Below are 53,779 nucleotides of genomic sequence, written 5' to 3'. Positions count from 1 at the left end.
TGGTCTGGTAAGCCGCAGCATATCGCGCTATATCTAGCGCAGGAGATCGAAAATGGCTCAAGACCCTAAAAAACGACCAGTGAAAGTCCGCAGCGCAAACCGAATTATCGGACGAGATGTTCGGACCGGTGGCTTTGTCTCGAATTCAAAGTCTCTCGCGGCGTCTGTGCTAACCCAAAGTCCAAAGCCGATGCCTACTAAGCAGCAACCTGTCCAGGCTCAGCCAATTGGCGAGGATATAGACCCACATCAGTTTGCCAAAGACCTTCTCGTCACCGACAAGGTGATAATGGACTACCTTGCACGCTAATGCCGTCACCTCGCTGGGTCGAAGCCGACAGTATTATCACGCTTAACTTTAGCATCTTAGAGGGCACAACTGAGCGTCACGTTCTGCGTGACCAGGGGGCGCTGGAGTCGGCGGTCGCTCGCCCTCAGAACTATTTTTCCTACACCGGAGATACTTCCGTTTCGATGTTGACCGCCGAGTTAATCTTCGGAATTGGCAAGGCTCATGCTTTCGAGCAGGGTAACAAGCGAACAGCGTGGGCTGCGGGCCGAATGCTTGCTTACCTGAACGGCTTCAAGATTGACGCCCCACACACAACGGATCAAATTTTTCTCGGCCTAGCAGTTGAGCAAGCCGTTACACTCGACCCCCACCCCGGAACGCTAGCTTTCTTGCTAGAGTCGTGGCTCAAGCCCCTCTAGAACACACCAGCAGATCGGGCACGTCACCTGGGTAACTGACCCAGAATCCACTTACTCGTGCCCTTCGATCCGCACCCCATGCACCGGAGGCGCTGCGTCAGCTGCCCTAAATAGGCACCTTTTCCCCATCTGCGCGCCAGCTCCCACCGCGAGAGCCAGGCTTCCCGCTCGCATTTCGAGCAATGTGCGCCGAGCGCGTGCCACTCCGGAATATCCTCAAAGGTCGTGTGCGCCGGATCCATGAGCGGACCCAGGTAAACCACCTCGTTGCTGCCAAGCTCTATTCCACGGCGATGTTTCATGTTCCTATTTTGTTCACAACAGGTGAATGAGTCAACCGCGCTCATCACCTGCCGCTCTCCAAGTTGGCACTTGCTATAAATAATCATAAGCAACGCAGAGAGACAAAAATGTCCATTCAGCACAACGAATTCCGCCTGTCCGTTCACACCAACGCGATGATCGCTGACGACTGCTACCACGTCCGTCTGGTGACGCCTGCGGACAAGATCCAGCTGCTCCTCGACGCCGTGTTGAGCGTAAAGGGTGAGAACGGATATATCGTCGCGGGGCATGCGCAGGTCGGTGGACTAGGCGTTGAAATCCTCGAAGGCGACACCTGGGACGAGAAAGTTCAATGGGCATTCGGAAATGTGGATGAGTTTGACAGCTTCTGGTGGAACATCGAGCGACGGGGTGATGAATATTACCTCGACTTCAATATCGCCAAGGCCCGCAACCAGGTAGATCGTCTCGATCCAGTGATCGGCATGACCGACCGTCTCCCCAGCGACTTCTGGGTCGAGCCAGCAGCGGTGATCCGGGCCATCATGGGCAAGAGGGGTCTCAACTGATGAACCACGCCCTTGAAATGATGTCGAACCTGGAGCGCCATGTGAACCGTCCTCTGGAGGGCCACAGCGTCACATGGTTCGCCGGCATCTGCACCAGCACCGATTACTCGTTTCACTGGAACCTCGGCGCTCACCGGCTTGCTGATGCCGTTTACGATCACGTCCTGACGCTTCAGCACCTGCGACTGAATGACGAGATACAGCGCCAGGGCGTGCTGACAGAATTCATCGAGCGGATCCTCACTCGCGACCCTGCGCCGCGGATCCCACTCACCCATCTTCACTTCAAGGGCTGCAACGAGGTGATCATACCGCTTCTGCAGCGCCTCCACTTCCACTCATACCGGATCGGCGACCGCCAGGATTACTGGATGAAGGTCACAGGCCAAAAGGAGCTCCTATGACTACGATGGCAGAACATGAAGCCAAGATCAAAGCACAGACCGCACCCGAGATCCTCTCGCACTCCGAGTGGCTCAGGGATATGGCGCAGAATGATGGCGTCTTCTCGGATGAGGACGCTGGCCGGATGGTAGACCTGGCGAACGCCCTCAGATTCCGTCCGGAGCTGGATCTCCTCGGTAACTTCAACTTCAAAATCGGTGGCACCTATCCGACGCGCGGCGGCCGCCTGGTCACGATCGTCAGGAAGACCGACACTAAGGGCTACGAATGCGTCCAGGGTGACGACATGGTCATCACCTCCGGCTATCGCTACGCCCGCTCGACCGGCACCCATGACCACGGGCGCTGCACTGGCGGCGAAGGCGACGATCTGTGCAACCTGATCCCTATCGAGATCACCGATGAGCGGATCACCGGACCTCGTCAGTGGGAAGAGCGCCGGCTACTGGTGCTGTCTACCGCCCATCTGCGCGCGGACACGGCAAAGATGCTCACGGACACTGATCCGAAGGATTGGTGCTTCGCAGGTGATCACTACGGCGAATACGGATTCTTCGTCTATGCCTTGCACAAGGAAGACCACATCAAGGATAGCTGGAAGCTGCCCAAGGAGCTCCAGGACGTGATGGCGTTTGCACGCCGAAATGGCTTCACCAATATCCTCTTTGACCGTGATGCGGACGCCATCGAGGAACTACCGAGCTGGGAGTGGTGATATGGCGATCAATCAACCTCTTCTTCGCACAGGTCGTGACGTCAAAGCCTTCCTCAAGTCAAAGCCCGGCTCTGTCCTCTATTTCAACCGGGTGATGAGTGGCAGCCGTGGCGAAATCTGGAGCGGCCCGGTTCGTCCAGAGAGGATTGCCACAGCCTTCCACAGCTACGCAGCCTTCCGGCAGATCAAACCCCTCTACCGAGTGAAGGTCACTCGCAAGGCATAACCTGTTCACAGGGAATGCAACCATGTTGTCAATCTCGGAAAATGCCAGTAAGTCAGTGAATACTTATCTCCCTCTTTTTAACCAAAGTGATCCCATGATAGAGCCTCAAGTAGACCCCAACCATCCGCGTTTTTCGCTCGGGCAGCTCAGGGCTATAGGTCTTCTTGATCGGGGCGACCTGGTCCTCACCAATGATGGACAATATGCCCTTCGTGAGAACGGCGACATCGATCCGGAGCAGTCCGTCCGTAAACCTATTCTCAGGGCGCTCGCAGACAAGGGCATGGTCGAATACCACGACGAGGATGGGAGCCTCTTCTGGCGCATCACACCTGTTGGTAAAGCGGCAGCAGACCCAAGTTCTCCGTGGCAGCGCCCTATGGCACCTCCTGGTCGTCAGCCAAAGCCAAAGCCAGTCTATCCGGAGGCTGAACGTGTAGCGCGCTCGGAGAACTCGGACGTCCGATCCGGTGCCCTGCTCTACTTCGTTCATCACCCATTCGTGGAAGGCAAAGCATACACCACCGTCACGGAAGCCAACCTGGTCGCCAGACAGATCCAAGCAGGTTGCGCACTATCGGATCAGGAGATCCCCGTCATTAATGTGGAGCACCGTCGCTACGCCGCCTTCAGCCAGAAAATGCTGGCTCGCCTCATCAATGGCACCCTCCAGGAAGATGACGTGGTAGAACACCGGATGGAGCCGTGCAGACCTCACCTCAACAAACGGACCTACGCTAAATACGAGGCAATCACCCAATGACCAAATTCACCGTCATCACCACCATGACCGTCGAGGCAGACGATCACAAGCAGGCGGCAAAGAAGGTGTTCGCTCTACACGACACCATGACGCCGGAGGATTACCGAGTAACTCACGCCGAGCTTTATCAGCCGGGCGATGGTGCAATGGTATTCCTCGAACAGGACGACAAGGACGAAGCGCGCCGTGCCTATGCAGCAGGTGAGTATTTCGAAGAGGTCAACATCTCGGACATCAAGCTTTGAAACTATGGGAGCTCACCATCGACCGTGGTGGCATAGCGATCATAGACCGTAGGCTGGTTACGGAGAAAGAAATGCGTGACCTCTGCTATGCCCTAGCCGACGGAATGACCTTCGAAGTGGCGTTCCACCTGGACCCTGACGAATCTGAGCATGAAGGCGTAATGGGCGAGCGGGTGGAATATAAACTGGTGTCTGACGGCTAAGGTCAGCCACCAGGGACCGGCCGCCTACCGGGAACGGTCTTCTCAACACTCCTCGGTGAAACAATCCCAGACACGACCCGGCCACACTGCTCACACCTGAAGCGCCTGCCTATGGCCTTGCCGTCGGGCGGGAGGACACTTATGTCCAATTCCTTATGCCGTCCACAAGGGTCACAATAGACGTCATAGCGGAAACCCATGGCGATCATACCGTCCCATGTGGAATTATCCATCACACTCGGGGCACGCCCAACTTTGAACCGCAACCGGAGAACTTGAACGCCATCAGGTGCAATTCACGTAAATGGGGCTCAATCCTATCGTTATAAATGGCAAAACTCTGGTCACTGGCGTTGTAGACGAACGGCGTGAACCCGTTATATCCACCGAACCCGTTTTTGGCGTTCACCATTCCACAGACAACACCCTTCCGGGCATCTCCAGAGGGAAGAGTCGGGTGACTCAGCTTCATAAACTGAACGCTCGTAGGATCCTTAAAGGAGCCAACTGTCGCCTCCATCATCTTGTCGGTTATCGCATCGCCTAGAACCGCACGACTATCATCAACAATCTCGGCTGATTTCGCCCCACTCGCTAATACGACCAAAGCGCACGCTATCCAAACCCTCATAAGTCCCTCTACCACTTCAACCCTAGATATGTTGCACAAAGTTTACATTCAACCAACCAGAGGCTCAACAATGTAAACATAGTCCAGGCAAGCCCACCGAATAGCACCCAAATTAACCCCAAAACGTAAACATCACCTAAGCCCGAAAGTCACCTTCTCTGGCGCAAACGTAACACGATGTTTACATTAGGTTGACACTTTCAGCCCCAAAACACTCTTTTCGGCAAAACGACAACATTACAGCGCTCATCACCTCTATAAGCGAAACAGACATAGAAGCTCACACAGAGCGTCCTGCGTATAGAGAGCGAACGATAGAGCTGAACACATGCCGAAAGCGCTACAGAGCAAACCTCGAGTCAACCTGAACGTCATACACCCCAGAGCGAGAAACATATTCCGGTGTAGAGACGCACAGCACTCATTCCCTCATAGAACACCATAGAGAGACAGACCCATAGACAGGTGCATATGCGTAGGTGCGTGTGTGCGTATAGAGCAAGGGTGAATAGTTTGTCGAAAAGCTGGGAAATGAGGAAGGAGGATGCCGGCCGCGCCGCGCCTACCCATGGGCTTCCATACCGACCCATGACCTCCCGCACCGAATAGCATTCTCCATGGACTGCCACGACATGCCAGACGCACCCATGGGACACGATCCGACGCACACCCCTGTTGCTCTCCATGTGACCCTGACATAGACAGCAGTATGAGCTTGAGCAGTGTCACCCGGACTGCTCGACAAGAGGCACTGTTTCGGTGCCCTCTTTCTCTAAGTTGCTGAAGCCAGTAATCGGGTGTGGACTGGACAATTATGAGGGCGCGTGTGGACTTCTGTTCGCCGCGCCTTTTCTTTTGGCCGGGGAACGGGGCGCTCTATGTATGCCGGAGAGTATCTGATCTCCCTGCGCACAGTTGTCCTCATCCTGTCTATTACATAAACCTTATAGATATATCAGTATATGACGACAGACGGACTTTTATGACCACGGGAAACGGTCTCTCCGGCGTCAATCCATGGCGACCCATGGGTTTAAAGGTTCGCGGTGTATAGACAGGGCGGCGGCTCCCGGTTTGAAGATCACCCTTGAAGTCCTGCGTATCATCCTGCCGCGCTCCATGAAATGCTTTGCTATAGTCTAAACATCGAAAGCGACAAGACTTTCGAAAGCAAGCAACGCTCTCATAGGAGAAAGACAATGACTAAGGCACGCAAGAACAAAGCCGTTAAGACCGTCGCAGCACCTGTTGAACAACTTCCAGACATGGGTTCGTTCTTTGCCGACGTGAATGCCGCGGCTGAAATCATCACTGAAGAGGCGAAGGCATCTGATGCGATCCTGAAACTTCTCGAAGAACAGGCCGCGCTCGAGGCCCAGGCCAAGGCTGAAGCTGAGGCCGCTGCACCTCAAGAGGCGCCGGTCGAAGAAGAAACCACTGACGAAGCCATCGTCCTTCCGCACACGCCCGGCGACATCAAGGAAATGATCGCGAACGTCACCCTTGAGCAGCGCACCGCAAAAGCTGCCGAGATCGCGTCCGAGCTTGCGACCCGTATAGACAACGACACACGGGGCGAGCGCGTCATGGGACCGTCAAAGCTCAACAGCTTGCAGAAGGCGCAGAAAGAACTCGCGACAGTCGGCGCAGCAGGCTTCTTCGTTGCAGCAGACATCGACCCGTCGTTCATCAACCGCTCGATCTCGGGTGACGGTCGCTTCAACGTCTACGCCCTCGACAAGATCCGCGACCTCATCACTGGTGTAGACGGCGGCTTCTTGAAGAACCCGATCAATCGCGCTGTGCTTCTGAGCCTCTTCAACTTCCGGGACGCCGGTGTGCCCTTCACGATGGGTGCGATGCAGGCAGCGATCAGCCATGACGTGAAGGTCGAGGGCAAGAACATTCTCAAGCACCTGGTTCGTCACACGGTCGCAGCGTCTACTGCACCGACACAGTCATCGCAGATGAGCCATGCTCTACAGGCAATGGGTATTGTTACGGCACAGACGATCGGGCGCATGACGACCTTCACGCTCACCGACACACCTACTGTGCGCCGCCTCGAGCAGGTGCTGCGCGCAGCGTAAGCCATAACCACAGAGGGAGAGGAGGTAGGCGCTTCGGCGCCTATTTCTTTGCCTGATGATGCGGGGTCGGGGAACGGCTTGGATACAGGGATCAGCCGGAGGATTGATCCGGCCCGTCGCCTGGTGGCTGGCCTTCACCTGGTCTAGGCCAGGCCCTGTTCCGCCCCTCCCCGGCCAGGCCGCGGGCACCCATGGTTTCATCACCCTCCAGACACCTGCCGCGCCCCGTTTCAGCACTTGCTAATATCAATTATCAGCAATTGGAGAGACGCACATGACGAAGATCATCGCAGCCTATCACGCATTTCCCTCTGACATCGCCGACGACATCAAGCGCTTCGTGCGGGACGTAGCAGCCTTCGTCTCCATGGTCGTCTTCATCGGTGCGGTCCTGGTCTGGGCGGGACATGTCGCGGGCGTTGTATAACCCTGCCGACGAATACTGAAATACTGATTACAGTAAATACATAAGCAACACAGACAGAGAAAGAACACACAATGTCTTACACAAACGAAGTTTTCATGCAGCGCTCTATCGCACAGGCAGCTCAAGCGCTCGATCTCGTCAATGCGTGCAGAAATCACAAGCTCGCGGCTGACAGCGGCAAGCATCGCACGCTTGCACTCATCATGAAGGAAGCGTCTGAGCGCTTTCAGAAGCTCGCAGCAGGTCAGACTGTCGTGTCTGCGGAAGACTTCTTCAGGCTGTCGATCGAGCGCTCGCGTCAGGTGCAGCGTGAGACAGCAGCACTCATGAAGATCAGGCGCGAAAAGCGTGAGCGTGATGCAGCAGAGCGTGAAGCGGTTCTCGCTGACATGCAGCGCGCAGGTATCGCAGCATAAGCATCTGCTAAAACGAGAGTGCGCTCACAGGGCGCATTCTTGCTTTGTCAGGTGAACGGGGTCGGTTCAGGCTGGTCTCCATGGGTCGGGGAACGGCTTATGCACAGGGACCGACGGAAGGCGTTGCCTTCCTTGGGCCGGCCTGCCGCGGACCAGCGCCAGGCACAGGGTCAGGGGAAGGGGCCCGCCGAACCCGAAACCTTCCGGTTAGGTTCGGCTCTTGGGTGTCAGGCCCCTGTTCCGTCCCCTGCCCGGCTGCCAACGAAAAGGCCCGGCTCGAGGCCAGGCTATCAGTATCTCCTTATTTCCGTATTTCAGGCTATCCTTATTCAGGCCGACACAGCGCTGTGTGGCTGACAGTGAGCCCAGAGCCCAACTCATGCTTGGTGGGCTTGTAGGCTTCCAGAAGCACCTGGCAGTCTTCATAGGACAGGTCGTGGTCAACAACTGCCTGGTTGGCGGTGCCTGGTTGTCCGGACACGGCTGTCCAGGTGGCGACTATAAAGGCGAAGGTGTGCATGGCTGACCTTGGAGGAATGGAGGAGAAATGGGCCTCTAACCCATGGGCGCGGGATGCCCGGTAGGCGCTTGAGCTATGTGAGTGAGCGCTCATCACGCTCACTCTATTAGCTAGTGCTTATGCTGCTTCTAGCTCTGCATCAGCATTGACGCGCTCATCAGTGACTTCAAGCAAATCATCGATTTCGATATCAAGCTTCTTTGCGAGTGCGATCGCAATCGAATTGATATTGATCTCATATGCGTTTGCGAACGTGTCGCTTTTCTTGAGAATGTTGAGCGTGACAAGCGCGTCAATCGATGTTTGATGCTGCGCGTTGATTGTCTTTTCATCGAGAATTGCGCTGCGAACGAAAAGCACATTCTTCTTTGCTTCATCAGTGATCACTTGATCGCGTGAGATAGAGCAAATTGCATCGCGCTTTGTGAATGTGAGATTAGCGCGTTTGCAGTTCAAGACAGAGCGAAACACTGCATATGTGTTCTTCTCGTTGTTTGCGTCTTTGTGATCGATGATGATTGCAGCGAACTCAATCGCTTTGAAACTTGCATACATCGCACGCAGCATTCGGGATGCGTCGATTTGCGAGGAAGTGAAGAGCTCTGCAATCGTCTGATTAGAGACAATAGCTTGATTGCGCTGCAAACGTTCGATGTTGCTTTTTGTGCTATTCTTTTCGATTGCAGTCTTGATGCGAGAAGCGAAAGCAGTTGTGTAAGTGTTTGTCATTGTCATGTCTTTCTCTTTTATGAGCGTTGCTTGCTCTTTTGTTTCAACGAAGCGTTTTTGCTCTCTGTTGATGTCTATATTTATAGTCGAAGTCTTAGATATTGTCGAATAGTCTGAGGGGGATGCCTTCTGTGTCCACCGAGCTCCCGGCGTCCTATCCTCCTCTCCCGATATCCCGGACTCCCCTCTCCCGGATCTCGTTCACCAGGATTGAGGACTGACCTCTCCCCTACCCCGCCGAGACATATGCCCTGACCCTATCCTCCCATGTCGTCACAACCACTTGGCGTTGCAGCGGCCCGGTGATATGGAAATCAGTAAATCCCTATTTCAGTAGAGCGTTTCATGCCGTCTATACCTATCGGTGAGTTCGAGATTGACACCGGAACTTTCAGCTATTTTGACGCGCTGATGCGCAAGAGCCTGATGCTTCAATGGTTCAACGAGAACTACGAGGATCCGTGGAACAGCCTGTCCTATGACCGAGAAGACGGTTTCATCTGGGGTGACAATGGCCCGTTCGAAGCGCGTGAGGTCTTGGAAGATACCTTCGGGGATATCATTCGGGAGCTCGACATCCACGAAGTGGTGCTGAGGATTGAGCGAAAGGGTGTCGAGTGGGCTAGGGTTGATAGACCTGCAAACTCCCGCCAGCTGCGTCCATGGACAATGAAGGATGTCCTTGCTCCGCCAGCTGATAAGGATGCTTACTGGAACGCCCTAAAGAGTCACGTCTACGACTTTCCCCAGGCGAGCGGGATGCCGAACTTTAGCGAAAATTTCTATCAAGTGCCTACACCACTAGTGGCCGGGATGGATGGCGACTTCTTTGTGGACCATTCTTTTGTAGGGCACGCCTTCGCACGGTCAGCCAAAGAACGGGACGCTCAGCGTCTGGTGGCTGCCGAGAGGCGGGCGCGGCAGATATTGGCCCGAGATCTTGCTGATGCGCGCCAGCAGTTGGCGGCGTTGACGCAGACGCATCCTCGAAATCATAACCGTCCGCCCGAAGAGTTGGAAACAGATTCACGAGTTGCTACCCACGTAAACAATATCAATATCACTATTGACCGCTTAGAGCTCAGCGTTAACTCAGAACGGCCACCCATCGCAGATGTCGTTGAGGATATATCGCGACTCCGCACCATTGCGCGGTGGTGCGGTCAACGCGCAAACGGCTTTTTGGATGGCCTGGCACCAGGCGTGGCCATGCTCTATGTCGGGTCGCCGGAGGTCATCGACCGTATCGTGGGCAAACTGCTGAAGTCCGCGACCCACTGGTTAGACCTTATGCTCAAGCTGCTCTAAACATGCTTTCCTGAAATCAGTATTTTCTGATTTCAGGAAATCTCCTCACTTGCTAGCGCGAAAATTTCGTGCCAGAGCCAACCATAGAGGGAGAAACGACAGCATGGACCTGGATAACCTATACGGAAAGGCGCGCGGCCCGGCCAAGCCGATCAAGGCTTCGGAGCTCGTATATCCGCCGAAGAGTGTGCAGAAGCTGGACGCCAACAGTGCTGTTTGGCTAAAACAATACCTCTGCTGCGAGCATGATCTTCGGGCAATCGGCCTCTTCCCCAAAGTCGCGCACATGCTTTGGATTATGGATACTCACGGCGATATCTACTTTGCCGTTGAAGAGATGATCGATGACGTGGGAAATCTTATTGGTGTGCTGCCGAAAAGCATAAGCGCCCGTCCGGAGAAGATGACAAAGCTGGGCCACCCCTCGTTAATTCCGCACGCACAGAAATTCGCGAGAATTGGGGGAGAGCTGGTCTACGATCCGATTAACGAAACGGACCCCATCACGACCTATGACTACTGCCTAACGAATGAATCTGGACGTTATGGGATGCGGAGTGAAGTCGAAGAAGAGCATCTGGTCGCGGTAGCTGGTAAATTCCTCGAAGAAGGACTATCTTTCCAAATAACCTACTATGGAAGTTAAAGGCTCCAGATTATGAATATAGCCGATTTACGTCCATCCGAGCTTGCGAAGTTACCAGCCCTCCTCGTTGACCCAACAGCGGTCGATGGTTTTTTGAAGGGCTTGCATCACTTTCTACTGCACACTGTGCCCGATGGCGGAGCTGAATCCGACCGTATCTTCACGACGACGCTAAAACTGTCTCACGTCAAAGTATGGGACCACATTCCCGTCCATACCCTTGCCCTAACAGTCGCCGACGTTCCAGGTGACAGAATGGGTCTTTTTGTGGAAGGTCTCAGACCCGATCGGTATGGCACGGCACTTCTTTCGGCGCTTATCAAAACGAATGGACTGCCGACCTCCGACCCCTCCGAGTTTATTCGAAATGACCTCCGGTCAAGCATGACTGCACCAGTTCCTTTGACTCTCCACCTTTCTCACGGGGCCGAGCCGTTACTGCATGAAGGGATGCGGCTAGCGCAACCGATGCTCTCAGACGAGGCACTCACCCGGCTGGCTGCAACGACACGTCATATGTGGATGAGTGATGTGATGCGGGACGTGGCGCTGACAGAAGAGGATATCCTGAGAAATATCAGAGAACTCTCGGTTTCAGCTGGAAAAACACGTTGAGATTTCCGATTTCGGCATCCAGGGCTCAGTTGTATGCTTGACTGTAAGTAAACATTTACTTACATATGGAATACCAAAACGCGGTGTAGCTCAGCCAGGTAGAGCGGTGGCCTCATAAGCCACATGTCGGGAGTTCGAATCTCTCCACTGCAACCAATCGGGTGTGTAGCTCAGTGGTCGAGCAACGGTCTCCAAAACCGCAGACGAGGGTTCGATTCCCTACTCACTCGCCAACATACTCCTGGAGCCCTCATGAACCACCCCTATTCAAGTCTCGTGTGCAAGGGCAGCGTGATGCTCGGGAACGGCTGTAAGCGCTGCGAACGTTGCACCAACGAAACCGATGCCATTCGAGCAATCAGCTGCGATCCTACCCGAGATCCTGCCAAGATCATTCGTGCTGGCGAATTGACTCAGAAGATGAAGGAGCTCCAGGCAGCCAAGGCTGAAAAGGCTGACACGCATCAGGTGCCGATCAACACCACCGTCGATTCCCTCTCCGTCGTGGACGCCAACATTGGTGAGCAGGTCACAGCTGCCATGAGCGAGGCAGTCACGACGCGCCGCATCACCGCAGGCAGTCCTTCTGGGAAGTATCATACTGGCGGTTATGTCAACGCACCAAGCTTTGCGGCTGGTGGCGTCGCGGGCCTGCCCGTGAAGGGCTACAAGGCAACCCAGGAGCCTTGGAAGATTGCCATGGTCAATGAGAACAAGATCCTCGAGGAGCTGGTCCTTCGCCAGATCGAGATCCATACCGCGACCGGTGGTATTGACCAGCGTTTCGTGGCGCTCGCGCGCACCAAGATCCAGGAAGCATTTATGGAGCTCAACCGCGCTGTCTTCCAGCCGGAGCGTCTCGCTTCGCTTGATGGCGCAGAGGCTCTGATGAGCAAGCTTGGAGCCAGCCGATGAGCACCGTCGTTTATTCGAACGGCGTTATGGCCGCTGACACACGCGCCTATTCTGGAAATGGTCATCCGATCGGCAACAAGATGAAGATCCGTCGCCTCACGGATGGCTCGCTGGTTGGCGTCACGACCAACGTCGTCGGCTTCTCCGAGGCATTCATGGCCTACATGGAGACGAAGGACGACAACGACCTGCCTGGTTGCGAATTCGCCTTCGATGCGCTGCACGTCAAGCCGGACGGCCGGGTGTTCCTCTATTGCGATAGCCTCTCGCCTGCTGGCCCTCTGATTGGCGAACACTTCACGATCGGTTCCGGCCGCAAGTATGCGCTCGGCGCCCTCACCTCTGGCTTGGATTCAGTGCGTGCTGTCGAGGTTGCCGCACAGCTCGATCAGTTCTCTGGGCTGCCTGTTGCTGCGCTTCCACTGCACGAACGCGCTCCTGAGCTCTCTGTGCCCGCTTCTGAGCCCGTTGCACTCGATCAGTGGCGTGACGGGACGAACTGCACCGTTATTCAGGGCGGCACGATCGCAACGACTGAAGACGCCCTCGCCTATCTGGCGGCCGAAGATGCGTAATCCGTTCTCCGATGATGAGGATCTCGATGTCCAGGCTGTCAATCTGACGGCCGGCATCGCTCGCATGACTGACGGCACGACGCGCGAGATCACCAATATGTTCGACTGCGACAGCGATGACACCACTGACCCGGTCGCCGCTCTCTCCGCCGTCGTCAAGGACCATGACGATCGCTGGCTCGCTATCGATCTGCTGGCCTACGATCAGTAAAACCTTATTCCCTTAAAGCAGGATATCCTGAAATGAAGTTCTCCAGTCTCACCGCTGAAAACAAGCTCTACGTGATCTTCTCCTATCTGATTGCCCTTGTGCTGATGGCTGCTGTCATCGCCTGGGCGTCTGTCCTCATTCCCGTGACCTTCGCAGTCTTTGCCGGGGTTTACCTGCTGTGCTTCCTGATCGGCTGGACCGCTCGCGGCGCGGTGCTCGTGATCCGGAAGGTCAAGGCGCTCTTCGGATACTGAATACTGAACTACTGAAATCCATAAAACAGTTAAGCCGTAGATAGCTATTCGCTGCCTACGGCTTTTCGTATTTCAGGATATCCTGAAACCCTTATTTCTTGGATGGCGGCACTTTGATGTTCAGCTGCTTGTTGGAGATCTCGAAGAGCAGCTCACGCATGGAAATGCCGCGCATGGACGCCGTCGTCTTGAAGGCCGAGTGCCATTCTGCTGGCACGTTGAAAGACATCATGATCTCTTTCCGTCCGCGCATATTGTTCGCCGCCTTGACGGGCTCACTGGTGGCGGCTTCCGGAAGAAAGCTCTTGCTGGGTGGCGGTGGCGTGGCGGCTCGGGTCTGCTTTAGATCGGTCATGCTGCTTCCTCTCCAAGTTTCGTAACGTGAGCGACGATTTCAGCCGCCAGTAGATCGGCGGTTTCCTCGAGACGCTGCGTATTTAATCCTTGCACCTCGGATAGGCTGTATCCGTGATTCTGGGCGCGCTGATAGGACGTTTTAGACGTGATGTGATTTTCGCACACTGCAAAATTCGTAGCCGTGCGCAGATAGTTCCTGGCCGCAATGACAGCAACCTTTGACTCTGTGGTCTTGTTGAGCACAAAGAGAATGCGGGCCTTGTCGATGCCTTTCTCCACGAGTTCGTTGGCAAACATGAGCTGTGGTTGAAGATCATCAAGAGGCAGTCCGGTCGGAACGACAATGAGATCGGAGACGCGGGCGATTTCCATCGAGGACTGGTCAGAATCCGGGCGGCCGTCAGCTACCACGAGATCAGCCTCATCAGTTCTGAGCCTGGTTGGTCGGTCAAATGCCTCAGCCATGATCTTGGGCTCGATCAGATTTGCCTTACGAAGCTCACCCCAAACGACCGATGTCAGTTGCTTGGTGTTGAAGTCGGCGATCTTCACTGTCCAGCCGGACACGGCGTAGGTGCGGGCAATCAGCCGGGCGAGGGTGCTTTTACCCACGCCGCCCTTCTGAGAAAGGCAAGATATGACAAGCGAGGCCATGATAAGGTTTCCCGTAAATACTGATTTCAGTGAATATGGAAACCTGTAGACCGATTTGGTTAAGAGAGTCTATACACCATCCCAAAGTCCAGCACGTCGGCGCTCGTAGATCTCCGGATCAGGGCCGTTGTCGTCGCACGCTGTGAACTGATCCAGGTCAAAGACCGCTTCAAATGTATCGGCATCCAAGTTCAACACGTCCCAGATTAGCCGAGCACCGCCGGAAGATAGCTCTTCGACCTTGCGGACGCTTTCGGGAACCTTGTAGGTCTTGACCATCATTCGGAGGTAGTCCGCGTCGGTATCCATACGGAACGGGTCGAGCGACACACTGACCGTGTCACGCTTGAGCCGGATCGTGTTGAAAGCGGCCGTGTCTGGTATTAGACCGTCACCGTCAAATCCGCCTGGGAGAAAGTGGCGTTCGCCCTCATCCGGAGGGACCGCAATGACGAGGTCGCGCGCGGCAGCCTCGCTCGGTCGGAGAGCAATCTCCCCGACCATACGTCCGTTGCAATAGACCTGCATCAGATATCGCACTGATGCTCAACAGCGCCAATCACTGCGATCAGCTTGGTCTTGAGATCGGCGCGCGCCTCGTCAGGGCTCAGCCCGCGTGCCAAACCGTCGTTCAGAATCTGATGGTCGGCATAGGATGCGTTGTAGCGGTCGAATGCGTAAGGGGAGGGGCCTGCGAGCGGGTTGACGATCTCCAGCACCAGCGCGCCGTGGTTCTTCCAATAGAGACCCTGTTCGCGCCGCACTGAGCCGAACGTGGTCTTGGCACCCTTGGGGCGAGCGTTGTGGCTCATGATAGGGATGATGTCGCCGCCGAACTTCTCTTCAAAGGCATTGCCGATCTCACCGAGGATCTCGCGCACGGTGTATTCGCGCCCGTTGAGCATGATCTTCTCGAGCTTGCCTTCCTGTGTGAAGACCTGGTCGTGAGTAAGCCCGAAATAGTCGATGGCGATCAAGCGCAGCGGGCGGCCGTCGTCAGCCTGCTCGTGACCGTAGACCTCTTCGATGATGCGGGCGGCTTCGGTCTTGCCGCTGGTCGGGTTGCCACAAAGGCCGATGATGTCAGGAATCTTATTCACTTATCTGTCTCCGTTGTAAGTAAGTGCTTACTTACTTTATAGCGGAAATGAATGTGCCCCGCAGACGAATGCGGGGCACAAATACTGAATTACATATTTACTGGTTTCCTGAACTACTGCCTGTTTTGCTCTTGAGCCCAAGCCAATTGCTTCTTGGCAAGCTCCTGCCGCTCGAAGTCTTTGTTGACAGCTATCCAGCTAAAATTCACGGCGGTCATGAGAAGGGCGAAAACAATAGTAACCGCCCCCTTATACCAGATTCTGTGCTTCTCAGGTTTGACCTTGTCCAAACTCCGAAATGCGATGTAAAGAATCTGGAGCCCAAGAATTGCCGGAATGATCCAACCAAAGATCGCGATGCAGGTCCACAAAGCCACTTTATACCCAAACCCAAGGTCCGGCCCGAGACCAAAATATGCTCGGTTCAGAAGAAGAGCGAAGGCGAGCAGCCAAAACGCTCGATTTACCATCGCAATAATGTCCGACAATGCCTTCCCGGCACCAAACGCGGCTTTTGCTTTATCTACTTCGAACCCCGGTTTTGCCGGAGTGGTGAGAGCCTCAAAATATTCTTTCAAAAACAACGGTCGTCTCCTGATTGTGATGGCCGCTCATACTGCAATTGGATTAATGATTTATGGAAATACTGCTTTCAGTATCTCCAGCCATGGTGCGAAGGCGAAGAGCCAACGTCTTCACCTTCCTGGCCAGCTCCTCATTCTCGGCGCGAAGCTTGTCGTTTTCTGATCTGAGGAAATCCTCGGTCATCACAGCCATGCCGCGACTGTTGAAGAAATGGATTGGGTCTACGGGCTTCATGCGGCCACCTTGTCGAATTCGTGCCAGGGGAAATTGTCGTTGGCACCCAAAATGCCTTCGACAAAACCGGGTGTCTTACGAATGATGTTATAGCGCTGGTTTGCGTGGTCTCGCAGCGTATTGTTGAAATTGATCGAGTAGTCGGCGATGAACGCGATATTGGGGCCGCGCTTCTTGGCGCGTAATGCGCGGCCGATCTGCTGGCGCAACTGCACCTCGGCCTTCATACCACCGGCGCGCTGAAGCAGGCCGATCGCAGGCACGTCTACGCCCACGTCAAGAATGTTGGTTCCGACGATCGCATCCAGTTCACCGGAGACGAGGCGAGCGATCTGGGCAAAGCGCTCCTTCATCTTGTTCTCGCCGCGCAGGAACTCGATCTTGATCCCGTTCTTGCGATAGAACTCCATGATGTTGTCGCCATGCGCTGTCCGGGCGACCAGCACCAGGATAGGGAGCTTACGCTTCTGGGCCTCGAGGGCGTCGATCAGCATGGCGTCGAGCATGGTCTGACCCTGAACATACCCCAGCGTATAGGCGCGCTCAAAAGGTGACGACTTGTGGAGGCCCTTCGGTGGCTCGCAGTCCACGAGCTTGAAGTAGGGCTTTGCAAGGATGCCGCGGTCGATCAGCAACTTCTCGGAAATGTCGATCAGCACGGGGCCGAAGGCTGCCATCAGACGCATGTTGTCGGCGGCGCTGTCACGCATGAACGGGGTTGCGGTGAGGGCGACACGGATCGATGCGTTCTTGCAGTGCTTCAGGATCTGGAAGTAGCTCGAGCCGCCGGCCTCATGAGCCTCTTCACCGATGACCACCTCGATCAGTGCCAGAAACTTGAGGATTGCATTGCGGCGCTTTGTCTTCTTCTCGAACTTCTCTGTCGCCAGCCGGACGATCTCTTCACGGCTGATGTTCTCGTTGCCCTTCTTCGTGCCGTAGTTCGTCTTCACGACCGCGCGGATCTCCGCATCGAGCGAAGGCTCCTCTACGGACTGCACGAGCGTCTGAACCATCCCCAAGTTCACACCCCGGACGAACTTCATTTCACCGTCGCCGATCTGTCCTGTGTCCAGGCCCATCGCCTTGAGCTGCTCATCCATTTGGTAGAGCAAAATGCCGCGTGTGGTCACGAAGAGGCTCATGCGATTGAACCGTGCGACGATCAGCTTGGCGATCTTGGACTTACCGCCACCCGTTGCCACGCGAATGATGCCGGCGCCATGCTTCTCGACCTGGCGCAGTGCGTGCATCTGATAGTCATAGCGGGGATCGTCATTGCCGAACTCGTCTACAATCGGGTTCTCGGGACCAAGAGGTGTCGCGATCGGGCGCGTGATGTCGGAGACGTAGTGGCCGATCTTGGACAGCTCCTCCTTCACCAGGTGAGCAAAGCCAGCCGGGAAGGTCTGTGTGCCGGGCGAGTAGAAGGTGCTCTTTCCGGACCAATTGCCAATGCCATTGGTTTCGACCTCGTAGGATAGGAGCGAGGAGACGAACGAGGATACCTCGCGGGGAGGGTTCACAAGCTTCGCCACTACAGAATTTCGGGCCAATTGGACGTGCGTCATAAAGAATTCCTGGGGCTGGCTATTGCGTTCAAATCCAAATATAGTAAGTAAACACTTACTTACATAGGATGCAGTTCATGCGCAACATCGAATTTCTGACCGTCAGCGTCGAGGCTCTCCGGAAGAATCCCTGGAATACCAACAAGGTTACGCCCGCTAATGAGTCGAAGATCCGAGCGTCGCTTGAGCGCAACGGAATGTTCAAGCCGATTATCGTTCGCCAGGTCGATGGTGTAGCCGGCTTCGAAATCCTCGGCGGCGAGCACCGCTGGGAGCAGGCCATCGAACTCGGTGCTACCGATGTCCCCGTCGCCAATCTCGGGTTTATTTCCGACAAGCAGGCCAAGGAAATTGGGGTGATCGACAACGCTCGCTACGGCGCTGACGACACCCTGTCGTTTGCTGAGCTCCTGAAGGAGCTGGGTGATGTCAATGAATTGCAGGACTTTCTTCCTTACGGTTCAGCAGATCTCGATGCGATCTTCTCTGCTTCTAGTATAGCGCTGGATGACTTGGAAATTGACGAAAACTTAGAACGGGAATTGGAAGAACACGAGGAAGTAGAAAAGCCTGCAAAGCTTGCCAAGACCCACACGGTCATGCGGTTTAAGCTTTCGCTCGGTGATGCCGAGAAGCTTACTGCTTTGATCTCCAAGACCCAGAAGGTCCAGGGCCTTACCGCCGAAGACGACCTGACGAATGCCGGCGATGCGCTGGTCCACCTCCTTTCCGATGACTTGAATTCCACCGTGCCCTCCAGCTCCGTCTTTGACGAAGAACTGGATGAGCTGCTGAAGGACGCACAGTAATGAAGCACTTCCCCATTGAACTGATCGACATCGACACGCTGAAGCCATACGCGGCCAATGCAAAGAAGCACCCGCCTGAGCAGGTAGAAGCGCTCGCCAACCTCATTAAGAAGTCTGGCTGGACCCAGCCGATCGTCGTCTGGAAGGACGGAACGATCATCGCAGGTCACGGCCGTCGCCTGGCGGCTATCAGCCTGGGCCTCAAGAAGGTGCCAGCGATTGTTCGCTCCGACATTACTGAAGCTGAAGCTGACGCCCTGCGCCTGGCTGACAACCGCGTCACGTCCACTGATTACGACCAGGCTGCGATCCAGATCGAGCTTCAGCGCCTCTCTGGTGAACTCGACGGCGACCTGCTGCTGACAGACCTCGGCTTCTCCGACAAGGAACTCGACTTCTCGCTTGGCGATCTGGGTGAGTTGAACCACGATTTCTTCGTGGAAGATATCTCGGCTGCCGTTGAGGTCCAGAAGGCAGAGAACGCCAAGAAGGCTGAAGCAACCGATGACACTGCCGCGCCCGTCGGCGATGCGCTGGGCTTTAAGCGCGTCACAATCGCCGAGAGCCGCAAGCTGCGCGAGCTGATGGCGCGCATCGAGGACCGCTCCGGGAAGAAGGGCGTCGAGGCGCTCATCTATGTCCTCGAAGCCACGTCCTGAAATACTGATTTCCTGAGATAAGGTAATACTGAATGACTGATACGACCGACAACGTGATCTCTTTCGGCTCCCGACGCCCGTTCGCTCAGGTGCAGGCCGAGATCAAGGCCGAGACTGAAGCGGCAATCCAGGTGGCAGAGGAAGCCAAGTCGGCGGCCGTCGTTCACCACAAGGAAACCCTCCTCAAGATGCTGAGTGAGGTCACGGCGCTGGTCGAAAAGGATCAGCTCGAAGGGCTCATCATCCTGGGCCGCCATGTCGAGACCAAGCTGTTCTACACGGACATCGCGCTGGATGCTCGGCTCATCCCTGCCCACGACTATTTCGCCTATGTCGGCCTGTTGGAGACGGTGAAGCTGGAACTGGCTGACACCACCGCTATGGCACCGTCGCTGATGCCCGACGGCACGGTCCTGTCCCCTCATGTTGTCGTGGTCGATGAAGAAGGGGAGATCCTCGAGTGACCGAATACACCATCACCCGCAAGTTCAATACGTCTGTAGAGCGCACCAGCCGCGTGCTTGAGATCGCTGAGTCCTTTGGTCTGGGCCTCTCCGATAAGGAATTCGTCGTCTATGACGGCCTGACCATCGACATCAAGCAGGGCGATATCGTCTACATCACCGGTCAGTCCGGATCGGGCAAGTCGCTGCTGCTGCGCGATCTCTCGGCACAGATGACGGCCGGCGGTCTCAAGGTCGCCGACCTGAACAAGATCGAGCTGGAGGAGCGCCCTGTGGTGGAGCTGCTCGGCGCAACGACCAATGAGGCTCTGGACCTGTTGGCAAAGGCCGGGATCTCTGACGCCTGGATCTATATCCGCAAGCCCTCGGAGCTGTCCGACGGTCAGCGCTACCGCCTGAAGCTCGCAATTCTGATGGCGTCTGACGCCGATGTCTGGATCGCAGACGAATTCGGAGCCGTGCTCGACCGTGTGACCGCCCGCGTGGTCGCCTTCTCGATGCAGAAGGTAGCCCGGCGCGCCGGCAAGACCTTCATGCCCGCTACCACCCACGACGATATGGTCGCCGAGCTGGCGCCTGACCTCACTATCACAAAGCGCTTCCGTGAAAAGGTGGAAGTCGAAGGAGCGTCGGTATGAAGGCAAAGCTCATCATCAACACCGGTTCCGGCAACATGATCGTCCGGATCCCTGACGTGACCGACCACGCGATCAACGAGCATTTCGTGTCGCTGAAGACGAAGAGGAGCATTCACTCATATGCCACCCGGACCGTCGTTGAGCTCAATCTGGAAGAGGTTGTTCACTGATGGAAATCGTCATCGTCACAGGTCTCGCACTTCTGTTCTTGATCTATCTCGAAGTGAAGATCAGGCAGCGCGAGCTTGACACACAGGAGCTCGAGGGCAGCGACCATGAGCATGACTGACATCGAGACACACATCGAGCGTCACGCGAGCCCTCGAGCTTCTTTCGCGCTTGCGGATGAAATGTTCGTTGAGCGCGGATCCAAGGCCGATTGGGAGCTTCTCCACGATCTGCACTACAAGGCAGAAGGACTTCCGATCGGACCGCAGTTCTGGAAGCTGACACTCAAGGGTCAAACCATTGGCGTGCTGGTCATCGGTCAGCCGAAGGGAATGCTGCGAGAGCGGCACATCGTATTCCCGCGCCTGGCGCCAGGCTCCGGCGAGACCAGGCTGACCAACACCAACCGCTATCACTACATCAACGCCAACTTCCGCGTCGTCTCGCGGTTCGTGATCGACACCATGTATCGTGGCATCGGCGCTGGCTACCGGATGATGAACCTGGTCGGCCGGATGGATGGTCACCAGTTCATTGAGATCCAGTCCTCGATGTCGAAGTTCAATGCGTTCGGTCAGAAGGCAGGCTTCAAGTTCGTGCGACCGATGAACGCCAACAAGTTCGACGCCGGCATGAAGTTCTTCCGGGCCCACTTCAAGGCCAGCCCGCAGGATTTTGAAGCGATCGTCGCCGAGATCATGGGCTCGCCCAATCCGGAAGCGCTCACTCAGGCAGCCCGCGAATTCTACCAGAAGAACTCCGCGCTGGAGAACACAGGCTCGAGCCGCGATCGTGCAGATGCCCGTGTCGCTGCGATGGATGCGCGTGACGTGATCAAGGGTATTCAGCAAATGAGCCTGGCTTCTCCGATGTATGGCATCTGGAAGAACCCGGATCTGGGTCGCACCGATATGCCGGAGCGCATTCCTCTAACTGCGTTCGACCGCCAGGCGCCGACGGAAAGGTTCAAGCTGTGAAGCCTCGCCGGACAGAGAAGCAGAAGATCCTGATGGGTATGATCTTGAAGGCAGCAGGGGAGGGCGAATACCTGACCACGAAGGATCTTCATGAGAGGATTCCTTACGAGGCATCCTATGGTGCTGTCCGGATCTCTGTCAGGTTTTTGGTAGAGCAGGGGATGCTCCAGCGCAGAGACGCCGGACGGTTTACCCATCTTGTTCCGACTTTGCTGGCATTCGACTGGTATCGTCCGGAGAGTAGCTAATCCCGTCCATCTGTTGTCTATTATATTATAATCATGTAAGTAAGTATTTATATATAGACGACGAACGGACGGGAATGCACACTTCATGAGCGAGAACCACGCCGGGGAACATAAGTAAACGTTTACTTACAGGATATCAAATGAGTGACGCAGAAGGCGAAGACAAGACGAAGGAAGGCTCCGGCGACGGCGCACGCCTTTCTGATGCTGATTTCGCTGAAATCCGTGAACTGTATGAGCTGGGTAAAAGCGGAATCACAGACCTGTCCGAAACCTACGGTGTTTCGCGCCAGGCACTGTCTCGGCGTTTTAAGAAGGCTGGAGTAACACGCGGCTCTCGGGCGCACGAAGTCGCAGCGGCAACGAAGACGGCTGTTGCAAGCGCACCCTCGGCGTCTACAGCTGCTGCCATCGAGCGGTTCGCGGACAAGCGTGCTGACTGGATTGAAGAGACGCGGTTGAACGGCGTTGCTGCGCTGAAGCAGGCGTCGATGATCGCCCGAAAGATCGTGCTCGACAATCTGAAGGCCGGCAATGCCATGGCGGTCGTTGATGATGACCTGAAGGCAGTCCAGCGCTTCAACAAGATCCTGGTCGACAATATCGGTGCTGCGCTCAACCTGCTGCGTGCCAATGACCACACCGACGAGGAAGATCTGCCGAGCCTGACGCTTGAGGATCTGACCAACGAAGAAATTCTGAACCACCACAAGGCGACCGGCGCAATGCCGGAAGACTCCACTGTCGAGGACATGCTGGCTGAAAGTGCCGACATTGAGATCGAGGGTCTTAATGGCTGAGCCCGGCAAGAATCATAGCCTCAAGCTCCACCGCTTGCAGAAGGTTGTCATGAACGACAACCATCGCTTCCGCGTGGTCGTGGCTGGGCGACGTTGGGGCAAGACCCAGGTATCCAAGATCTCCCTGGTCAAGGCAGCCGCGGTCAAGAAGTCCCAGCTGGTCTGGTATGTGGCTCCGACCTATCAGATGGCCCGCGACATTATGTGGGATGATCTCAAGCTCTCGCTTCCGAAGGCGTGGTGCAAGAAGATCAACGAAACCCGTATGGCGATCCACCTGGTCAACGGCTCCAGGATCCACTTGAAGGGTGCCGACAAGCCTGACTCCCTTCGTGGTGTCGGTCTGCACTTCGTCGTTATCGATGAGGCTCAGGATATCCGCGAGGAGACCTGGGAAGAAGTTCTCATGCCGACGCTCGCCACGACAAACGGCCGGGCGATCTTCATTGGCACGCCAAAGTCCTACAATTGGCTCTATCATCGCTACATGCTGGGTCAGCGTGGTCAGGAAGTCCTCGACCACCGTAAGCGCCTGGTCGCCAATGAATGGATGAGCTGGCAGTTTCCGACGATCTCGTCGCCCTTTATCCCGCGCAAGGAAATCGAGGCGCGTCGTCGCGACATGGACCCACGCTCCTTCCGCCAGGAGTTCGAGGCGTCCTTCGAGACCATGAGTGGCCGCGTCTACTACCCGTTCGATCGTGATGAGCATCTGAAGGATTGCCCGTTCAATCCGCAGCTGCCGATCTACGTCGGCATGGACTTTAACATTGACCCGATGTCGTGCGTCATCATCCAGGAGCAGCCGTCGGGTGAAATCTGGGTGGTCGATGAGGTCGTCATGTATGGCTCCAATACGCAGGAGGCTGCCGATGAGCTGTCCAAGCGCTACTGGCGCTACTTCAAGCAGATCACGATCTTCCCGGACCCGGCTGGCGACAACCGAAACAACGGCCGCGGCGAGACCAACCTCGAGATCCTGCGCGACACTGGCTTCAAGAATATCCAGTTCAAGCGCAAGCACCCGGCTGTTCAGGACCGCGTGAACTCCGTCAATCGCCTGTTGCGCACAGCTGAGGGCGAAATCCGGCTGTTCATCGATCGCACCAAGTGCCGGAAGTTCGTGGATAGCCTCGAGCAGACCATCTACAAGGAGGGCTCTCGCGAAGTCGATAAGACGCTCGGGACTGAGCACGCAGCAGATGCGTTCGGCTATTATTCTGACCTGCGACACCCCATGAAGAAGATCAACATTCTGGGTGTCTCGATTTAGGCTTGATTGTAAGTAAGTGTTTACTTACAATAGGCGTCTTAACACAGGAATTATGATGGCTATTTCGGAAAACGACGAACTGAGGAGCTTCTACGACCGGCGACACCCGGCGTATGCGGAGCTTATCTCGCATTGGCGCTTTCTGGATGCTGCACACCGCGGCGGCCGTCAGTGGTTCGACAGCAATATCTTCCGCTATTTCAAGGAAGGTGACGGCGAGTTCGCACAGCGCCTCCAGCGCGCCTATCGTTTCAATCACACCCGCGAAGTCGTCGAGCTTGTTCAGAAGTATCTGTTCAAGGGCGAGATCACGCGCAACACCTCCGATGCACCTGATATCGTCAACCGCTTCTGGAAGAAGGCTACCAAGGGTGGCGCTTCCGTTGAGCAGCTGATGCGCCTGGTATCCGTCACCAATTCGGTCGGCGGTCGCTGCGGCATCGTGGTCGATAACAATTTCCGGGCTGAAGTCGAGGTCATGGGCTCGTCTGACGACAAGCCCGTCATGCGCGCCGTTTCGATCGCCGAGGCCAAGGAGCAGAAGTTCCAGATCTACGCCTACACGGTTCCGGTCAAGGATCTGCTCGACTATGCCTATGACGAAGATGGCGACGGCGAGCTGCTGTGGGTAAAGATCCGCGAGATTGTCCGTGACGACAAGGATCCGATCTACTCGTCTGGTGAGCTGCACGAGCGCGTGCGCCTTTGGACCCGTGAAGGCTGGTTCCTTTATGAAGAGGTGCCAACCACAGAGAATTTCGTTCGTGGCGGCAAGCGCGTTCCAAAGACACGCATCGAGCTACAGGATTACGGCCAGCACTCGCTCGGCTTCGTCCCGGTCTATCTCGCCGATCATACGATCGTGGAAGATACATATCGCCCGTCGGGCCTGATTGACGACATCGCCTACCTCGACCGCGCGGTCGCGAACTACCTGTCCAACCTGGATGCGATCATCCAGGACCAGACGTTCTCGCAGCTTGCGATCCCGACCCAGGCTGTCCAGGCCGGCGACGACACCTTCAACAAGGTGCTCGAAATGGGCACCAAGCGCATCTTTACCTACGACGCGGGGCAGGGGTCTGCAAAGCCAGAATACCTGTCGCCCGATCCCAAGCAGGCAGGCGTCATCTTGTCGGTGATCAATAAGATCATCAACGAGATCTACCACACCATCGGCCTGGCTGGTGAGCGCACCAAGGAAGACAACGCCGTCGGCATCGACAACTCGTCGGGTGTCGCCAAGGCATACGATTTCGAGAGGGTCAATTCTCTGCTCCTGGCGAAGGCTCAGTCCTGCCAGAACGCCGAGAACTGGATGGTTCGCACCGTGCTCGCATGGGCCGGCGAAGAACCTCCGGAAGACAACCTCGTCACCTATCCGTCCACGTTCGACATCATGGGTCTGAACGATGAGCTTGTAACCGCCGAGGCACTGGCGAAGCTCGTTGCTCCGATCGAGGTGCGCCGTGAACAGATGCGCAATGTCATCGACAAGATTTTCCCGCAGCTGAAGGCCGAGATCCGCAAGAAGCTCGAGGCTGACATCGACAAGTGGCTGGAGGGCACTGACGAGTTGCTTCCCCCAACCACGATCGGCGCCGCCAAGTCTCCCGCTGCGCCCAACCGCCAAGGCTCCGTAACGTCCACGACCCCGGCACGCTCAACGACCAAGACCGCTGCCAAGTAACCGGCACGCCTGACACCGAATACCCGCTCGAGACACTGAGCGATCCCGAACTACGCCTACCCGCAAACGACCGAGATACTGGTCAAGGAGACTGAAATGAAGACCACTACGTCCACGCCTGCTGTCGGCCACCGCGCATCCTCGATGAAGATCCCCGGAATGCCACAGATCATGTTCGCGCCTGAAGATGGCACGGGCACACCTGACGCCGCAGCTGTTGCTGCCGCTGAAGCCGCTGCTGCAAAGGCCGCTGAAGACACTGCTGCCGAGGAAGCTCGCGCTGCAAAGGAACTGGAAGACGCCGAAGCTGCCGCTGCGCTCGCAGCCGACTCCGGTAAGGACGCCGCTGCCCTGGCCGCTGAAAAGCGTGACCTGCTGCGCGAAGTCATGGATAAGAAGACCAAGCTGAAGGACGCTACCGCTGCTGCCGCTGCTGCTTCCGCCAAGCTCAAGGAATACGAAGGCATTGATGTCGCCAAGTATCGTGAGCTGGTCCAGAAGGAAAAGGACGCTGAGACTGCCGCTGCTGAAGCTCGCGGTGACTTTGAGCGCGTCAAGACCATGATGGCTGAAGAGCACGCAAAGGGCGTGAAGACGCTCCAGGAGCAGATCGATGATCTGACCAAGCAGCTCGGAACCCGCGACACGACCATCAACGACCTGACTGTCGGCAATGATTTTGGCTCCTCGAGCTTTATCAAGGACTCTTTGACGCTCACTCCGAACAAGGCACGTCAGCTTTACGGCGCTCACTTCGAGGTCGAGAACGGCCAGACCGTTGCCTATGACAAGCCTGCTGGCAAGGCAAACCGCACCAAGTTTGTGGACGCCTCCGGCAATGCCCTGTCATTCGATGAGGCTTTCAAGCGCATTGTTGACGCGGATCCGGACAAGGAATCTCTTTTGAAGGCGAAGGTAAAGGAAGGCTCGAATTCGAATTCGAACCAGAGCAAGACGCCGCCTAAGCCGGTCACGACCGGTCTGTCTGGTGTCGATCGCATCCGCGCGAGCTTCGAAAAGCAGGGCTAATCGCCCGCGAAATTCCATTATAGCGAAAATGTAAGCGGATGCTTACTTTTTTCCTTGCTATATTGCCCGTCATTGCACTATTGTAAGTAAGTATTTACTTACATGGCCTAAGACGGGCCATTTGCATATAAACAAGGAGACTACACGTATGCCGCTTCTGATGACCGAAGCCGCAAAGCTGGCAGAAGATGACCGTCAGCGCGGCATTATCGAGGAACTCCTCGACAAGGACGAATTCTTCGCTCTGGTTCCTTTCGTGAAGGCCAAGGACGACACGTTCAGCTATACCCGCGAACTCGAACTGCCGAGCGCTGGCTGGATCGATCCTTACGACGACATCGAAGAATCGACTGGTAAGGTCGAGAACGTCTCCACCAAGATCAAGATCATGGCTGGTCAGTTCGACATCGCCAAGTTCATTTCCGAAGTTAAGGCGGATATGTATGACCAGATCGCCGTCCAGGCGAAGTTTAAGATCAAGGCCGTCGGTCGCGATTTCAAGAACGTTCTGATCAACGGTGACACGACTGCGAACGCCAAGACCTTCGACGGCCTGCGCAAGCTGACTGTTGCTGATCGCACGCTCTCTGCCGGCGTGAACGGTGCTGCTCTTTCCTACTCCGCTCTTGACGAACTCAAGGATGCTGTGCCTCTCGGCGCCGACTTCCTGATGATGCGCTCCGAGACTTGGCGCGTGATCCGCGAACTCAATCGTCTGCATGGCGGCAATACTGCCGAAATGATGATGGTCGAGAACTTCGGCGGTGCAATGCGCTTCTACGATGGCACGCCCGTCATCATCAACGACTACATCGAAAAGACTGAAGTCCAGGGCACGAACACCAAGACGACTTCCATCTACGCGGTTCGCGCCAACGAAGTCGATGGCTTCCACGGTCTGTGGGCTGGTGACGCAGCTGGTATTCGCCTTGAGGAAATCGGCACTCACTTCAACAAGGACAGCAATCGCTGGCGCGTTAAGTGGTATTGTGGTGCGGCTCTGCGTGCGACCCACGCCGTTGCGAGACTGAAGGGTATTCAGATCTAATCTTGTAAGTAAACATTTACTTACGTATAGTGGGCAGGAAGCAATTCCTGCCCATTTTTCATTTTCTGGAGAAGACATGCCCTACATCAAGCTTACGAAGGCGAGTTTCGCCAACCTGACCGGGCAGCTTCCCGGTAAGAACTTCCGAGGTGTCGATTTCAAGAACGGCGTCTCCGTCAAGAACCTTCCAATAGCAGTCGCCGACAAGTTCGCAGCCCAGCTCGAGGGCACGATGCTGTGCAATGCCTCTGGTGCCGTCTCCGGCCCGGCTGGTTCCTTTCATCGCAAGACTACCATCAGCCTGCCGGATACAGACTGGCCGCGCTCTGTCGGTGGTATTGCTGAAGGTGCAGACAGCGCTCGTGTCAAGACGATTGACACCCTGACTCATGACCTCAGCATCGCTGACTTCGGCATGATCCTCGATTTCCAGGTTGGCACGAAGATTACGGTGCCAGCTTCGCTTCCGGCGGCCTTCCAGTGCGCGCTTCGCCAAGGTGGTGAAGATCAGGTTGAAGTGATTGCAGGACAGGACGCCGTTCTTGAAGAGATCGATGGCAAGTTCAAGTCTGAAAAGCGCCTGTCGGTTCTGACGCTCATTCGCTTCCCGGATGGCAAGTTCCAGCTCGTCGGCAGGACCGCCTAATATGAAGCTGCTTGGCTTGCTCCTCGCATCGGTAGCTGCAATCGGAAGCGTCATTACGCCTCCGATTGACCCGCCTATTGACCCACCAATCGAGCCGCCCGCGCCTGTGATTTACCCGTTGCAGATCGCATCGTCTCGCGGTGAACTGATGGCGCTAGAGAGTGGCGCACGCACGGCTGCCAATCTGAAGCAGACCGCACGCACTCGCCATTACACCGGCACCCAGCCGCTCACCGAATTGCGCGTCTGCTTTGCGGGCTACTTTGTAGACACCGCTACCTCTGCGAACTTCTGGACCTGCATCGAGCGTGACGCTGCCAACGGCCACATCATCCGCTGTAACGTCGAGATCTACGGTGTTTCCGTCCAGGTGACGTTCTCTGGCTTGCGTGACGGCATCGTCCCGGCTGGTGATCCTTGCTATATGTCAGACCCGATCTATCCGGCTCAGTTCGGCCTGGAATTCTTTGCGCCAAATACCGAGTTCTGGCTGCGCGCTGAACGCCAGTATGCCGTCGGCGCGTCCACCATGTTTCATCAGTCCGTTACCAGCACAACGGCGATCACTGGTGAACGCTTCTTCGCAGGCTCTGCATCTGCACCTTCTCAGCTCGATGCGACTGGTGAAATGACCACGACTGGTGGCTGGTCTGCGCAGGCCCACCTCTGGTTCCCGCTCGCATTCCTCGGTCGCCCGACCAAGAAGATGATGGCCGTCATCACGCTCGGCGCGTCGATCGAAAACGGCGTTGGCGATGGTTACGGTGATGGTCTCAACGGCTCCGGCGGTTACATGCGCAAGATGCTCGCCAATGTCTTCGGTAAGAAGATTGCTCGCCTGCACTTGGCAAAGTCTGGCGAGACGGCGAAGTCCTTCCTCGCCAACTCTGCCAAGCGTCGCGTCATGTATCAGTTCGCCACGCATCTTCTGTCCGGTCACGGCGGTAACGACTTCTCGACCAACGAGACCCGCGAAAACACGCAGATCCGCTGGGATCAGATTTGGGCACTGCGCACGCCGAACATCGTCTGGCAGGAGCATTACGCTCTCTCGGTCAAGTCCAACTCCACTGATGGCTGGGTCACCACTGCAAATCAGACACCGCGTCCTGGCTTCGAAAAGGGCGGTAACTGGCGTGACCCTGCAAACGCATGGTGCGCAGCGCAGGTCGCAGCAAACGACAACCTCGACGCCTTCCGCGATCTGAGCGCGGCCCAGGCTGACGCGACCCGCACGGATATCTGGCGCGGTGACATCGGCAAGCCGTGCGACGACGGAACGCACCCTAACAAGCCTGTTGCCGACGCTATGGCAGCGGCCAACTCCAATCACCTCGAAACCCTGCGCGCGTCTTACGAAGACGCCGCATAAGGAGAACCTAATATGGAAATGAAGAAGCTCAAGGTCGCAACGTCGCGCATGGCTGGTTACACCGGCGTTCTTGGACCTGTCCGTTTTACGGACGGCGTATCTGATGAATTCTTGCCGCGTCATATCCGCGACCGCATGGCCGCATCAATGGAGTTCATCGAGATCGACGCCGACGGCAGTGAGACACCTGCTGGCGCTCAGTATCGTCTTTTGGTCGATACCCAGGAGCGTGCGCCCAAGATGGATGGCTTGGCACGTCAGACCGAGGCTGAGAAGGCCAAGGAGATCTCCGACAACGTGGTCGCCTCTTCCAAGAAGCTTCCTCCGCTTGAAACCCGTGCAACGCTCGAGGCGCTGGCAGAGAAGTCAGGCATCAAGGGTCTGCGCGAGATCGGCTCCAAGTGGAATGTCAAGCACCGGTCGATCCCGACGCTGATCGAAATGATCCTCGACGCTCAGGAGAAGTCTGTCGCTGCGCGGGACCGCCGCTTGTCCGAGAAGGCAGAGGCAGAGGTTGAGAAGCTCAAGACAACTGCACCTGTCGCCGAGCTGCCGGCCAAGGCACCTGAAGCCGAGATCATCACTCCCGAGCTTCCGCCTGTTCCCGAAGAGGAAGTCGATGAAGTCGTCTCACCTGCCACGTCCAAGGCAGCAGCAGCTCTCAATGCCAAGCTGAAGGCAGCCGCTACCGGCGATCTGTCGGCCGCTGTTTCCGAGGAGTAATCTCTTGAAGTTCTATCCAGAGGACTACAGCGTCGAGGTGATCGTCAACTTCACCGATCTGAATGGAGCGGCCGTTACCCCGACGGCCGTCAACGCCGTTCTGTATGATGGTGAGGACACAGTGCTTGAGGACTTCGGTTCTCTCGAGCTGATGCCTGACGCCACCTCTCAGACGGTCATTGTGCCGGCTGCGCTCAACAGCCTTCCGGATGGTGAACTTCGCGCCGCGCGCATCCTGCGTATCGAATTGGTGACGCCCGCTGGATCTATCCGCCGGGCGCACTCCTACGTCATCGAGTCCGAACAGCGGCTCGAGATTATGACGAACACCTTCCAGTCCTACGAGGCTGCTGAAATCCAGGCGCTTGATGTGCCCAATGTCACCGGCTGGCTCACAGCATCCGAAGATCAGCGCAAGGCAGCCCTTGTTGAAGCATTCCGCCGCGTCACGCAGATCCCGATGAAGTTCACCATCTATGGTCCCAACAGCGCTCTGTCTAGCACCGGCTGGCGTCCCGACTGGAACTCTGTCGCGCCACGCGAGATCCTCGAAGAGCAGATCATCACCCGCGATGGGTGGGAGGAGGTTACGGCTGAACTCTATTCCGGCTTCCCGACCAAGTTCAAGAAGGCACTGCGCCGGGCACAGTTCATGGAAGCCAATGAAATGCTCCAGGGCGACACCGTCGGTCAGAAGCATCGTTCCGGCATTGTCACCGAGACCATCGGTGAGAGCTCTGTCACGCTGCGCGCCGGTCGCGTCGATTACGGCGTGTCGTCACAGACCTTGCAGGCGCTTGTCGGCCACGTCTATTTCAACATGAGGACTGTGCGCGCTTGATCCCTTACACCCTCTCCCATTACGCCGACCAGGCGGCCGAGCGCTACAGGCATCTGACGGATGCCTGGCAGCACCTCTACAGCCGTGCGCTATCGTCGCCCGACTTTGGCACCGGTGGTCAGATCCAGGCTGTCGTCGCCGAGGCCTATCAGATCGCCCAGAGCTATCTTGACAGTGAAGGCGATGCGATCGCATCCCAGCTTCACGAAATCGCTGTAGAAGCTCAGGGGCTCGCAAAGCGCAAAATTGCTGACAGTGACGACGATTTGCTCGCGATCGACGCCCAGACGCACCTCAGCGAGTCTCAGCGCTATATCCGCGATGAGATTGTCGCTCAGATCAATCGCGACATTGCAAACATTCGTCAGACGCTTCAGCGGGCAGTGCTTGATGTGTCGATGCTGGCCCGAACACGCCGACTAAACACCCGAGCCGCCGTCGTGACCTGGCGCATGACTACGGATGAAGCCGTCAACTTCGCTTTCACCGATCGCCGCTCGCATCGCACGCCGTCTGCCAAGTTCATTCGCGGGCTGTGGCGTCAGACAATGCTGTCGGTTCACAACGAAACGACCCTGATGACGATCGCCGACCACGGGCTCAACCAGGCTGCCGTCCTCAAGCTCGAAGAGGGTGTCGAGATCCACGTCGATACGATTTGGCTGGACGGGCAGGGCACCTCGTATTCGGACATTCGCGTCGGTCTCTTCCACCCTAATTCCAACGCCTATTTGGGAGTTCTCGATGTTTCAGCCTAACCAGATCGGCAAGCTCTCCCGGCTGACCGGCCGCGACGTTCATGCTCGTGAAATCTATGGCGAACCGATGGACTGCCCGTTCGGCGCTGTGAACCTCGATGTCGGTTCGCAGAAGACCAACGTGCGCGCCGATAGCTCTGCCTCACGCGGAGCCGCCGATGAAATCGCAACAATGCGCGCCAAGATCCTCGTCTCGCCGCTCATCACGATTGGAATTGGCGACCGCTTCCAGTTCGACAACATCACCTACCGGATCCAGTCCAAGCACACCCGTCGCTCGGTCATGGGCGGCGTGGATCACTTTGAGTGCTCAATGGAGATCGTGCCGGCATGAAGGGCAACATTCGCGCCACCAATTTCCAGAAGGTGAAGATCGAGCTGCGCAATCTGGCGACCAGAGTGCCAGAAGCCGCGCGCAAGGTTATGCACAAGTCTGCCGACGAGATTGTCAGGGTCGCCAAGATCCAGGCACCGCGCGATTGGGGCAACCTGGAGAACGCCATTAAGCAGCTCTCCAGCTATGGCGACCGTGGGCGGCTGCAGATTGATATCGGGATCTCGCCTGATGGCAACGAAACGGGTGAGAACGGCCCGATCGATGTGAACCAGTATGCGGTCCTGATCCATGAGAATTACGAGAACGTCATTCGCGTGAATGGCCCCGGCAAGGAGACGCGCAAGAAGATGCGCCAGTATCCAAAGTATCGGATCGGCTCCGGGTTTCTCACGCGCGCCGCGATGGCCGAGCAGAAGAAGATCCAGCCGCAGATGATTTCGACCATAGATCAGATTATCCTTGAGGAGACCACCACATGATTTTCGACATTCTCGGCAAGAAGCTGGCCGCCGCAGGTCTCGTCACAACCGGCGAGTCCCTGTTCTTCAACGACATGCCTGGTGAATGCGTCGTCGGTGTTATGATGCGCACGCCGCTTCAGGGTATCGACATCGACCCGTTCATCGAGGGATGGCATAAGACGCCGCTCCAGATCATCACGCGCCATACCGACCCTGTCGATGGTGAAGCTTTGGCGAACGCAGTCTGTAAGGCACTGATCGTTGAGAGCCCGGAGCGTTACGAGGCGACCGATGAGCGCGGCCCGGCGCACATCAATGTCTTCTACCCTCAGACCTACCCGATCCGCTTTCCGCGTCTCGAGGGTAACGGCCTGGAGTGGTCGCAGCACTTCACCACGGCATTCGGGATCGTTCCCGCCTGGAAGCAGTGATCTAGTTGTAAGTAAACACTTACTTTTTAGGTTGCTATGTCAAGCCTAAATGCGTTATTGTAAGTAAATGCTTACTTACATCGTTCATTCTGAATGATGCGCATCAAAGGAGATACCGCATGGCCTCGTCCACCGAGAACGTAAAGCTCGGCGTGTGCAGCGTTCTTTTCGACGGAGTTGACCTTGGTTTCACCAAGGGCGGCGTCGAAGTTGAAGTTGCCACGTCCACGCACGAAGTAACCGTCGATCAGCTGGGCGACACCCCTATCGATGAAATCATTACCGGCCGCACGGTCCAGGCGACTGTTCCGCTCGCTGAAACGACCCTCGACAACCTGGTTGCCATTATGCCTGGCTCCGAACTCGTTTCGGACGGCGCAAAGGCTTCTGGCTCTGTCACGTTTTCCACTGCTGCCCCTGTCAACGGCGACAAGGTGACGATCGCTGGCGTGGACTTTACGTTCAAGACCGTGCCCGTCACGATCAACGACATGGACATTCCGGCGACGATCGCTGCGGCTGCTGCTGCGCTTGCGATCAAGATCAACGCTTCGGTTATCTCCTACACGGCTGTTGCTGTTGGCCCCGTGGTCACGATCACTGGCAAGAACCGCGGTGCGGATCATAACGGCCCGATCGCCAAGACTGTTGCCACTGCCGCCAACGTTACGACTGTTCCGCTCACCGGCGGCGTCGATAGCACGAAGGCAAAGGTTGCTGTCTCCACCGGCGTTAACACGTCGCTCCTGAAGCTTGCGAAGACTCTCGTCCTGCGCCCCAAGGGCACAAACGGCGAAGACGACTTCACCATCCTGCGCGCGATGTGCCCTGGTGCGATGAACTTCGCCTACCAGTTCGACAACGAGCGCGTCTTCAACTCCGTCTTCAAGGGCTACGCTGGCGCAGATGCCAGCCTCTTCGTGGTCGGCGACGTAACTGCCACCGCCTAATAGCGGTTCAAAGTTCCCTCCAGCTGGCCGGCGACCCATCCACGGGCGTCGGCCTTCTTTTTCCAAATAACTCCTCTCAGTGAAAGAGTGTCCCATGACCAAGATTATCAATTTCGACAGCCTCGTTAAGGAACCCCTCGTCATCGTCGTTATCGACGGCGTGAAGCATCCGATGGCAGAGGCCACGGTCGAAACCTTCATCCAGAACATGAAGGCAGTCGAGGCACTTGGCCTGGACGCATCCCCGATCGCGGAGATTGAAGTAGGCGTGGGAATCATCACTCGCGCATTCCCGACGCTCACTGAAGACCAGGTGCGCAAGTGGACACTGTCGCAGATCCAGAACCTCTCCGAGATCGCCCGTGGCGTGAACGGTGAAGTGGTTTCGACTGACGAACAGGAAGTCGCGGACGCAAACGCCTCGGGAAACGTCCAGCCGGCGAGCTAGTCGAACTGGACATCGGATACCTGTTTGCCAAGTGCCTTCAGGTCTACGGAATGTCCGTCAACGATCTCATGGCGCTCAGTGTGAAGCGCTTCTGGTTCCTCGCCAACCAGATCGACAGGATTGAGGCGGCCGATCGCCTCAATCAGATGGAAATGCTGGCCTCCGTGACCTCCCAGGAGGGCTACAAGATGGTCAGCGAGAAGCTCGTGAAGACTGTTGGTCAGGTCTACGTCTGGAAGCCCCACACGCCAAAGGTGCTCGTGGTCGATCCTGACACCGGTCTTGATCCTGAGTTCGATAGGGCGGGTCTACAGGCACTGAAGGCTCGCGTTTCTAGCGGCCGCGTGATGTAAGTAAACACATACTTAGGATTGGTTTAAATGAGCACTATTCGCGTTGAACTCCAGCTGGCCGACGGTTCGTTTACGACCGGAATGCTGCGCGCCGGCCAGAGCGTCAACGAGTTTAACCAGCAGCTCATCCGAACCAATCCTCGGCTTGCCGCTCTGGCCTCACATAGTGGCTCGATCGTCACTGGTATGGCGAAGGCTGACGGCGCCACCAAGGGCTTCCTCTCCACTTTGCGCGACGTGTCGATTGTCACCGGTCTGGTGTCGATGGGTATCGGCGCGATCTCTCAGGTATCGAACGGCTTCGTCGGTCAGATCATCAAGGTCAACGCCGAAATGGAGCGCCTGACCTATCAGATGAAGGCCATGTCTACGGCCAAGGATCCGTTCGCGGATGCCACACGTAGCGTCAATTATCTCCGCGAGCAGGCAAAGCAGATGCCGTTCGCGATGAGCACTATCACCAACGCATTCGTAAAGCTGAAGGTTACGGGCACCGATCCTATGAATGGATCCCTGCGCGCCCTGGCTGACGGTATCGCGTCCTTCGGTGGCGACGATCAGGCGTTCAACCGTGTCGTCATGGGTATCACCCAGATGTCGGGTAAGTCCGTCATCCAGATGGAAGAAATGCGTCAGCAGCTCGGCGAATCCATGCCTGCGGCCATGCAGCTCATGGCGCGTTCCATGGGTGTTTCCATTGCAGAGCTGACCAAGGCGATCTCGACCGGTCGTGTCGAAAGCAAGCGCTCGCTTGACGGCTTCTATCAGGAGCTCGAGCGCTCCTATGGCGGCGCTGCCCAGCGTATGATGCAGACGTTCTCCGGTCAGGTGTCGCAGCTCTATACGAACCTGCAGAATCTTGCGACCAACGAAGGCGGCCGAGGCTTCTTCGATCAGGTCAAGACGCAGCTCATCGAGATCAATCAGTTCCTGCAGTCTGACAGCGCCAACAAGTTCGCGACCCAGATGGGACAGGGGCTCTCTACCACCATCGGCTGGATCCGCTCGACCGTCTCGGTCCTGTTTGAAATGCGTCACCTGCTTCAGGATCTTGCAGTCGCCGGAGCTGTCGCATTCGGCGGCATGGCTGTCATTCGCGGTATTGGGACTTTCACGTCTGCGATCGGCACCCTGCGCGCATCATTCGTAGGGGTAGCAGCTCAGGCACAGGCCGCAGCAGCTGCCCATAGCTTCTACACACTGACCGTCAACTCGGGCGCACCTGCGCTTGTGCGCCTGTCTGCGGGTCTGCGTGCGGGCTCTCTCGGCCTGTCTGCGCTAGCGACGGGCTTTGCAGCGGTCGCTCCCTGGGTCGCTGCAATCGGCATCGCCGTCTACACGGCCGGCAACTACTTCGGCTGGTTCTCCAACAAGGTGAAGGAGGGCTACGAAGAGGTCAAGAACTACGGCAATGCCACGCGCGATGAAGTCAAGCGCATGTCGGAAGCTTACGAAAAGCAGCTCGAGGAGCGCCTTCGTCGCGTTCAGAACTCCGGCCGCACGATGAGCCGCTACGACCGCGTAGAGCAGACCAAGGAACTCCAGAAGGAGCTGGCCCAGGTTCGCGCTGACCGCGCTGGTCTCTATCTCTCTGCCGCAAAGCAGGAAGAGGAAAAGGCAATCTCCGCAATGGACCGTCGCATCGAGAACGATGTCGAAGCGGCCCAGAACCGCTACCGCGAAGCGCAGATGAATGCCGAGGAGCATTTTAACAAGCTTCAGGCCGACCGTGCCAAGGACAGCAAGAGCGACGTTGATGTTCAGGAGAACCGAAAGAAGCGGATCCTGGAGATCGCGCAGCAGCAGTCCAAGGAGCTTCAGGATATCTACCTGAAGGAAGAGACAGCTCTCAAGGAAAAGCGCAAGACTGCCGCTGCCAACGAACAGCGGATCCTCGACGCCCAGATCGGCCGTGTCCAGGCCCGCTACCTGGCTGAGGCTGACAACTATCGCAATCTGACCCTGCCGACCGGCGTGCCTCTCACCATGAAGCCCGTTAACGATGACGCTGCGGTCAAGAAGGGCGGTCAGAACCTCGAAAGCCTTCAGGATGATGTCGTCAAGCTGAAGGCTGAAATGTCGGGCGTCTCCGGCGGCGCAGCTGTGATGTGGCAGCAGATCCAGCGCGGTGATTACGGCCAGATCGAAGGCGCGACACAGGCAACCAAGGATCTGCACGCATCGCTGATGGCAGCGGCGACAGAGAAGGAAGTCCTCGACGCTCTGATGAAGGGCGAAAAGAAGGCCATCCAGGATATCGCCACCGTTCGCCAGAATATCCTGAACAAGGAATTCGAGCTGAAGAAGCGCCAGGCCGGCGGCGACGAAATGACCGAAACGGAGGAGCTTCTCCTCAAGCTCGAGGAAGGCTTCTATCCCGGCCTCGGTCCTATCGACAAGATCCGTGAAGCTGTCATGGACGTTACGTCCGCGCTCGACTTGCAGGGCACGACGCTCAATCAGATCGGCACAGTCAGCCGCGAGAACACCTTCGGCACCCAGACTGGCGCCAGCATTGACGCAACGACGGGTAAGCTTGTCACCCTGCGCGATACGCTGGGTGAGATCGGCACTGCGCTGAGTGGTCTGGACTTCAGCCAGATCGGCGCCGGTATGCCGACGAACCTGAATGGCAACTTCCAGAGCGCGATCCAGGGCATGATGGGCTTCTCCGGAATGCCGACCTCCGGATCCAATCTCATGTCCAAGAACATGGGCCAGTTCGGCGATCCGCGCCAGGCCGGCTGGAAGGAACAGAACATCACGTCGATCATGGCCGCAAATGGCATGACCGTGCAGGTTCACAAGGCAGCTGCTGAAGCATTCAAGGGTTTCCTCGATGACCTGGTAGGCTCTGGCTACAAGATCAACAGTCTTGGTGGTCACAACGTGCGCAACAAGCGCGGCGGCACCACGCTGTCCGAGCACGCTTTCGGCAACGCGATCGACATCAATCCCGGCAAGAACCCGATGGGTAAGAACCTCATCACGGATATGCCTGCCAACATTCGTGAAATGGCCGCCAAGTGGGGTCTGTCCTGGGGTGGCGACTGGAAGTCAGTCAAGGACGCCATGCACTTCGAGTGGAAGGGCGGCGTTCAGAACAGCAAGCAGTCTGCTGCACCTGCTTCTCAGCCGCATCCGGGCGCTGGTCTCGGTCTGCCTGCGCTACCGACGTATAACAGCGAAGCAACACTGGCTGCCCAGAACGCGCTGATCGAAGATCGTGCTGCGGCGACGGCGCGCGTCCGTAAGGAAGTCGAAGACCTCAAGACCCGCGAAGATGCCGCCAACACCGGCCTCGATGAGCAGAAGCGCGTCGATTACCTCAACAAGATCGCGGAGAAGACCAAGGCGGTCTCTGCTGAGACTGAAAAGCTCGGCAAGAACGAAGCCCAGCTGGTCAACGATATCACGTCCGGCAGCCTCGGTAAGAACCGCAGCGTCAGCGCTGCTGAATACCAGCCGCTGCTTGCCGCTATGCGCGAGCTTGACCGCATCGAAACCCAGATGGCCGACAAGACGAAGTCCAAGAAGGCTTCCGAGCGCGATCTGGAAAAGCTTGCCGAAGACCGCCTCGAGATCAACCGTCAGATCGCCGAGCAGCAGAAGCTGGCCGCAAATCCCGACTACAAGCCCGAAAGCTCTGCGCTGCGTTCACTGCGCACCCAGCTCGACAGCTACCTCGACAACGTCAAGGCTGCATACGGCGAAGACACAGCTGCCTATCGCGAAGCGCTGGCCTACAAGGCAGCGGCCCTGAATGAGCGCACCACGCTCGATCAGACCACGCAGCGCGCAGCCATGAACGCCCAGACGCGCGAGATCCAGACTGGCCTGATGACGCAGACCCAGGCGCGTGCCGTCATGCGTGACCGTGAACTGGCCGAACTTGATCGTCTCCAGCAGGCTGCGATCCAGAACGCGCAGGCGACCGGTCAGTCCACGCTCCAGATCACTGAAGACTTCGAAGCCGCCAAGGCTGCCGTTCGCGCCAAGTATGCTCAGGAAAGCTCGCCTCTTCAGAAGCAGATGACCGAGTGGCGCGATATCCAGGGACAGATGGCCCAGGCATCCGCCAAGTGGATGGACTCCATGGCCGGTGGCATCACCGACCTCATCATGGGCACCGGCGATCTCAAGTCTGTCATCAACGGCATCCTGAAGGACGTCGTGAACATGGGCGTCAAGTATATGATGTCCACGATGATGCAGGGTAAGGGCGGTGCTACCAGCTCCAAGGGTAGCGGCGGTGGCCTCAAGAAGGCTGCAACGACGGTTGCGACCGGCGGCAAGAAGGGTGGCCTGGTTCCGACGCGCCACACCGGCGGCCTCGTAGGCTCCGGCACGGGCGCTCACAAGTTCGCCACCGGCGCTGCGTTCCTCAATGCACCGAAGTTCCACACCGGCGGCATCATCGGGGGTGGCCTGCTTCCGTCTGAAGTTCCGATCATCGCGCAGAAGGGCGAGGGCGTCTTCACCCCTGAGCAGATGGGCGCAATGGGCGGCTTCATGCAGAACCAGTCGGTCATGGTCAACGCTCCGGTCACGGTCAACGCGTCCGGTGGCACGCCAGAACAGAACAACGACCTGGCAAACAAGATGGCAAAGCAGTTCGACGGAATGATCTCCGGAAAGATTGCCGATGAAATGCGCAAGCAGAGCCGTCCGGGCAACTTTGCAAACTCGAGGAGCCGATAATGGCATTGCCAACCTTTGAACCACCGATCGGTCCCTCGCCTGGAACCGGTCACAAGCCTACGGTCAACCTTTGGGAAGCCGAATTCGGGGATGGCTATTCGCAGTCAACCCCGAAGGGCATCAACCACATCAAGAAGTCTGTCTCGCTCACCTGGGACGTTCTGACGACCGAGCAGATGGAGGAGATCACCGGCTTCTTTGAGCGAATGATGGGCAACAAGCCGTTCTACTACAAGGCGTTCGGCAACACCTCGGCGGTGAAGTGGACGTGCAAGGAGTGGGAGTTTGACACCGACGAAGGTCTTTGGAGCGTCAAGGCGACCTTCATCCAGTCATTCACAAATCAGAAGTAAGTAAATACTTATTTTCTCCATTGCATGTAAGTAAGTGTTTACTTACAATTGGGTTTCAATCATGAGGCCCAATTTTGATCCAGTCTGAAGCCCAGAGCTTATCCCCATCAGGTATCGTCAGCCTGTTCACCCTCGACACGACGCCGATGGGTGGACCGCTGATGCACTTCGTCATGGGCAGCCAGAACGATGGCCCCGTATCATTCGGCGATGTCGAATATCAGCCAATCGACGTGCAGTTCGAAGGGCTCGAAACGTCTGGCGTTGGCGCTCTACCGACGCCCATCATTCGTGTTTCCAACATCGACGGCATGGCTCAGGCTCTGGTCTCCACCTATGGCGAGCTGCTCGGCTGCACGCTCTATCGCATCCGCACCTACACGCGCTTCCTCGACGGCCAGCCCGATGCTGACCCGGAAGCATTCTTTGGCCCAGACATTTTCCGCTTTGAGCGCAAGACCTCCGAAAACGGCGTCTTCGTGGAGTGGGAGCTCTCAGCTTCGATCGACCAGGAAGGCAAGACGCTTCCCGGCCGCACAATCATTCGCAACACCTGCCTGTGGCGCTACCGCTTCTACAACGGCTCAACAGGCAACTTCGACTATTCCAAGGCTCAGTGCCCCTACGCCGGCTCTCAGTCCTTCGACATCAACGATCAGCCCGTAAGCAATCCCGCTCTCGACGTGCCTTCGCGCCGTCTTGGGTGCTGCCGTGCGCGCTTCGGTCGCTCCAATCCGCTGCCATTCGGCGGCTTTCCTGGCGTCCAGAGGATCTCCTGATGAATAAGTTTGCACTGGCATTTGCCGATGCCAAGACGCACGCACGCGCCTGCTACCCGGAAGAAAGCTGCGGCCTGATCGTAGGCGGCAAGTATATCGCCTGCACAAACGTCGCGAGCGATCCTGACGGCCATAACGAGGCCGATAAGGATTGCGGCTGCCGACTGTGCGCATTCGAGATCAATCCAAAGGTCTACGCCAAGTTCTCCAAGCAGGTCGAAATGGTTGTCCATTCGCATCCTGATGGTCCGTTCTATCCGTCCAAGGCTGACATGGAAGGCCAGGTGCTGACCGGCAAGGCGTGGGCGATCTTCGCGCTTGACGACGAACGTGTCTCCAATGAGCCCGTTGTGTGGGGTGGCGACACGCCAATCCCTGACATCGTCGGCCGCTCCTTCATGCACGGCGTCACGGACTGCTACGCGGTCATCAAGGACGTTTACGCGCTCGGTAAGGACAAGCTCGCAGAGCAGGGCATTCCGGGCTGGCCTTATGAGCCCATCGAACTGATGCACATGCCTCGCGAAGATGCCTGGTGGGAAGGCGACAGCGACCTCTACATAGAGAATTTCGCCAAGGCTGGTTTCGTTGAGACCAAGGAGCCCAAGCCTGGCGATGTCTGGCTGATGAAGATCCGCTCGCCGAAGTTCAACCATGGCGGCGTTCTCGTCGGTAACGACCTCATCGTTCATCATCTGCCGCAGCGCCTCTCGCGCCGCGAGCCTGCTGGTGTCTGGGGTCGTCAGGCCGGCATGTGGCTCCGCTACGCTGGAGTGCCTGCTGATGCGTAAGATCATCCTTCACGGCGCACTGGCAAAGACATACGGCGAAGAATTCAGCCTCGAGGTCAACACGGCCGGCGAAGCTATCCGCGCGCTGTCTGCCAATTTCCCGACCTTCATGAAGGATATCCGCGACGGTGCCTGGCACATCGTGCGTGGTGATGATGTCGATCGCGGCATGGACCTCGATGAAGGTCAGATCGCTGCCTTCAATCTCGGTCGAAAGGGTGATCTTCATATCGTCCCCTTCATCGCCGGCTCCAAGCGCGGCGGTCTGCTCAAGGTCATCCTCGGCGTGGTTCTCATCGGCGCAGCGTTCGCGCTGACTGCTGGTGCTGGCCTGTCCGCTGCGATCGGTTCTGGCGGTCTGCTCGGCGGCATCACAGGCACGCAGGTTGCCATGTTTGGCGCCGCTGTTGCGCTGGCTGGCGTCTCATCCCTGCTGACGCCTGAAGAGAAGGCCGAAGAGGAAGACGGCTCGACCTCCTTCACAACGTCCGGACCCGGAAACACGCATGACCAGGGCAACCCTGTTCCTCTCGTCTACGGCGAGGTCATCACCGGCGGCCACCTGATTTCAGGCGGCGTCGATATCGAACGTATCGCAGTGACCGGCTCTGGTGGCGGCTCTGTAGGCTCCGGAGGCAAGAAGTGATCGACTTTCACGGCGGCACAGCGCTCGCAACCAACGAACTCGTCCATGCACAGCCGATCCGGATCTCGGGTCGTGGCGGCGGTGGCAAGGGTGGCGGCGGTGGCGCGTCCAATGACAAGAACACGCTGCGCTCGCGTGCCCGCTTCAATATCATCGAGGCGATCTCCGAGGGTCCGATCCATGGTCTCGTGAATGGCGAGAAGTCCATCTTCTTCGACCAGACGCGCCTGCTCAATGACGACGGCACCTACAATTTCAAGGAAGTCACCTGGACCCAGCACGTCGGTCTGCCGGATGAGGGCTACTTCAATGGTCACAACGCCGTCGAGAGCCCGACCAGCGTCGAAGTTCAGGTCCGTTCAGCACTCGGTCGCACAGTGCGCACCATCGTTGACGAGAACGTTGATGCAGTCCGCATCATCATGCGTATTCCCTCGCTTGTGCGCCAGGATGACAAGGGCGGCCTGAAGTCTACCTCGGTCTCCTACGCCATCGATGTCCGCGCCTACAACGGCACCTGGCAGGAAGTGCTGGTGCATTCGCTCGACAACGAGAAGGCCCTGTCGCCGTCCCAGCTTGCGCACCGCATTCCTCTGCCTGCCGGTGGCGCGCCCTGGGACGTTGCTGTTCGCCGCATCACACCCGACAGCACCGACGACAAGCTCCAGAACGACACCTTCTGGGAAGGCTACATCACCCTCGTCGAGGGCAAGTTCATCTATCCCCACACCGCTGCCATCGCGATCGAGGGCAATGCCGAGGAAATGGGCTCGAGCATTCCGCCTCGTGCCTACCACGTCAAGGGTCTGCTTGTTAACGTGCCTTCGAACTACGACCCGGAAAACCGTGTCTACATGGGCATCTGGGACGGCACCTGGAAGATCGCCTGGACGAACAATCCGGCCTGGGTGTTCTACGATCTCCTCATCAATGACCGCTACGGCCTCGGCGAGTTCATCAAGCCTGAGATCGTGGACAAGTGGTCGCTCTACACCATCGCGCAGTATTGCGATCAGCCCGTCAAGAGCGGCTACAAGAACGGTGACACCGGCGACGATATCTTGGAGCCGCGCTTCACGTTCAATGGCGTCATCAACACCAAGGATGAAGCCTTCTTCGTTCTCCAGTCGATCACGAAGGCGTGGCGCGGCATGGGTTATTGGGCAATGGGCCAGGTCTACGCGACCGCCGATATGCCTGCCGACCCTGTGCGCCTTGTCACGCCTGCGAACGTCATCGGTGGCGACTTCGAATATGGCGGCACAGCGCTGAAGGCGCGCCATTCGGTCGTCATGATCAAGTGGAACAACCCCGACGATTTCTATCGCGCTGACACCGAAGTCGTCATCGATAGCACGTTGCTGCACAAGTATGGCTGGCGTGACAAGAGCCTCCAGCTCACAGGCTGCACCTCGCGCGGCCTGGCACATCGCCATGGCAAGTGGGTCATCGACACCGAACAGCACGAAACCGACACGCTGACCTACTCTGCCGCGTGGGATCATGCCGAGCTGAAGCCTGGTGAGATCATCGCTGTCTCGGATCCTCGCAAGTCCAACGTCCGCTCCGGCGGCCGCATCGTCTCGCACAAGGCTCTCCAGATCGAGCTCGACTATGACTTCGAGTGGAATGAAGGGCAGACCTATCAGCTGATGCTGACGTTCCCTGATGGCTCAATCGAGACGAAGCCTATTCTGGCTTTCCTGGATGAGCGCACGGTGCGCGTGTCTTCCGCTTACAGCAAGACGGCCAATCCCGATGCGCTGTGGACGATCGTCGGCACTGACATTGCGCCGCGTCTCTACCGCGTCCTGACTGTTGAGGAGGCCGAAACCAACGTCTTCAAGATCACGGCGCTGTTCCATGATCCGCAGAAGTATGCCCGCGTTGAAGAGGGTATTATTTTCGAGCCTCTTCCTTACGAGCGCCCGTCAAAGACTGCTGTTCCGCCGTCGAACCTTCTTGTTCGTGAGACTGGCTATATCTCGGGCGGGCAGAACTATCACTCCCTGACCCTCTCGTGGACCGCTCCGGAAAGCTTCCTGGCGCGCGGCTTCATTGTCGCTGTCGATACGCCTGATGGTGAGAGCTTTACGCTGGGCACGACCTCCGGCTCGTTCATGGAGCTGCTGACCACGACAGGCGGCATCTACAAGTTCTACGTCCAGACCGTTGGCTACACCGGCATAATGTCCGAAGCGGCCACCATTGAATATGACGCGGCCGGTCCTGAAGGCTATCCTGCGCCGACCGTAACCGATCTCGAGCTGGTAGATGATCCGACCAGCCTCAACTTCACCGGCACAGATCTCAAGGTTCGCTGGAAGAACAACTTTGCCCTGTCTGCGACAGGCGAGGTCGAGAATGTCACGTCGCCGCACTACAGCCACAACATCGTTCGCGTCTATCATGGCACGACGGGTGAACTGCTGCGCTCTGAGCGCACCGTCAATCAGGTCTACGTCTACGACTTCCTGTCGAATAAGGCTGACTGCGAAAAGCTCGGCCACAGCGTGCCGACGCGTTCCGTGCGTGTCGAAGTCACTGTCTCTGATGTGTTTGGGCGCACGTCTGACCCTGTCTTCAAGGTCTTCACCAACCCTGTGCCCTCGGCGATCGCGCCGTCCTACCAGGTTGCGGGCTCTTCGATCTTCATGGGTTACGTTCAGCCGGACGATCTGGATTACGCCGGCGTCATTATCCTGCGCTCCAACTCCTCAAGTCTGCCCATCACAGCAGAGCCGCTCTACGAAGGCACGATCAATCCGCTCACCATTCCCGGTGAGCCGGAAACCGTCTACTATTTCCGCATTGCGGCCTATGACGCTTTCGGAAAGACGGATCTGAATTGGTCTTCTGTCTTTTCTGTCACCACGCTCAGCGATGGCGCTGATATCACACCGCCAGCAATGCCGGCTGGCCTCCAGGCCACATCTGAGCTTGTGAACGGCCGCGCCCGCGTCACTGTCACCTGGGACGCCAACGCTGAAACAGACCTGGCTGGCTACGATCTGCTCATCAAGCAGGGCGCGGGCAACTTCGTGTCTATTCCTGTCGTCAATGGCCCCTATGAGTTCGACGCTGTTTCAGGGATCGAATACACGATCCAGCTGCGCGCACGCGACAAGAATGCCAATTCTTCGGGATACACTGCCGAGATTACGCACACCGCGGTCCGCGACACGACTCCGCCTGCGGTTCCGACCGGTTTCAATCTTGTTGCTGGTCTGACTTCGTTCTGGCTGGAGTGGGTCAATCCGCCTGACACCGACCTGGCATTCATCGAGATCTTGGAAGGCGTCACCAATGTTGCAGCCGATGCAACTGTTGTCGGCGAGGCCCTCGGTGCGTCCTTTGCCCGCACCGGTCTTGATAACCAGGTCGAGCGCTATTTCTGGCTCCGTGCCGTTGATACTTCGGGTAACAGATCCGACCTTACGGATGCCAAGTCTGCCAAGACTGCTGCGCTACCTGATGCCAAGCGGATGACGATCTCTGGCCTGACGCTGACGCCAAATCAGCCGTCTACCAATCGCGTGACATGGTCTGCCTTCACTGTAGGTGTAGGCTCACCGACTGCTGGCACAACGACCGCAAATGTTGCAACAGGTGCGGCAACATGGACCGCTGGCACGCTCTACCTCTATTACGTCGAGGGCGAGACGACGCTCCGCACCACGACCTCGATCGCTACGATCTTCACGAGCAACGGATATCCGATCGCCGTCTACCGTGGTGGCACTGACGTTCAGATGGCTGACGGCAAGGTTATCCAGGACGGCAACAATATTCTGGCGGGCACGGTTGGCGCTGCTCAGCTCGTGGTCAACGACGCGATTATCACCAACACGCTCCAGCTCAAGGACGCTGTGATCACGTCTGCCAAGATTGTCTCGGTAAAGGCAGGTCAGATCGAGGCTGATGGTGTTCTGGCTGGCACGATCCAGGTCGGAGGTAGCTCTCTCAATTCCATCAAGGAGTGGGCGAACGATCCTGCCAGTCGCGTCAATCAGGGCGTCACACTCATCGATCCGGGCGTCATCCGCATTCAGGGCGATACGTTGCTGTCCGACTGGCGCCGCGCTGGTGATCTGACGAAGATCAATGGTGGCGCGGTTGCTGCCAACTCGCTGGCTGCAAACACTGCCGTCATCGGTATGCGTGGCATCACCATCGATGGCATCACCTTTGAGCACAATAGCCCGTCCGCAAACCGGGTCTCGTGGACGGCTGGTTCGATCGCCTACACAGATGACACTGGCGCGTCAGTCTCGCGCACAATCGCCGCCTCGAATGTATTGTGGTCTGCAGGCGCGATCTATCTGTATTGGGTCAAGGGCGCGACGACGATTTCGTCCACGACTTCCTTTGCCACTGCTAACGGCGACAATAACGTAATCCTGGCGACTTACAGGGGCACGATCTTCCTGTTCGCTAGTTACGGCCGCACGATCATTGATGGTGGTCAGCTCAAGACCCAGAGCATCGACACTGAACACCTGAAGGCGGGCGCTGTCACAGCTGAGACCATGACCGTGACCAGCCTCTCCTCAATCTCGGCAAACATCGGCACAATCGTTTCGGGACTGCTCCGATCGAATGACTCCAAGATGCAGGTTGACCTCAATAATCGGCGTATTTTGATCGCTGACGACACCTAAACCTTGACTACACGGCTAGTAGTAAGTAAGCATTTACTTATGGCTAACCGTGTAGTTCTTGGCGCTTTTGACAATACGTTCGTGCTTCGGATCTCGAAGCCTGGATACAACGTGCTTGATCCCAACCTCAATCCTTCGCAGGTCGTGTTCGATAGCCGCTGGGCTGAGACCTTCAATATCTACGCCGAGGGCGCGATCAATGTCGCCGGCTGGTCGTCCTGGGATATTCCGCACGATCTCGGTTTCAAGCCCATCGTCTATCGCTGGTATTCGCCTGACGGTAACACCTATTCCAATTGGGCTGATCAAAACCGTATCGCCAGTCTGACGACCACCTCCTACATTCGTCTCTTCAAGATGGGCGGCGCAAATACCGGTAGCGGCATCATTCGATATGCCATCATGAGGAATCCGACAGATGGTCAATAGAATCCTCCTGGGCAATCGCAATGGCTCCATGGGCATTTGGGTGTCGAAGCCTGGCGTCGATGTGCTCACCGGCGATTTCAACGGTATGCTGATCATGTTCGGCTCCAAGTCACTCCAGATCATTCAGTCTGGAGTGGTCGTCTGGGGCACAGCTTCGTTCATCGATATTCCCGTGCCGTCCACAGGCGAGTATCCCCGGATCGTGCTTGATTATAGCTGGCTGTCGCCCACGCCAGGCGCTGTGGTTTCATATCCAAATCTCACCACCATCCGCATAACGCGCGGCAATACGAGCAATTATACAACGCCCGTCAACTACATGGTGATCACCTTGAAAGGCGCAAACTGATGGCCAATCGTGTTCTTCTCAATACCGAAGGTCTGAAGATTTCAAAGCCTGGTGTCGATGTGCTGACGGCTGGTCCCGGTGATCTGCTCTTCCAGTCTGGCTTATCCACCACGCGTCGGCTTATCCGAGGGCAGCTTAACGTAACCGTTCCTCCTCCAATGGGTTTTTACACCAGTTGGACGGCGACGATCCCTCTGCCCAAGACGTTCTCTTCCATGCCTCTCCTGATCATGGAGGGAAAGGGGCTATGCGCAATGGGATTTGGTATCTGTGGCACCGAGATCACCTATGCCGCCGGTAGCGCCGAATGGATGCTCTACCTCAATCCGCAGTCGCGCAATCTCCTTCAGTTCCATCAGGGTATGGAAAACAACTATGGCATGTTCGAACCCGAAATGCCGGACTGGCCCTACGTCCTAAATTACACCGTTATCGATTGGATCTGACATGATCGTAGAATACACACCAGAAGGCCGCATCATGCACGTTGTGCTCGATCCTGTGCCCGCCGCCATGTTCCAGATCTTGAGCGACATGGGCAAGACCTACCTCAATGTGCCACCGACCAAGATGCCAGATGAGCTGTTGCGCGACGAGGACGGTAACCAGGTCTTCGAAACGATCAGCCAGGCTGTTGTGATCGATCATGTGCCTCAGATGGATGAGCAGGGTAATCAGCAGTTCGAAGACGTCCAGGTGCCTTCAATCAAGCATGGCGCGATGGTCTCGGCTCAAATCTCTCTGATGACGGACTACATCGAGGACGGCATGGTGAAGGCGCGACCTGTGCTGTCCATCCCTGAAGCGGTCAGTCTTAATGTCGGCCAGATGGGTGTTGTTGGGGGTCTTCCTAGCCCCTGCAGGATCCTGGTAGACGGCGCTGAGCACATTCTGGAAGACGGCGAGCTTGAGATTGAAGGCGAAATGCCGGCCGAATACGAGATCGTCTTTGATCAGTTCCCTTATATGCCTGCCACTATGAAGGTTACTATTCATGAAGCTTAGTCTCTCCAAGAATCTCGACGGCCCTAAGAACGCTGCGCTTTCACAGATCGACGCTGACGCGCAGGGCGTGCTTGCGCTTTATCGAACATCATCTGATTACGCGGTCGCTGTCTACGCGCTCAAGCGTGACGAACTGAACGCATATGCGTCTGGTGCGACACCTGACACACTCGCGATGATGAGCGCAGAAGCACGGGCGCTTGGTATTGATCCGACGGAAGTTGCAAGGATCTGGCGTCAGAAGATCAGCGACGAAGACAATGCCATTCCCCGGATCGAATCTGTTCGTCAGGCTGCCCGCCAGAGAGTGAAGAACGCCAAGTCTCCGGCTGAAATTCAGGCAGTTATCGATCGGCTCGATTGGACGTAATAGCGGTTTTTGTTGCCATTATCTCCTATATGTTGTAAGTAAGTGTTTACTTACTTTAACAAGGAGAGAAACGATGGCCGACCAGCCTGGCTTTTCCGTGAATAAGGAGACCATCGGCCTGGTAATGGGTATCGTTGGACTCCTGGGCGCTGCAATCGGCGGCTATAACTTCTTTCTTTCTGGGCGTGCTGAGAATTCCCCGATCGTGCGTGAGCTCATCGTCAAGGATGCGCTTCAGGATAAGCGTCTTGATCGCACCGACGAGGATCGTGCGGCGACAAAGGAGCTCAGCAACAAGACCGAGAAGCTGACGGAGGCTGTCGTCAAGCTCACAACCGTCATCGAGAACGGCGTCATCACCAAGAAGGCGGAATACATCTATCCCAATCCCTTGCCTGGCCGCGAGCCGATCTCCCTGGAGATCCGCTAATGCTCGCCGCTGACTGGAAGAGGATTCTCACAAAGGCTTGGTCTGTGCGTCTTACCGCGCTGGCCTTTGTTCTGACTACCGTCGAGGTCGTCTTCTCGGTCTACGGCGCACCTGCATTCATTCCGCTCGGCACCTTTGCCGTGCTGTCCGGTCTCACGACCGCTGGCGCCTTCGCGGCGCGTCTCTACGCTCAGAAGGAATTCAAGGATGCCGATTAACAAGATCGTCAAGTCCAAGCGCTCGATCGCTGCCATCACCGCCGCTATTATCGCTGCGACTGCGGGCGGCTGGCATACACAGCGCGACACCTCCATCAAGACGCTACCTCCGGCCGTTATCCTCGCAACCGACGCCCTGATCGTTCCATGGGAAGGTCTCGTTCTCAAGTCGCATTGGGACCAGTTCGCCAAGATCTGGGACATTTGCTATGGCCAGACCCGCATCAATGGCAAGCCGGTCACTGCTGGAATGTCGTTCACCAAGGCTCAGTGCCAGGTGATCGCCCGCGAGCAGATCTTCCACGACTATTACATGCCGCTGGTCCAGCGCATCAAGGGCTTCGAGAAGATGCCGATCAGTGTGCAGGCTGCGATGGTTTCCGGTGCCTACAATTTCGGCGTCAATGGCATGGTCAACTCGACCGCCGCAAAGAAGCACATGGCCGGCCAGTATCGCGCAGGCTGTGAAGCTCAGACGGCGTGGAACAAGGCAGGTGGTCAGGTCGTGCGCGGCTTGGTCAACCGTCGGGAAATGGGTGATGCCCAGCGCCAGGGCGAAGCCGAACTCTGCGTGAGTGGCCTGAAGTGATTAAGGCTCTCCTCGCCCCCTATCTCGGCTGGATCTATGCGGGCCTCGCTGCTGCGGCAGTGGTAGGTGGCATCTGGGTCTACAACTCCATCTACGACCGCGGCTATACGGCCGCGTCTGCCCACTATGAGCAGGTCGCCCTCGATCAGAAGGCCGCCAATGACCTGGCAATCGAAAAGGCCAGAGAACTGCTCAGCGGTTCGATCCGCAATCTCATCCTCGAAAAGGAAAAGCTGGAAGATGATGTCGCTCGCCTCAATGCAGAAGCTGCTGCCGATCCTGATGCTGCTGCTGGCGGTGTCTCTGCTGGGAGCGTGCAGCGCCTCAACACCGTCCGCTAGGGCGCCGATCAACCTGCCTCGATTGCCGTCGGAACTGACATGCAAGCCTGAAGACAAGAGCTGCGTGCCGGTGTGTCCGTATGCGGTTCAGATCCCTGTCCGGAAGCTCAACCAGCTGGAGACGGAAACCTACTGGCTTCAGGATCGCAAGACGCTGCGTGTTTGCCGGAACAATTACCAGGCTGTGTTGGACCACTACGAAGACTTGCGGACGAACCTCTCTTCCCCGGAGAAGTAAAGTCCGTCTGTCGTCTATTATTATAAATTACATATACAAGAGTATATGACTACGAAAGGACGGGAATAGTGGCGGTAATTGCTGAAGAGGCTCGTTTCGTTGAAACATACAACGATACCGAAAACTTCCCCAATCTGACCGATGTCGCGGTCGAGCTTGGTCTTTCATATCAGACTGTCCGGAACAGGAGCTCGGTGCTTCGTGCCCGCCTTCGTCGCGGTGAAGATGTTCCGGTCCTGATTAGCCGCGTTGTGGTCGCCAAGGAGAAGGATGAGCACGCTCCGGTCAATCACGCCAACGCACGCGCCGATCTGCTGCGCTCCGATATCGACAAGCTCCTCACGTCCGGCCGCTACCCTGTCACGAACCCTGAAGCCGTTGTCATCGATCCTAACGTGACTACCAAGTATGATCGTCTCACCGGTAAGAAGCAGAACGTCGAAGGCACTCCGCGCACCTGGATGACTGATACTCTCCAGGTTGAGCGCGTCGAAGATCCTCGCGGACGCACCTTCATTCTCACCGGTGCCCAGAACGACGCCGAAGTCGATCTGCCTTTCTGGGAGAACCTCAAGGCATATGCCGAGTTTCGCGATGCCGATATCGTCGTAGGTCCGGGCACCTATGAAACGCAGTGGTGGTCCGAAAACAACTCCGCTGTTCGCTCCTACGCGCCCGAGATCGAGGAGTTCCTTTGCTTCGGCCAGATGCCGATCGGCGAGAACTTCGTATTCTGCGGCGAAATGAATATGCTGCCAACAGCCAACCGTCCGATCAGCGATCTGACCACCTATACGCAGGGCAAGTGGGGTGTCTTTCCACACGCCAAGATCCAGCTCAAGTCTGTGCCTTCGACCGATCCCACCAGACAGGCACACCAGGTCATGACAACTGGCCTCGTGACCAAGCCAAAGATCATTCCGCGCAAGGCAGGCATCAAGTCTATCTTCCATCACCAGATCGCAGCCGTGATCCTGGAATTCGACCATGATGGCGATCTGTTCTGCCGTCACCTGGTTGCGGATAAGGACGGCTCCTTCTGCGATCTGGAATTCTCGGTCAAGGATGGCGTGGTCGACGTTGACGCCGATCAGGTCGAGCTGCTGGTCATGGCCGACTTGCACACCGACAAGGAGAGCGCCTCGAGCTTCAACGCTACCTTCCGGGCACCAAACTCCATCACACGCACTCTGAATTTCCGCCGGGCCATCGCGCACGACATTTACGACAACTATCGCCGCAACCATCACAACGTCCACGACAATGCCCATTCTTACGAAGTCGCCTACCGCAATCGCGAGAGCGTGCTGGAAGAGGTGAGGGGTGTGGTCAATATCCTGAAGGAGCTTCAGGAGACGGTCGCTGTCACCGTGGTCGAGTCCAATCACGATATCGCCCTCGAGCGCTACGTGCGCGAAGGCCGCTACCGCAACGATGGCATCAATATTCGCCTGGGTCTTCAGCTTGAGGATGCCTATCTGGCATATCGCGAGCGCCTGGCTGACGCGATCGACGCCGGCCTCCCGACCGAAAGCTTCTCGCTGCTCGAATACGCGGTCAATATGGTCGCTGAAAAGGACGGCGTAGACGTTGAAGGCGTCGAGTGGGTGCATGACGGCTACAGCTACATCGTAAACGGCGTGCAGTGCGGTAACCACGGCTTCCGCGGTGCTAATGGTGCTCGTGGCACAGTCGCAGGCTTCGCGGCGCTAGGCGTCAAGATGAACATTGGCGACAAGCATTCGCCAGAGATCATGGATGGCGTCTACACGTCCGGCGTAATGAACCTGCGCCAGGGCTACAACAAGGGGCCAAGTGGGTGGGCTGTCACGCATACGATCCAGTATAACAATGGCAAGCGCACATTGGTCACGCTTCAGAACGGAAAGTGGCGAGCTTTCGTTTAATCCCAATTGTAAGTAAACACTTACTTATGTTAAGGTGAAACTCCTTAGAACCAGGAGTTTCACCGCATGTCTTACAATCAGTATCTCCAGGGCAAGGCTATCCAGACTGGCTGCGAATGGCGCCTGAAGATCAAGATCACCTCTTCTGCCCTGGCTGTGTTTCCAACGACGGCCAAGTTCTCCGCATCGATCCGTAAGGACGACGCTGATGGCGAGCTCCTGATCACTCTTTCCTCCGATGCCTCCTCTATTACCCGAGTAGACGGCAACACCATTGAGCTGATCCTCAAGGGCACTGACACCGCGGAATGGACCGCCGGCACAGTCATCCTCGATGTAATCCGCACCGACCTCACCCAGAAGATCCACCTCGGCTTTGACCTGGAAATCCCGGTCAAGCGCTCGATCACGAGGATTTAATATGTCCGACGAAGCAATCATCAATTATTCCTCGGACATCATCGTAAAGGTCCGTCACAATCAGGAGGTCTCGGTCGAGCTCTCTTCTCAGGGTCCACAGGGGCCGCAGGGTGAAAAGGGCGACGATGGCAACATTACGCCTGAGTTGACCCTCGCACGAGACCAGGCTGTCGGCGCAGCCCGTAACGCAGATATCTCAAGGACCGAAGCCGCTGCATCTGCTGCGAACGCCCTCGCCTTTCAGAATGCGTCCTTTGACAACGCCAAGGCGTCCGCTGCCTCGGCTGTAGAGAGCGACAATGCGCGCAATGTAGCCTTGGGGGTAGAAACAAGGGTTCGGTCGCTTGAAGCGAGTGCGTTGGTCGCCGTCGATGAGATGGACGCTATTCGCGAAGATATCGAAGCTGATCGTTTGCTGGTTGATCAGGCCAAGACGAACACGGAGTCTGCCCGCGACCAGGCCAATCTT

70 protein-coding genes and 2 tRNA genes (1 of these 72 running past the window's edge) are annotated in these 53,779 nt (G+C 56.9%); 62 read left to right on the top strand and 10 right to left on the bottom strand.

Annotated features, from left to right (window positions below):
- The first annotated feature begins 309 nt into the window (after positions 1-309).
- From ACQZ51_RS21385 to ACQZ51_RS21350, 8 genes are all read left to right on the top strand, one after another.
- Positions 310-711, top strand: a complete 402-nt coding sequence (locus tag ACQZ51_RS21385) for a type II toxin-antitoxin system death-on-curing family toxin (RefSeq protein ID WP_448780367.1) — start codon at positions 310-312, stop codon at positions 709-711.
- A 410-nt stretch (positions 712-1,121) separates the two neighbouring features.
- Positions 1,122-1,565, top strand: a complete 444-nt coding sequence (locus ACQZ51_RS21380; RefSeq protein WP_448780366.1) for a hypothetical protein — start codon at positions 1,122-1,124, stop codon at positions 1,563-1,565.
- Entirely contained in the window at positions 1,565-1,969 is a 405-nt protein-coding gene (locus tag ACQZ51_RS21375) for a hypothetical protein (RefSeq protein ID WP_448780365.1), read from the top strand. Before ACQZ51_RS21380 ends, ACQZ51_RS21375 begins: the two co-directional genes overlap by 1 nt.
- On the top strand, positions 1,966-2,685 hold the full coding sequence (locus ACQZ51_RS21370) for a DUF5983 family protein (RefSeq protein WP_448780363.1): 720 nt from the start codon (positions 1,966-1,968) through the stop codon (positions 2,683-2,685). The genes ACQZ51_RS21375 and ACQZ51_RS21370 overlap by 4 nt, the downstream gene beginning before the upstream one ends.
- A gap of 1 nt (position 2,686) precedes the next feature.
- Complete coding sequence (locus ACQZ51_RS21365) at positions 2,687-2,911, top strand: hypothetical protein (RefSeq protein WP_448780361.1); 225 nt, start codon at positions 2,687-2,689, stop codon at positions 2,909-2,911.
- 22 nt (positions 2,912-2,933) lie between these two features.
- Positions 2,934-3,674 carry a hypothetical protein gene (locus ACQZ51_RS21360; protein WP_448780359.1) on the top strand — a complete coding sequence of 247 codons (741 nt, stop codon included), beginning with the start codon at positions 2,934-2,936 and terminating at the stop codon, positions 3,672-3,674.
- The gene (locus tag ACQZ51_RS21355) at positions 3,671-3,919 is read left to right on the top strand and encodes a hypothetical protein (RefSeq protein WP_448780357.1); all 249 of its coding nucleotides are present in this window, start codon (positions 3,671-3,673) and stop codon (positions 3,917-3,919) included. The genes ACQZ51_RS21360 and ACQZ51_RS21355 overlap by 4 nt, the downstream gene beginning before the upstream one ends.
- Positions 3,916-4,122, top strand: a complete 207-nt coding sequence (locus ACQZ51_RS21350) for a hypothetical protein (protein WP_448780356.1) — start codon at positions 3,916-3,918, stop codon at positions 4,120-4,122. Before ACQZ51_RS21355 ends, ACQZ51_RS21350 begins: the two co-directional genes overlap by 4 nt.
- Before the next feature lie 232 nt (positions 4,123-4,354).
- Here the strand turns inward: ACQZ51_RS21350 and ACQZ51_RS21345 are convergent, their stop codons facing one another.
- Positions 4,355-4,729 (bottom strand): hypothetical protein, encoded by a 375-nt coding sequence (locus ACQZ51_RS21345; protein ID WP_448780354.1) that lies wholly within the window; start codon positions 4,727-4,729, stop codon positions 4,355-4,357.
- Between the two features lie 1,223 nt (positions 4,730-5,952).
- Here ACQZ51_RS21345 and ACQZ51_RS21340 point away from each other — a divergent pair.
- The 3 genes from ACQZ51_RS21340 to ACQZ51_RS21330 all read left to right on the top strand — a co-directional run bounded on the left by ACQZ51_RS21340 (position 5,953) and on the right by ACQZ51_RS21330 (position 7,686).
- Complete coding sequence (locus ACQZ51_RS21340) at positions 5,953-6,843, top strand: hypothetical protein (protein ID WP_448780352.1); 891 nt, start codon at positions 5,953-5,955, stop codon at positions 6,841-6,843.
- A 274-nt stretch (positions 6,844-7,117) separates the two neighbouring features.
- Positions 7,118-7,270: a hypothetical protein gene (locus ACQZ51_RS21335; protein WP_448780350.1), complete on the top strand. Its 153-nt coding sequence runs from the start codon at positions 7,118-7,120 to the stop codon at positions 7,268-7,270.
- A gap of 71 nt (positions 7,271-7,341) precedes the next feature.
- Positions 7,342-7,686 (top strand): hypothetical protein, encoded by a 345-nt coding sequence (locus tag ACQZ51_RS21330; protein WP_448780348.1) that lies wholly within the window; start codon positions 7,342-7,344, stop codon positions 7,684-7,686.
- A 325-nt stretch (positions 7,687-8,011) separates the two neighbouring features.
- Here ACQZ51_RS21330 and ACQZ51_RS21325 read toward each other — a convergent pair whose 3' ends face one another.
- Complete coding sequence (locus ACQZ51_RS21325) at positions 8,012-8,299, bottom strand: hypothetical protein (RefSeq protein ID WP_448780346.1); 288 nt, start codon at positions 8,297-8,299, stop codon at positions 8,012-8,014.
- Positions 8,300-8,323: 24 nt separating this feature from the next.
- Entirely contained in the window at positions 8,324-8,941 is a 618-nt protein-coding gene (locus tag ACQZ51_RS21320; RefSeq protein WP_448780344.1) for a hypothetical protein, read from the bottom strand.
- 339 nt (positions 8,942-9,280) lie between these two features.
- Here ACQZ51_RS21320 and ACQZ51_RS21315 point away from each other — a divergent pair, with 339 nt between their 5' ends.
- From ACQZ51_RS21315 to ACQZ51_RS21275, 9 genes are all read left to right on the top strand, one after another.
- Positions 9,281-10,243 carry a hypothetical protein gene (locus tag ACQZ51_RS21315; protein WP_448780342.1) on the top strand — a complete coding sequence of 321 codons (963 nt, stop codon included), beginning with the start codon at positions 9,281-9,283 and terminating at the stop codon, positions 10,241-10,243.
- Between the two features lie 103 nt (positions 10,244-10,346).
- Entirely contained in the window at positions 10,347-10,889 is a 543-nt protein-coding gene (locus ACQZ51_RS21310; protein ID WP_448780341.1) for a hypothetical protein, read from the top strand.
- A gap of 12 nt (positions 10,890-10,901) precedes the next feature.
- Positions 10,902-11,504, top strand: a complete 603-nt coding sequence (locus ACQZ51_RS21305) for a hypothetical protein (protein ID WP_448780340.1) — start codon at positions 10,902-10,904, stop codon at positions 11,502-11,504.
- A 79-nt stretch (positions 11,505-11,583) separates the two neighbouring features.
- Positions 11,584-11,660, top strand: a tRNA-Met gene (locus ACQZ51_RS21300).
- 3 nt (positions 11,661-11,663) lie between these two features.
- Positions 11,664-11,737, top strand: a tRNA-Trp gene (locus ACQZ51_RS21295).
- Positions 11,738-11,756: 19 nt separating this feature from the next.
- Positions 11,757-12,419 carry an Acb2/Tad1 domain-containing protein gene (locus tag ACQZ51_RS21290; protein WP_448780339.1) on the top strand — a complete coding sequence of 221 codons (663 nt, stop codon included), beginning with the start codon at positions 11,757-11,759 and terminating at the stop codon, positions 12,417-12,419.
- The gene (locus tag ACQZ51_RS21285) at positions 12,416-12,994 is read left to right on the top strand and encodes a hypothetical protein (protein ID WP_448780337.1); all 579 of its coding nucleotides are present in this window, start codon (positions 12,416-12,418) and stop codon (positions 12,992-12,994) included. Before ACQZ51_RS21290 ends, ACQZ51_RS21285 begins: the two co-directional genes overlap by 4 nt.
- The gene (locus tag ACQZ51_RS21280) at positions 12,987-13,205 is read left to right on the top strand and encodes a hypothetical protein (protein WP_448780336.1); all 219 of its coding nucleotides are present in this window, start codon (positions 12,987-12,989) and stop codon (positions 13,203-13,205) included. The genes ACQZ51_RS21285 and ACQZ51_RS21280 overlap by 8 nt, the downstream gene beginning before the upstream one ends.
- A 32-nt stretch (positions 13,206-13,237) precedes the next feature.
- Entirely contained in the window at positions 13,238-13,459 is a 222-nt protein-coding gene (locus ACQZ51_RS21275; protein ID WP_448780334.1) for a hypothetical protein, read from the top strand.
- A gap of 91 nt (positions 13,460-13,550) precedes the next feature.
- Here ACQZ51_RS21275 and ACQZ51_RS21270 read toward each other — a convergent pair whose 3' ends face one another.
- From ACQZ51_RS21270 to ACQZ51_RS21240, 7 genes are all read right to left on the bottom strand, one after another.
- Complete coding sequence (locus tag ACQZ51_RS21270; RefSeq protein WP_448780333.1) at positions 13,551-13,814, bottom strand: hypothetical protein; 264 nt, start codon at positions 13,812-13,814, stop codon at positions 13,551-13,553.
- Positions 13,811-14,470 (bottom strand): ParA family protein, encoded by a 660-nt coding sequence (locus ACQZ51_RS21265; protein WP_448780331.1) that lies wholly within the window; start codon positions 14,468-14,470, stop codon positions 13,811-13,813. The genes ACQZ51_RS21270 and ACQZ51_RS21265 overlap by 4 nt, the downstream gene beginning before the upstream one ends.
- 69 nt (positions 14,471-14,539) lie before the next feature.
- Positions 14,540-14,998: a hypothetical protein gene (locus ACQZ51_RS21260; RefSeq protein WP_448780329.1), complete on the bottom strand. Its 459-nt coding sequence runs from the start codon at positions 14,996-14,998 to the stop codon at positions 14,540-14,542.
- A complete protein-coding gene (locus ACQZ51_RS21255) occupies positions 14,998-15,570 on the bottom strand; it encodes a hypothetical protein (RefSeq protein ID WP_448780328.1) in 573 nt (190 codons plus the stop codon). Before ACQZ51_RS21255 ends, ACQZ51_RS21260 begins: the two co-directional genes overlap by 1 nt.
- 113 nt (positions 15,571-15,683) lie before the next feature.
- Positions 15,684-16,154 carry a hypothetical protein gene (locus ACQZ51_RS21250; protein WP_448780326.1) on the bottom strand — a complete coding sequence of 157 codons (471 nt, stop codon included), beginning with the start codon at positions 16,152-16,154 and terminating at the stop codon, positions 15,684-15,686.
- Between the two features lie 43 nt (positions 16,155-16,197).
- Positions 16,198-16,389, bottom strand: coding sequence for a hypothetical protein (locus ACQZ51_RS21245; protein ID WP_448780325.1), 192 nt, complete (start codon positions 16,387-16,389; stop codon positions 16,198-16,200).
- Complete coding sequence (locus tag ACQZ51_RS21240; RefSeq protein ID WP_448780323.1) at positions 16,386-17,960, bottom strand: DEAD/DEAH box helicase; 1,575 nt, start codon at positions 17,958-17,960, stop codon at positions 16,386-16,388. Before ACQZ51_RS21240 ends, ACQZ51_RS21245 begins: the two co-directional genes overlap by 4 nt.
- Before the next feature lie 77 nt (positions 17,961-18,037).
- Here ACQZ51_RS21240 and ACQZ51_RS21235 point away from each other — a divergent pair, with 77 nt between their 5' ends.
- From ACQZ51_RS21235 to ACQZ51_RS21030, 42 genes are all read left to right on the top strand, one after another.
- Positions 18,038-18,769 carry a ParB/RepB/Spo0J family partition protein gene (locus ACQZ51_RS21235; RefSeq protein WP_448780321.1) on the top strand — a complete coding sequence of 244 codons (732 nt, stop codon included), beginning with the start codon at positions 18,038-18,040 and terminating at the stop codon, positions 18,767-18,769.
- On the top strand, positions 18,769-19,428 hold the full coding sequence (locus tag ACQZ51_RS21230; protein ID WP_448780320.1) for a ParB/Srx family N-terminal domain-containing protein: 660 nt from the start codon (positions 18,769-18,771) through the stop codon (positions 19,426-19,428). The genes ACQZ51_RS21235 and ACQZ51_RS21230 overlap by 1 nt, the downstream gene beginning before the upstream one ends.
- Positions 19,429-19,460: 32 nt before the next feature.
- Positions 19,461-19,892, top strand: a complete 432-nt coding sequence (locus ACQZ51_RS21225) for a hypothetical protein (protein ID WP_448780318.1) — start codon at positions 19,461-19,463, stop codon at positions 19,890-19,892.
- A complete protein-coding gene (locus ACQZ51_RS21220) occupies positions 19,889-20,530 on the top strand; it encodes an ATP-binding cassette domain-containing protein (RefSeq protein ID WP_448780317.1) in 642 nt (213 codons plus the stop codon). Before ACQZ51_RS21225 ends, ACQZ51_RS21220 begins: the two co-directional genes overlap by 4 nt.
- A complete protein-coding gene (locus ACQZ51_RS21215; protein ID WP_448780315.1) occupies positions 20,527-20,700 on the top strand; it encodes a hypothetical protein in 174 nt (57 codons plus the stop codon). Before ACQZ51_RS21220 ends, ACQZ51_RS21215 begins: the two co-directional genes overlap by 4 nt.
- Before the next feature lie 105 nt (positions 20,701-20,805).
- On the top strand, positions 20,806-21,675 hold the full coding sequence (locus tag ACQZ51_RS21210) for a hypothetical protein (RefSeq protein WP_448780313.1): 870 nt from the start codon (positions 20,806-20,808) through the stop codon (positions 21,673-21,675).
- Positions 21,676-21,707: 32 nt separating this feature from the next.
- The gene (locus ACQZ51_RS21205; RefSeq protein ID WP_448780311.1) at positions 21,708-21,923 is read left to right on the top strand and encodes a hypothetical protein; all 216 of its coding nucleotides are present in this window, start codon (positions 21,708-21,710) and stop codon (positions 21,921-21,923) included.
- A gap of 140 nt (positions 21,924-22,063) precedes the next feature.
- Entirely contained in the window at positions 22,064-22,723 is a 660-nt protein-coding gene (locus ACQZ51_RS21200; RefSeq protein ID WP_448780309.1) for a hypothetical protein, read from the top strand.
- Between the two features lie 49 nt (positions 22,724-22,772).
- A complete protein-coding gene (locus tag ACQZ51_RS21195) occupies positions 22,773-23,996 on the top strand; it encodes a phage terminase large subunit (RefSeq protein WP_448780307.1) in 1,224 nt (407 codons plus the stop codon).
- Positions 23,997-24,051: 55 nt separating this feature from the next.
- Positions 24,052-25,686, top strand: a complete 1,635-nt coding sequence (locus ACQZ51_RS21190) for a hypothetical protein (RefSeq protein WP_448780305.1) — start codon at positions 24,052-24,054, stop codon at positions 25,684-25,686.
- Positions 25,687-25,782: 96 nt separating this feature from the next.
- On the top strand, positions 25,783-26,715 hold the full coding sequence (locus ACQZ51_RS21185; protein ID WP_448780303.1) for a DUF6651 domain-containing protein: 933 nt from the start codon (positions 25,783-25,785) through the stop codon (positions 26,713-26,715).
- 148 nt (positions 26,716-26,863) lie between these two features.
- Positions 26,864-27,763 carry a major capsid protein gene (locus ACQZ51_RS21180; protein ID WP_448780301.1) on the top strand — a complete coding sequence of 300 codons (900 nt, stop codon included), beginning with the start codon at positions 26,864-26,866 and terminating at the stop codon, positions 27,761-27,763.
- 76 nt (positions 27,764-27,839) lie between these two features.
- Entirely contained in the window at positions 27,840-28,409 is a 570-nt protein-coding gene (locus ACQZ51_RS21175) for a hypothetical protein (protein ID WP_448780300.1), read from the top strand.
- A 1-nt stretch (position 28,410) separates the two neighbouring features.
- Positions 28,411-29,781, top strand: coding sequence for a hypothetical protein (locus ACQZ51_RS21170; protein ID WP_448780298.1), 1,371 nt, complete (start codon positions 28,411-28,413; stop codon positions 29,779-29,781).
- 12 nt (positions 29,782-29,793) lie between these two features.
- On the top strand, positions 29,794-30,504 hold the full coding sequence (locus tag ACQZ51_RS21165) for a hypothetical protein (protein ID WP_448780296.1): 711 nt from the start codon (positions 29,794-29,796) through the stop codon (positions 30,502-30,504).
- A 4-nt stretch (positions 30,505-30,508) separates the two neighbouring features.
- Entirely contained in the window at positions 30,509-31,345 is an 837-nt protein-coding gene (locus ACQZ51_RS21160; protein WP_448780294.1) for a hypothetical protein, read from the top strand.
- The gene (locus ACQZ51_RS21155; protein ID WP_448780292.1) at positions 31,342-32,103 is read left to right on the top strand and encodes a hypothetical protein; all 762 of its coding nucleotides are present in this window, start codon (positions 31,342-31,344) and stop codon (positions 32,101-32,103) included. Before ACQZ51_RS21160 ends, ACQZ51_RS21155 begins: the two co-directional genes overlap by 4 nt.
- Complete coding sequence (locus ACQZ51_RS21150) at positions 32,090-32,437, top strand: hypothetical protein (RefSeq protein ID WP_448780290.1); 348 nt, start codon at positions 32,090-32,092, stop codon at positions 32,435-32,437. The genes ACQZ51_RS21155 and ACQZ51_RS21150 overlap by 14 nt, the downstream gene beginning before the upstream one ends.
- Positions 32,434-32,919, top strand: a complete 486-nt coding sequence (locus ACQZ51_RS21145; RefSeq protein WP_448780289.1) for a hypothetical protein — start codon at positions 32,434-32,436, stop codon at positions 32,917-32,919. The genes ACQZ51_RS21150 and ACQZ51_RS21145 overlap by 4 nt, the downstream gene beginning before the upstream one ends.
- Entirely contained in the window at positions 32,916-33,332 is a 417-nt protein-coding gene (locus tag ACQZ51_RS21140; protein ID WP_448780287.1) for a minor capsid protein, read from the top strand. The genes ACQZ51_RS21145 and ACQZ51_RS21140 overlap by 4 nt, the downstream gene beginning before the upstream one ends.
- A 119-nt stretch (positions 33,333-33,451) precedes the next feature.
- On the top strand, positions 33,452-34,282 hold the full coding sequence (locus ACQZ51_RS21135; protein ID WP_448780285.1) for a hypothetical protein: 831 nt from the start codon (positions 33,452-33,454) through the stop codon (positions 34,280-34,282).
- Positions 34,283-34,376: 94 nt separating this feature from the next.
- Positions 34,377-34,730, top strand: a complete 354-nt coding sequence (locus tag ACQZ51_RS21130; RefSeq protein ID WP_448780284.1) for a hypothetical protein — start codon at positions 34,377-34,379, stop codon at positions 34,728-34,730.
- A 50-nt stretch (positions 34,731-34,780) separates the two neighbouring features.
- Positions 34,781-35,083 carry a hypothetical protein gene (locus ACQZ51_RS21125; protein ID WP_448780282.1) on the top strand — a complete coding sequence of 101 codons (303 nt, stop codon included), beginning with the start codon at positions 34,781-34,783 and terminating at the stop codon, positions 35,081-35,083.
- 27 nt (positions 35,084-35,110) lie between these two features.
- Entirely contained in the window at positions 35,111-39,784 is a 4,674-nt protein-coding gene (locus ACQZ51_RS21120; protein ID WP_448780281.1) for a tape measure protein, read from the top strand.
- A complete protein-coding gene (locus ACQZ51_RS21115; RefSeq protein ID WP_448780280.1) occupies positions 39,784-40,137 on the top strand; it encodes a phage tail protein in 354 nt (117 codons plus the stop codon). Before ACQZ51_RS21120 ends, ACQZ51_RS21115 begins: the two co-directional genes overlap by 1 nt.
- Before the next feature lie 74 nt (positions 40,138-40,211).
- Positions 40,212-40,916, top strand: coding sequence for a phage minor tail protein L (locus tag ACQZ51_RS21110; RefSeq protein WP_448780278.1), 705 nt, complete (start codon positions 40,212-40,214; stop codon positions 40,914-40,916).
- Positions 40,916-41,707, top strand: a complete 792-nt coding sequence (locus ACQZ51_RS21105) for a Mov34/MPN/PAD-1 family protein (RefSeq protein WP_448780276.1) — start codon at positions 40,916-40,918, stop codon at positions 41,705-41,707. Before ACQZ51_RS21110 ends, ACQZ51_RS21105 begins: the two co-directional genes overlap by 1 nt.
- Positions 41,700-42,353 carry a hypothetical protein gene (locus tag ACQZ51_RS21100; RefSeq protein WP_448780274.1) on the top strand — a complete coding sequence of 218 codons (654 nt, stop codon included), beginning with the start codon at positions 41,700-41,702 and terminating at the stop codon, positions 42,351-42,353. Before ACQZ51_RS21105 ends, ACQZ51_RS21100 begins: the two co-directional genes overlap by 8 nt.
- The gene (gene gpJ, locus ACQZ51_RS21095; RefSeq protein WP_448780272.1) at positions 42,350-47,014 is read left to right on the top strand and encodes a TipJ family phage tail tip protein; all 4,665 of its coding nucleotides are present in this window, start codon (positions 42,350-42,352) and stop codon (positions 47,012-47,014) included. Before ACQZ51_RS21100 ends, gpJ begins: the two co-directional genes overlap by 4 nt.
- Positions 47,015-47,125: 111 nt before the next feature.
- Positions 47,126-47,443 carry a hypothetical protein gene (locus ACQZ51_RS21090; RefSeq protein ID WP_448780271.1) on the top strand — a complete coding sequence of 106 codons (318 nt, stop codon included), beginning with the start codon at positions 47,126-47,128 and terminating at the stop codon, positions 47,441-47,443.
- Positions 47,433-47,792: a hypothetical protein gene (locus ACQZ51_RS21085; RefSeq protein WP_448780269.1), complete on the top strand. Its 360-nt coding sequence runs from the start codon at positions 47,433-47,435 to the stop codon at positions 47,790-47,792. The genes ACQZ51_RS21090 and ACQZ51_RS21085 overlap by 11 nt, the downstream gene beginning before the upstream one ends.
- Positions 47,792-48,238, top strand: a complete 447-nt coding sequence (locus ACQZ51_RS21080; protein ID WP_448780267.1) for a hypothetical protein — start codon at positions 47,792-47,794, stop codon at positions 48,236-48,238. The genes ACQZ51_RS21085 and ACQZ51_RS21080 overlap by 1 nt, the downstream gene beginning before the upstream one ends.
- Position 48,239: 1 nt before the next feature.
- Positions 48,240-48,797, top strand: coding sequence for a hypothetical protein (locus tag ACQZ51_RS21075; protein WP_448780265.1), 558 nt, complete (start codon positions 48,240-48,242; stop codon positions 48,795-48,797).
- Positions 48,787-49,167 carry a hypothetical protein gene (locus ACQZ51_RS21070; RefSeq protein WP_448780263.1) on the top strand — a complete coding sequence of 127 codons (381 nt, stop codon included), beginning with the start codon at positions 48,787-48,789 and terminating at the stop codon, positions 49,165-49,167. Before ACQZ51_RS21075 ends, ACQZ51_RS21070 begins: the two co-directional genes overlap by 11 nt.
- Before the next feature lie 73 nt (positions 49,168-49,240).
- Positions 49,241-49,597: a hypothetical protein gene (locus tag ACQZ51_RS21065; protein WP_448780262.1), complete on the top strand. Its 357-nt coding sequence runs from the start codon at positions 49,241-49,243 to the stop codon at positions 49,595-49,597.
- Entirely contained in the window at positions 49,597-49,815 is a 219-nt protein-coding gene (locus tag ACQZ51_RS21060) for a DUF7940 domain-containing protein (RefSeq protein WP_448780261.1), read from the top strand. The genes ACQZ51_RS21065 and ACQZ51_RS21060 overlap by 1 nt, the downstream gene beginning before the upstream one ends.
- The gene (locus ACQZ51_RS21055; protein ID WP_448780259.1) at positions 49,805-50,404 is read left to right on the top strand and encodes a lysozyme; all 600 of its coding nucleotides are present in this window, start codon (positions 49,805-49,807) and stop codon (positions 50,402-50,404) included. Before ACQZ51_RS21060 ends, ACQZ51_RS21055 begins: the two co-directional genes overlap by 11 nt.
- Positions 50,401-50,745 (top strand): hypothetical protein, encoded by a 345-nt coding sequence (locus ACQZ51_RS21050; RefSeq protein WP_448780257.1) that lies wholly within the window; start codon positions 50,401-50,403, stop codon positions 50,743-50,745. Before ACQZ51_RS21055 ends, ACQZ51_RS21050 begins: the two co-directional genes overlap by 4 nt.
- Positions 50,645-50,983 (top strand): hypothetical protein, encoded by a 339-nt coding sequence (locus ACQZ51_RS21045; protein WP_448780255.1) that lies wholly within the window; start codon positions 50,645-50,647, stop codon positions 50,981-50,983. Before ACQZ51_RS21050 ends, ACQZ51_RS21045 begins: the two co-directional genes overlap by 101 nt.
- 68 nt (positions 50,984-51,051) lie before the next feature.
- Complete coding sequence (locus ACQZ51_RS21040) at positions 51,052-52,890, top strand: hypothetical protein (protein ID WP_448780253.1); 1,839 nt, start codon at positions 51,052-51,054, stop codon at positions 52,888-52,890.
- Between the two features lie 66 nt (positions 52,891-52,956).
- Complete coding sequence (locus ACQZ51_RS21035) at positions 52,957-53,310, top strand: hypothetical protein (protein WP_448780251.1); 354 nt, start codon at positions 52,957-52,959, stop codon at positions 53,308-53,310.
- A gap of 1 nt (position 53,311) precedes the next feature.
- Positions 53,312-53,779 carry the 5' end (the start) of a phage tail fiber protein gene (locus ACQZ51_RS21030; RefSeq protein ID WP_448780249.1) on the top strand. It continues 2,511 nt past the right edge of the window, so only the first 468 of its 2,979 coding nucleotides appear in the window; the start codon lies at positions 53,312-53,314; its stop codon lies beyond the right edge, outside the window.

The sequence above is a fragment of the Agrobacterium sp. CG674 genome, assembly GCF_053521645.1.
The sequence above is the reverse complement of the archived record's forward strand: the minus strand, read 5'-3'. Positions and strand labels throughout refer to the sequence as shown.

What these genes read in the sequence shown, in the direction of transcription:
- ACQZ51_RS21385 (WP_448780367.1), top strand. Translation starts at nt 310, where the DNA reads ATGCCGTCACCTCGCTGGGTCGAAGCCGACAGTATTATCACGCTTAAC.
- ACQZ51_RS21380 (WP_448780366.1), top strand. Translation starts at nt 1,122, where the DNA reads ATGTCCATTCAGCACAACGAATTCCGCCTGTCCGTTCACACCAACGCG.
- ACQZ51_RS21375 (WP_448780365.1), top strand. Translation starts at nt 1,565, where the DNA reads ATGAACCACGCCCTTGAAATGATGTCGAACCTGGAGCGCCATGTGAAC.
- ACQZ51_RS21370 (WP_448780363.1), top strand. Translation starts at nt 1,966, where the DNA reads ATGACTACGATGGCAGAACATGAAGCCAAGATCAAAGCACAGACCGCA.
- ACQZ51_RS21365 (WP_448780361.1), top strand. Translation starts at nt 2,687, where the DNA reads ATGGCGATCAATCAACCTCTTCTTCGCACAGGTCGTGACGTCAAAGCC.
- ACQZ51_RS21360 (WP_448780359.1), top strand. Translation starts at nt 2,934, where the DNA reads ATGTTGTCAATCTCGGAAAATGCCAGTAAGTCAGTGAATACTTATCTC.
- ACQZ51_RS21355 (WP_448780357.1), top strand. Translation starts at nt 3,671, where the DNA reads ATGACCAAATTCACCGTCATCACCACCATGACCGTCGAGGCAGACGAT.
- ACQZ51_RS21340 (WP_448780352.1), top strand. Translation starts at nt 5,953, where the DNA reads ATGACTAAGGCACGCAAGAACAAAGCCGTTAAGACCGTCGCAGCACCT.
- ACQZ51_RS21335 (WP_448780350.1), top strand. Translation starts at nt 7,118, where the DNA reads ATGACGAAGATCATCGCAGCCTATCACGCATTTCCCTCTGACATCGCC.
- ACQZ51_RS21330 (WP_448780348.1), top strand. Translation starts at nt 7,342, where the DNA reads ATGTCTTACACAAACGAAGTTTTCATGCAGCGCTCTATCGCACAGGCA.
- ACQZ51_RS21325 (WP_448780346.1), bottom strand. Translation starts at nt 8,299, where the DNA reads ATGAGCGCTCACTCACATAGCTCAAGCGCCTACCGGGCATCCCGCGCC.
- ACQZ51_RS21320 (WP_448780344.1), bottom strand. Translation starts at nt 8,941, where the DNA reads ATGACAATGACAAACACTTACACAACTGCTTTCGCTTCTCGCATCAAG.
- ACQZ51_RS21315 (WP_448780342.1), top strand. Translation starts at nt 9,281, where the DNA reads ATGCCGTCTATACCTATCGGTGAGTTCGAGATTGACACCGGAACTTTC.
- ACQZ51_RS21310 (WP_448780341.1), top strand. Translation starts at nt 10,347, where the DNA reads ATGGACCTGGATAACCTATACGGAAAGGCGCGCGGCCCGGCCAAGCCG.
- ACQZ51_RS21305 (WP_448780340.1), top strand. Translation starts at nt 10,902, where the DNA reads ATGAATATAGCCGATTTACGTCCATCCGAGCTTGCGAAGTTACCAGCC.
- ACQZ51_RS21290 (WP_448780339.1), top strand. Translation starts at nt 11,757, where the DNA reads ATGAACCACCCCTATTCAAGTCTCGTGTGCAAGGGCAGCGTGATGCTC.
- ACQZ51_RS21285 (WP_448780337.1), top strand. Translation starts at nt 12,416, where the DNA reads ATGAGCACCGTCGTTTATTCGAACGGCGTTATGGCCGCTGACACACGC.
- ACQZ51_RS21280 (WP_448780336.1), top strand. Translation starts at nt 12,987, where the DNA reads ATGCGTAATCCGTTCTCCGATGATGAGGATCTCGATGTCCAGGCTGTC.
- ACQZ51_RS21275 (WP_448780334.1), top strand. Translation starts at nt 13,238, where the DNA reads ATGAAGTTCTCCAGTCTCACCGCTGAAAACAAGCTCTACGTGATCTTC.
- ACQZ51_RS21270 (WP_448780333.1), bottom strand. Translation starts at nt 13,814, where the DNA reads ATGACCGATCTAAAGCAGACCCGAGCCGCCACGCCACCGCCACCCAGC.
- ACQZ51_RS21265 (WP_448780331.1), bottom strand. Translation starts at nt 14,470, where the DNA reads ATGGCCTCGCTTGTCATATCTTGCCTTTCTCAGAAGGGCGGCGTGGGT.
- ACQZ51_RS21260 (WP_448780329.1), bottom strand. Translation starts at nt 14,998, where the DNA reads ATGCAGGTCTATTGCAACGGACGTATGGTCGGGGAGATTGCTCTCCGA.
- ACQZ51_RS21245 (WP_448780325.1), bottom strand. Translation starts at nt 16,389, where the DNA reads ATGAAGCCCGTAGACCCAATCCATTTCTTCAACAGTCGCGGCATGGCT.
- ACQZ51_RS21240 (WP_448780323.1), bottom strand. Translation starts at nt 17,960, where the DNA reads ATGACGCACGTCCAATTGGCCCGAAATTCTGTAGTGGCGAAGCTTGTG.
- ACQZ51_RS21235 (WP_448780321.1), top strand. Translation starts at nt 18,038, where the DNA reads ATGCGCAACATCGAATTTCTGACCGTCAGCGTCGAGGCTCTCCGGAAG.
- ACQZ51_RS21230 (WP_448780320.1), top strand. Translation starts at nt 18,769, where the DNA reads ATGAAGCACTTCCCCATTGAACTGATCGACATCGACACGCTGAAGCCA.
- ACQZ51_RS21225 (WP_448780318.1), top strand. Translation starts at nt 19,461, where the DNA reads ATGACTGATACGACCGACAACGTGATCTCTTTCGGCTCCCGACGCCCG.
- ACQZ51_RS21215 (WP_448780315.1), top strand. Translation starts at nt 20,527, where the DNA reads ATGAAGGCAAAGCTCATCATCAACACCGGTTCCGGCAACATGATCGTC.
- ACQZ51_RS21210 (WP_448780313.1), top strand. Translation starts at nt 20,806, where the DNA reads ATGAGCATGACTGACATCGAGACACACATCGAGCGTCACGCGAGCCCT.
- ACQZ51_RS21205 (WP_448780311.1), top strand. Translation starts at nt 21,708, where the DNA reads ATGGGTATGATCTTGAAGGCAGCAGGGGAGGGCGAATACCTGACCACG.
- ACQZ51_RS21200 (WP_448780309.1), top strand. Translation starts at nt 22,064, where the DNA reads ATGAGTGACGCAGAAGGCGAAGACAAGACGAAGGAAGGCTCCGGCGAC.
- ACQZ51_RS21195 (WP_448780307.1), top strand. Translation starts at nt 22,773, where the DNA reads ATGAACGACAACCATCGCTTCCGCGTGGTCGTGGCTGGGCGACGTTGG.
- ACQZ51_RS21190 (WP_448780305.1), top strand. Translation starts at nt 24,052, where the DNA reads ATGGCTATTTCGGAAAACGACGAACTGAGGAGCTTCTACGACCGGCGA.
- ACQZ51_RS21185 (WP_448780303.1), top strand. Translation starts at nt 25,783, where the DNA reads ATGAAGACCACTACGTCCACGCCTGCTGTCGGCCACCGCGCATCCTCG.
- ACQZ51_RS21180 (WP_448780301.1), top strand. Translation starts at nt 26,864, where the DNA reads ATGCCGCTTCTGATGACCGAAGCCGCAAAGCTGGCAGAAGATGACCGT.
- ACQZ51_RS21175 (WP_448780300.1), top strand. Translation starts at nt 27,840, where the DNA reads ATGCCCTACATCAAGCTTACGAAGGCGAGTTTCGCCAACCTGACCGGG.
- ACQZ51_RS21170 (WP_448780298.1), top strand. Translation starts at nt 28,411, where the DNA reads ATGAAGCTGCTTGGCTTGCTCCTCGCATCGGTAGCTGCAATCGGAAGC.
- ACQZ51_RS21165 (WP_448780296.1), top strand. Translation starts at nt 29,794, where the DNA reads ATGGAAATGAAGAAGCTCAAGGTCGCAACGTCGCGCATGGCTGGTTAC.
- ACQZ51_RS21150 (WP_448780290.1), top strand. Translation starts at nt 32,090, where the DNA reads ATGTTTCAGCCTAACCAGATCGGCAAGCTCTCCCGGCTGACCGGCCGC.
- ACQZ51_RS21145 (WP_448780289.1), top strand. Translation starts at nt 32,434, where the DNA reads ATGAAGGGCAACATTCGCGCCACCAATTTCCAGAAGGTGAAGATCGAG.
- ACQZ51_RS21140 (WP_448780287.1), top strand. Translation starts at nt 32,916, where the DNA reads ATGATTTTCGACATTCTCGGCAAGAAGCTGGCCGCCGCAGGTCTCGTC.
- ACQZ51_RS21135 (WP_448780285.1), top strand. Translation starts at nt 33,452, where the DNA reads ATGGCCTCGTCCACCGAGAACGTAAAGCTCGGCGTGTGCAGCGTTCTT.
- ACQZ51_RS21130 (WP_448780284.1), top strand. Translation starts at nt 34,377, where the DNA reads ATGACCAAGATTATCAATTTCGACAGCCTCGTTAAGGAACCCCTCGTC.
- ACQZ51_RS21125 (WP_448780282.1), top strand. Translation starts at nt 34,781, where the DNA reads ATGTCCGTCAACGATCTCATGGCGCTCAGTGTGAAGCGCTTCTGGTTC.
- ACQZ51_RS21120 (WP_448780281.1), top strand. Translation starts at nt 35,111, where the DNA reads ATGAGCACTATTCGCGTTGAACTCCAGCTGGCCGACGGTTCGTTTACG.
- ACQZ51_RS21115 (WP_448780280.1), top strand. Translation starts at nt 39,784, where the DNA reads ATGGCATTGCCAACCTTTGAACCACCGATCGGTCCCTCGCCTGGAACC.
- ACQZ51_RS21105 (WP_448780276.1), top strand. Translation starts at nt 40,916, where the DNA reads ATGAATAAGTTTGCACTGGCATTTGCCGATGCCAAGACGCACGCACGC.
- ACQZ51_RS21100 (WP_448780274.1), top strand. Translation starts at nt 41,700, where the DNA reads ATGCGTAAGATCATCCTTCACGGCGCACTGGCAAAGACATACGGCGAA.
- ACQZ51_RS21085 (WP_448780269.1), top strand. Translation starts at nt 47,433, where the DNA reads ATGGTCAATAGAATCCTCCTGGGCAATCGCAATGGCTCCATGGGCATT.
- ACQZ51_RS21080 (WP_448780267.1), top strand. Translation starts at nt 47,792, where the DNA reads ATGGCCAATCGTGTTCTTCTCAATACCGAAGGTCTGAAGATTTCAAAG.
- ACQZ51_RS21075 (WP_448780265.1), top strand. Translation starts at nt 48,240, where the DNA reads ATGATCGTAGAATACACACCAGAAGGCCGCATCATGCACGTTGTGCTC.
- ACQZ51_RS21070 (WP_448780263.1), top strand. Translation starts at nt 48,787, where the DNA reads ATGAAGCTTAGTCTCTCCAAGAATCTCGACGGCCCTAAGAACGCTGCG.
- ACQZ51_RS21065 (WP_448780262.1), top strand. Translation starts at nt 49,241, where the DNA reads ATGGCCGACCAGCCTGGCTTTTCCGTGAATAAGGAGACCATCGGCCTG.
- ACQZ51_RS21060 (WP_448780261.1), top strand. Translation starts at nt 49,597, where the DNA reads ATGCTCGCCGCTGACTGGAAGAGGATTCTCACAAAGGCTTGGTCTGTG.
- ACQZ51_RS21055 (WP_448780259.1), top strand. Translation starts at nt 49,805, where the DNA reads ATGCCGATTAACAAGATCGTCAAGTCCAAGCGCTCGATCGCTGCCATC.
- ACQZ51_RS21045 (WP_448780255.1), top strand. Translation starts at nt 50,645, where the DNA reads ATGATGTCGCTCGCCTCAATGCAGAAGCTGCTGCCGATCCTGATGCTG.
- ACQZ51_RS21035 (WP_448780251.1), top strand. Translation starts at nt 52,957, where the DNA reads ATGTCTTACAATCAGTATCTCCAGGGCAAGGCTATCCAGACTGGCTGC.